The 56,076-nt window shown below is 67.8% G+C and carries 51 protein-coding genes and 1 pseudogene (1 of these 52 only partly in view); 23 read left to right on the forward strand and 29 right to left on the reverse strand.

Annotated elements, in window-relative coordinates; genetic code table 11:
- The 5 genes from DIE17_RS22970 to DIE17_RS22990 form a co-directional block, all read right to left on the reverse strand.
- The coding region (locus DIE17_RS22970) for an ESPR-type extended signal peptide-containing protein (protein WP_260439260.1) at nucleotides 1-3,164 on the reverse strand (3,164 nt) is incomplete at its 3' end.
- Between the two features lie 1,135 nt (nucleotides 3,165-4,299).
- Nucleotides 4,300-5,202 carry a ferritin-like domain-containing protein gene (locus DIE17_RS22975; RefSeq protein ID WP_124485089.1) on the reverse strand — a complete coding sequence of 301 codons (903 nt, stop codon included), beginning with the start codon at nucleotides 5,200-5,202 and terminating at the stop codon, nucleotides 4,300-4,302.
- A gap of 93 nt (nucleotides 5,203-5,295) precedes the next feature.
- Nucleotides 5,296-5,514, reverse strand: coding sequence for a hypothetical protein (locus DIE17_RS22980; protein ID WP_006749916.1), 219 nt, complete (start codon nucleotides 5,512-5,514; stop codon nucleotides 5,296-5,298).
- A 224-nt stretch (nucleotides 5,515-5,738) separates the two neighbouring features.
- The gene (locus DIE17_RS22985; protein WP_044844444.1) at nucleotides 5,739-6,389 is read right to left on the reverse strand and encodes an NADPH-dependent FMN reductase; all 651 of its coding nucleotides are present in this window, start codon (nucleotides 6,387-6,389) and stop codon (nucleotides 5,739-5,741) included.
- Between the two features lie 301 nt (nucleotides 6,390-6,690).
- Nucleotides 6,691-6,996 (reverse strand): NIPSNAP family protein, encoded by a 306-nt coding sequence (locus tag DIE17_RS22990; protein WP_124485090.1) that lies wholly within the window; start codon nucleotides 6,994-6,996, stop codon nucleotides 6,691-6,693.
- Nucleotides 6,997-7,318: 322 nt separating this feature from the next.
- Here DIE17_RS22990 and DIE17_RS22995 point away from each other — a divergent pair, with 322 nt between their 5' ends.
- Nucleotides 7,319-8,104, forward strand: a complete 786-nt coding sequence (locus DIE17_RS22995; RefSeq protein WP_124485091.1) for a GNAT family N-acetyltransferase — start codon at nucleotides 7,319-7,321, stop codon at nucleotides 8,102-8,104.
- Nucleotides 8,105-8,174: 70 nt separating this feature from the next.
- Here DIE17_RS22995 and DIE17_RS23000 read toward each other — a convergent pair whose 3' ends face one another.
- Both DIE17_RS23000 and DIE17_RS23005 read right to left on the reverse strand, forming a co-directional pair.
- A complete protein-coding gene (locus DIE17_RS23000; protein WP_124891645.1) occupies nucleotides 8,175-9,527 on the reverse strand; it encodes a DUF3999 domain-containing protein in 1,353 nt (450 codons plus the stop codon).
- A complete protein-coding gene (locus tag DIE17_RS23005) occupies nucleotides 9,524-12,931 on the reverse strand; it encodes a DUF2339 domain-containing protein (protein WP_124921310.1) in 3,408 nt (1,135 codons plus the stop codon). Before DIE17_RS23005 ends, DIE17_RS23000 begins: the two co-directional genes overlap by 4 nt.
- Nucleotides 12,932-13,288: 357 nt before the next feature.
- On the opposite strand from DIE17_RS23005, the pseudogene DIE17_RS23010 reads away from it, so the two are divergent.
- The 4 genes and pseudogenes from DIE17_RS23010 to DIE17_RS23025 form a co-directional block, all read left to right on the forward strand.
- A pseudogene (locus tag DIE17_RS23010) lies at nucleotides 13,289-14,700 on the forward strand (glycine betaine/L-proline ABC transporter ATP-binding protein); the annotation flags it as partial.
- On the forward strand, nucleotides 14,693-15,589 hold the full coding sequence (gene choW, locus DIE17_RS23015; RefSeq protein ID WP_044844439.1) for a choline ABC transporter permease subunit: 897 nt from the start codon (nucleotides 14,693-14,695) through the stop codon (nucleotides 15,587-15,589). The pseudogene DIE17_RS23010 and the gene choW, both read left to right, overlap by 8 nt.
- Nucleotides 15,590-15,706: 117 nt before the next feature.
- Complete coding sequence (locus DIE17_RS23020) at nucleotides 15,707-16,708, forward strand: GlxA family transcriptional regulator (RefSeq protein WP_044844438.1); 1,002 nt, start codon at nucleotides 15,707-15,709, stop codon at nucleotides 16,706-16,708.
- A 110-nt stretch (nucleotides 16,709-16,818) separates the two neighbouring features.
- Complete coding sequence (locus DIE17_RS23025; RefSeq protein ID WP_124521396.1) at nucleotides 16,819-17,766, forward strand: choline ABC transporter substrate-binding protein; 948 nt, start codon at nucleotides 16,819-16,821, stop codon at nucleotides 17,764-17,766.
- A 137-nt stretch (nucleotides 17,767-17,903) separates the two neighbouring features.
- Here the strand turns inward: DIE17_RS23025 and DIE17_RS23030 are convergent, their stop codons facing one another.
- A complete protein-coding gene (locus DIE17_RS23030; RefSeq protein WP_124485095.1) occupies nucleotides 17,904-18,329 on the reverse strand; it encodes a PACE efflux transporter in 426 nt (141 codons plus the stop codon).
- Between the two features lie 189 nt (nucleotides 18,330-18,518).
- Here DIE17_RS23030 and DIE17_RS23035 point away from each other — a divergent pair, with 189 nt between their 5' ends.
- The gene (locus DIE17_RS23035) at nucleotides 18,519-19,442 is read left to right on the forward strand and encodes a LysR substrate-binding domain-containing protein (RefSeq protein WP_124921311.1); all 924 of its coding nucleotides are present in this window, start codon (nucleotides 18,519-18,521) and stop codon (nucleotides 19,440-19,442) included.
- A 33-nt stretch (nucleotides 19,443-19,475) separates the two neighbouring features.
- Here DIE17_RS23035 and DIE17_RS23040 read toward each other — a convergent pair whose 3' ends face one another.
- The 3 genes from DIE17_RS23040 to DIE17_RS23050 form a co-directional block, all read right to left on the reverse strand.
- Nucleotides 19,476-20,627, reverse strand: coding sequence for an exo-alpha-sialidase (locus tag DIE17_RS23040; RefSeq protein ID WP_124921312.1), 1,152 nt, complete (start codon nucleotides 20,625-20,627; stop codon nucleotides 19,476-19,478).
- 56 nt (nucleotides 20,628-20,683) lie between these two features.
- Nucleotides 20,684-20,953: a MoaD/ThiS family protein gene (locus tag DIE17_RS23045; protein ID WP_044844433.1), complete on the reverse strand. Its 270-nt coding sequence runs from the start codon at nucleotides 20,951-20,953 to the stop codon at nucleotides 20,684-20,686.
- A gap of 145 nt (nucleotides 20,954-21,098) precedes the next feature.
- The gene (locus DIE17_RS23050) at nucleotides 21,099-21,497 is read right to left on the reverse strand and encodes a nuclear transport factor 2 family protein (protein WP_124666931.1); all 399 of its coding nucleotides are present in this window, start codon (nucleotides 21,495-21,497) and stop codon (nucleotides 21,099-21,101) included.
- 78 nt (nucleotides 21,498-21,575) lie between these two features.
- On the opposite strand from DIE17_RS23050, the gene DIE17_RS23055 reads away from it, so the two are divergent.
- A complete protein-coding gene (locus tag DIE17_RS23055; protein ID WP_124921313.1) occupies nucleotides 21,576-22,577 on the forward strand; it encodes a LysR substrate-binding domain-containing protein in 1,002 nt (333 codons plus the stop codon).
- Here the strand turns inward: DIE17_RS23055 and DIE17_RS23060 are convergent.
- Nucleotides 22,546-23,235, reverse strand: coding sequence for an aspartyl/asparaginyl beta-hydroxylase domain-containing protein (locus DIE17_RS23060; protein ID WP_044844430.1), 690 nt, complete (start codon nucleotides 23,233-23,235; stop codon nucleotides 22,546-22,548). The genes DIE17_RS23055 and DIE17_RS23060 overlap by 32 nt on opposite strands.
- 203 nt (nucleotides 23,236-23,438) lie before the next feature.
- On the opposite strand from DIE17_RS23060, the gene DIE17_RS23065 reads away from it, so the two are divergent.
- Nucleotides 23,439-23,783 carry a DUF4148 domain-containing protein gene (locus DIE17_RS23065; protein ID WP_044844429.1) on the forward strand — a complete coding sequence of 115 codons (345 nt, stop codon included), beginning with the start codon at nucleotides 23,439-23,441 and terminating at the stop codon, nucleotides 23,781-23,783.
- A gap of 71 nt (nucleotides 23,784-23,854) precedes the next feature.
- On the forward strand, nucleotides 23,855-24,157 hold the full coding sequence (locus tag DIE17_RS23070; protein WP_124921369.1) for a DUF4148 domain-containing protein: 303 nt from the start codon (nucleotides 23,855-23,857) through the stop codon (nucleotides 24,155-24,157).
- Between the two features lie 266 nt (nucleotides 24,158-24,423).
- On the opposite strand, the gene DIE17_RS23075 is transcribed toward DIE17_RS23070, so the two are convergent.
- Nucleotides 24,424-24,951, reverse strand: a complete 528-nt coding sequence (locus tag DIE17_RS23075) for a cytochrome b (RefSeq protein WP_124521404.1) — start codon at nucleotides 24,949-24,951, stop codon at nucleotides 24,424-24,426.
- A gap of 70 nt (nucleotides 24,952-25,021) precedes the next feature.
- A complete protein-coding gene (locus DIE17_RS23080; RefSeq protein ID WP_124921314.1) occupies nucleotides 25,022-25,336 on the reverse strand; it encodes a hypothetical protein in 315 nt (104 codons plus the stop codon).
- A gap of 251 nt (nucleotides 25,337-25,587) precedes the next feature.
- On the opposite strand from DIE17_RS23080, the gene hpnI reads away from it, so the two are divergent.
- Both hpnI and DIE17_RS23090 read left to right on the forward strand, forming a co-directional pair.
- Nucleotides 25,588-26,757: a bacteriohopanetetrol glucosamine biosynthesis glycosyltransferase HpnI gene (gene hpnI, locus DIE17_RS23085; RefSeq protein ID WP_124666860.1), complete on the forward strand. Its 1,170-nt coding sequence runs from the start codon at nucleotides 25,588-25,590 to the stop codon at nucleotides 26,755-26,757.
- Nucleotides 26,754-27,842 carry a lysylphosphatidylglycerol synthase domain-containing protein gene (locus DIE17_RS23090; protein ID WP_124921315.1) on the forward strand — a complete coding sequence of 363 codons (1,089 nt, stop codon included), beginning with the start codon at nucleotides 26,754-26,756 and terminating at the stop codon, nucleotides 27,840-27,842. The genes hpnI and DIE17_RS23090 overlap by 4 nt, the downstream gene beginning before the upstream one ends.
- Before the next feature lie 79 nt (nucleotides 27,843-27,921).
- On the opposite strand, the gene denD is transcribed toward DIE17_RS23090, so the two are convergent.
- The 8 genes from denD to DIE17_RS23130 form a co-directional block, all read right to left on the reverse strand.
- Nucleotides 27,922-28,893: a D-erythronate dehydrogenase gene (denD, locus tag DIE17_RS23095; protein ID WP_124521412.1), complete on the reverse strand. Its 972-nt coding sequence runs from the start codon at nucleotides 28,891-28,893 to the stop codon at nucleotides 27,922-27,924.
- A gap of 28 nt (nucleotides 28,894-28,921) precedes the next feature.
- On the reverse strand, nucleotides 28,922-29,698 hold the full coding sequence (gene otnI, locus DIE17_RS23100; RefSeq protein ID WP_124521414.1) for a 2-oxo-tetronate isomerase: 777 nt from the start codon (nucleotides 29,696-29,698) through the stop codon (nucleotides 28,922-28,924).
- Between the two features lie 59 nt (nucleotides 29,699-29,757).
- Nucleotides 29,758-31,083, reverse strand: a complete 1,326-nt coding sequence (locus DIE17_RS23105) for an MFS transporter (protein WP_044844420.1) — start codon at nucleotides 31,081-31,083, stop codon at nucleotides 29,758-29,760.
- A 140-nt stretch (nucleotides 31,084-31,223) separates the two neighbouring features.
- Nucleotides 31,224-31,862, reverse strand: a complete 639-nt coding sequence (locus DIE17_RS23110) for an aldolase (RefSeq protein WP_124921370.1) — start codon at nucleotides 31,860-31,862, stop codon at nucleotides 31,224-31,226.
- The gene (otnK, locus tag DIE17_RS23115) at nucleotides 31,862-33,148 is read right to left on the reverse strand and encodes a 3-oxo-tetronate kinase (RefSeq protein ID WP_124921316.1); all 1,287 of its coding nucleotides are present in this window, start codon (nucleotides 33,146-33,148) and stop codon (nucleotides 31,862-31,864) included. Before otnK ends, DIE17_RS23110 begins: the two co-directional genes overlap by 1 nt.
- Nucleotides 33,149-33,167: 19 nt before the next feature.
- Nucleotides 33,168-34,058, reverse strand: a complete 891-nt coding sequence (gene ltnD / locus DIE17_RS23120) for an L-threonate dehydrogenase (RefSeq protein ID WP_124521418.1) — start codon at nucleotides 34,056-34,058, stop codon at nucleotides 33,168-33,170.
- Nucleotides 34,059-34,134: 76 nt separating this feature from the next.
- Nucleotides 34,135-34,839 (reverse strand): FadR/GntR family transcriptional regulator, encoded by a 705-nt coding sequence (locus DIE17_RS23125; RefSeq protein ID WP_044844417.1) that lies wholly within the window; start codon nucleotides 34,837-34,839, stop codon nucleotides 34,135-34,137.
- A 309-nt stretch (nucleotides 34,840-35,148) separates the two neighbouring features.
- Nucleotides 35,149-36,222 carry a GlxA family transcriptional regulator gene (locus tag DIE17_RS23130; protein WP_124521420.1) on the reverse strand — a complete coding sequence of 358 codons (1,074 nt, stop codon included), beginning with the start codon at nucleotides 36,220-36,222 and terminating at the stop codon, nucleotides 35,149-35,151.
- Nucleotides 36,223-36,463: 241 nt separating this feature from the next.
- Here DIE17_RS23130 and DIE17_RS23135 point away from each other — a divergent pair, with 241 nt between their 5' ends.
- The 8 genes from DIE17_RS23135 to DIE17_RS23170 all read left to right on the forward strand — a co-directional run bounded on the left by DIE17_RS23135 (nucleotide 36,464) and on the right by DIE17_RS23170 (nucleotide 45,427).
- The gene (locus tag DIE17_RS23135) at nucleotides 36,464-37,849 is read left to right on the forward strand and encodes an L-serine ammonia-lyase (protein WP_044844415.1); all 1,386 of its coding nucleotides are present in this window, start codon (nucleotides 36,464-36,466) and stop codon (nucleotides 37,847-37,849) included.
- 15 nt (nucleotides 37,850-37,864) lie between these two features.
- Nucleotides 37,865-39,109 carry a sarcosine oxidase subunit beta family protein gene (locus DIE17_RS23140; protein ID WP_034180813.1) on the forward strand — a complete coding sequence of 415 codons (1,245 nt, stop codon included), beginning with the start codon at nucleotides 37,865-37,867 and terminating at the stop codon, nucleotides 39,107-39,109.
- Nucleotides 39,110-39,135: 26 nt separating this feature from the next.
- Nucleotides 39,136-39,435, forward strand: a complete 300-nt coding sequence (locus tag DIE17_RS23145; RefSeq protein ID WP_124485108.1) for a sarcosine oxidase subunit delta — start codon at nucleotides 39,136-39,138, stop codon at nucleotides 39,433-39,435.
- The gene (locus DIE17_RS23150) at nucleotides 39,432-42,443 is read left to right on the forward strand and encodes a sarcosine oxidase subunit alpha family protein (protein WP_044844413.1); all 3,012 of its coding nucleotides are present in this window, start codon (nucleotides 39,432-39,434) and stop codon (nucleotides 42,441-42,443) included. Before DIE17_RS23145 ends, DIE17_RS23150 begins: the two co-directional genes overlap by 4 nt.
- Nucleotides 42,433-43,062 (forward strand): sarcosine oxidase subunit gamma, encoded by a 630-nt coding sequence (locus tag DIE17_RS23155; RefSeq protein WP_044844412.1) that lies wholly within the window; start codon nucleotides 42,433-42,435, stop codon nucleotides 43,060-43,062. Before DIE17_RS23150 ends, DIE17_RS23155 begins: the two co-directional genes overlap by 11 nt.
- Entirely contained in the window at nucleotides 43,059-43,499 is a 441-nt protein-coding gene (locus DIE17_RS23160) for a dihydroneopterin aldolase (RefSeq protein WP_006749884.1), read from the forward strand. Before DIE17_RS23155 ends, DIE17_RS23160 begins: the two co-directional genes overlap by 4 nt.
- A 240-nt stretch (nucleotides 43,500-43,739) precedes the next feature.
- The gene (locus DIE17_RS23165; protein ID WP_124666866.1) at nucleotides 43,740-44,075 is read left to right on the forward strand and encodes a helix-turn-helix domain-containing protein; all 336 of its coding nucleotides are present in this window, start codon (nucleotides 43,740-43,742) and stop codon (nucleotides 44,073-44,075) included.
- Complete coding sequence (locus DIE17_RS23170; protein WP_124921371.1) at nucleotides 44,075-45,427, forward strand: HipA domain-containing protein; 1,353 nt, start codon at nucleotides 44,075-44,077, stop codon at nucleotides 45,425-45,427. Before DIE17_RS23165 ends, DIE17_RS23170 begins: the two co-directional genes overlap by 1 nt.
- Nucleotides 45,428-45,441: 14 nt before the next feature.
- On the opposite strand, the gene DIE17_RS23175 is transcribed toward DIE17_RS23170, so the two are convergent.
- The 5 genes from DIE17_RS23175 to DIE17_RS23195 all read right to left on the reverse strand — a co-directional run bounded on the left by DIE17_RS23175 (nucleotide 45,442) and on the right by DIE17_RS23195 (nucleotide 50,146).
- The gene (locus DIE17_RS23175) at nucleotides 45,442-46,110 is read right to left on the reverse strand and encodes a lytic transglycosylase domain-containing protein (RefSeq protein WP_124921317.1); all 669 of its coding nucleotides are present in this window, start codon (nucleotides 46,108-46,110) and stop codon (nucleotides 45,442-45,444) included.
- A gap of 232 nt (nucleotides 46,111-46,342) precedes the next feature.
- Entirely contained in the window at nucleotides 46,343-47,116 is a 774-nt protein-coding gene (locus DIE17_RS23180) for an ABC transporter permease (RefSeq protein ID WP_124921318.1), read from the reverse strand.
- Entirely contained in the window at nucleotides 47,113-48,051 is a 939-nt protein-coding gene (locus tag DIE17_RS23185; protein WP_124485112.1) for an ABC transporter ATP-binding protein, read from the reverse strand. The genes DIE17_RS23180 and DIE17_RS23185 overlap by 4 nt, the downstream gene beginning before the upstream one ends.
- Nucleotides 48,048-49,226, reverse strand: a complete 1,179-nt coding sequence (locus DIE17_RS23190; protein ID WP_124921319.1) for an ABC transporter permease — start codon at nucleotides 49,224-49,226, stop codon at nucleotides 48,048-48,050. The genes DIE17_RS23185 and DIE17_RS23190 overlap by 4 nt, the downstream gene beginning before the upstream one ends.
- Nucleotides 49,223-50,146: an ABC transporter substrate-binding protein gene (locus DIE17_RS23195; protein WP_124921320.1), complete on the reverse strand. Its 924-nt coding sequence runs from the start codon at nucleotides 50,144-50,146 to the stop codon at nucleotides 49,223-49,225. The genes DIE17_RS23190 and DIE17_RS23195 overlap by 4 nt, the downstream gene beginning before the upstream one ends.
- Before the next feature lie 165 nt (nucleotides 50,147-50,311).
- Between DIE17_RS23195 and DIE17_RS23200 the strand changes: the two genes are divergently transcribed.
- Nucleotides 50,312-51,241 (forward strand): 2-hydroxyacid dehydrogenase, encoded by a 930-nt coding sequence (locus DIE17_RS23200; RefSeq protein ID WP_124921321.1) that lies wholly within the window; start codon nucleotides 50,312-50,314, stop codon nucleotides 51,239-51,241.
- Nucleotides 51,242-51,410: 169 nt separating this feature from the next.
- The gene (locus DIE17_RS37525) at nucleotides 51,411-51,551 is read left to right on the forward strand and encodes a hypothetical protein (protein ID WP_185735397.1); all 141 of its coding nucleotides are present in this window, start codon (nucleotides 51,411-51,413) and stop codon (nucleotides 51,549-51,551) included.
- 151 nt (nucleotides 51,552-51,702) lie between these two features.
- Here the strand turns inward: DIE17_RS37525 and DIE17_RS23205 are convergent, their stop codons facing one another.
- Both DIE17_RS23205 and DIE17_RS23210 read right to left on the reverse strand, forming a co-directional pair.
- On the reverse strand, nucleotides 51,703-53,655 hold the full coding sequence (locus tag DIE17_RS23205; RefSeq protein ID WP_124921322.1) for a Xaa-Pro dipeptidyl-peptidase: 1,953 nt from the start codon (nucleotides 53,653-53,655) through the stop codon (nucleotides 51,703-51,705).
- Between the two features lie 621 nt (nucleotides 53,656-54,276).
- Nucleotides 54,277-54,615, reverse strand: a complete 339-nt coding sequence (locus DIE17_RS23210; protein WP_124921372.1) for a helix-turn-helix domain-containing protein — start codon at nucleotides 54,613-54,615, stop codon at nucleotides 54,277-54,279.
- 78 nt (nucleotides 54,616-54,693) lie between these two features.
- On the opposite strand from DIE17_RS23210, the gene DIE17_RS23215 reads away from it, so the two are divergent.
- Nucleotides 54,694-55,599 (forward strand): hypothetical protein, encoded by a 906-nt coding sequence (locus DIE17_RS23215; protein ID WP_124921323.1) that lies wholly within the window; start codon nucleotides 54,694-54,696, stop codon nucleotides 55,597-55,599.
- Between the two features lie 286 nt (nucleotides 55,600-55,885).
- Nucleotides 55,886-56,076: the 5' portion of a hypothetical protein gene (locus DIE17_RS23225; RefSeq protein ID WP_124485119.1), read on the forward strand. Its footprint extends 40 nt past the window's final position; the window shows 191 of its 231 coding nt (coding positions 1-191); the start codon lies at nucleotides 55,886-55,888; the stop codon falls past the right edge of the window.

A 56,076-nucleotide genomic window follows, 5' to 3' on the forward strand; every position in this document is an offset into this window, starting at 1 on the left:
AGCGAGCTGATCGAGCTGGTTGCCGAGGACAAGCCGGTCGACGTCGAAGTCGAGAGCGACGAAATCGAGCTGTTAGCCGACGACAGGCCAGTCGACGTGGACGTCGACAGCGAAGCGACCGAGCTATCGGTCGAGCTCAGGCCGGTCGACAGCGAGCTGATACCCGTCGAGGTCGAGGTGGACAGCGAGCTGATCGAGCTGGTTGCCGAGGACAAGCCGGTCGACGTCGAAGTCGAGAGCGACGAAATCGAGCTGTTAGCGGACGAGAGGCCAGTCGACGTCGAGGTCGACAGCGAAGCGACCGAGCTATCGGTCGAGCTGAGGCCGGTCGACAGCGAGCTGATGCCGGTCGAAGTCGAAGTGGACAACGAGCTGATCGAGCTGTTAGCCGACGACAGGCCAGTCGACGTGGACGTCGACAGCGAAGCGACCGAGCTGTTGGTCGAGCTGAGACCCGTCGACAACGAAGTGATACCGGTCGACAGCGACGAGATTGCGCTGCTGGACGACGACACCGTCGTCGACAGCGAATCCACGATGGAATTGGTCGCGAAGAGTTGGGAGCCGTTGATCGCGTCCGTGCTGGTCGGCGTGATCTGACCTGCTGCGACGTTGGTGATCTGACGCGTGGTGGCCGTACTCGCGTTGCCGACGCTCACCACGCTGCTCGGGTTGCCGCCCGCGAACGTGGTGGTTACGCCGCCGACGGTACCCGTTGGCGTCGCGTGGGGCGTGTCGGTGACGGAGCCGCTGCCGAGTGCGACGTCGCCGGTGTTGTTGGCGATGGCATTCGGGCCGATCGCGACCGAGTCGGTGCCGAGCGCCTGGCTGTCGGCTGCCGTCGACTTCGCGTGGAAGTACTTGATGCCCTGGCTGTTGATGCTGTCGATCGCCGAGCCGACGCTGCTGGCGGTCGACGTCGTGCCATTCGCGTTGTACGTCGTGTACGCCGGAGCGGAAACCGTTCCGGTCGTCGGATCATACTTCGCACCGCCGCCGAGGGCGGAGGCCGTGCTGGTGCCGAGATTGTCGGTCTTGGTCGTGACCGTGCTGAGGCCGGTGGACAGTGAATTGATACCGGTCGAGGTCGACGTGGAAAGCGAACTGATCGAGCTATTCGCCGACGAGAGGCCGGTCGACGTGGAAGTCGACAGCGAAGCGACCGAGCTGTTGGTCGAGCTGAGGCCCGTGGACAGCGAGCTGATACCGGTCGAGGTCGAGGTGGACAGCGAGCCGATCGAGCTGTTCGCCGACGACAGGCCGGTCGACGTGGACGACGACAGCGAAGCCACCGAGCTATTGGTCGAACTCAGGCCCGTGGACAGCGAGCTGATACCGGTCGAGGTCGAGGTGGACAGCGAGCCGATCGAGCTGTTCGCCGACGAGAGGCCGGTCGACGTGGACGACGACAGCGATGCAACCGAGCTATTGGTCGAGCTCAGGCCCGTGGACAGCGAACTGATGCCAGTCGAAGTCGACGTCGACAGACTGGTGATGTTCGACATAGTCGTGGTTGCGACCGCGTACAGTTGGCTGCCGTTGATCGCGTCCGTGCTCCCTGCGCTGACCAGGCCGGCGCCGACGTTCTGAATGCGGCGTTCGGCGTTGATGGCGCCGACGCTGACCACGCCGCCCGCCGATCCGGCGCCTGCGTACGGACCGAAGCTCTGGCCGCCGATCGTCGAGCTGCTGACCAGGCCGGTGCCGCCGGTCGTGGTGCCTGCCGTCGCGATCGTCGTCGAGTTGCTACCGAGCGCGACCGAGTTCGCGATGGTCACGCTCGACGCGGTGCCGATTGCGATGGCATTTGTGGCCGATGCATTAGCGTTTTGGGAGAGTGCGATCGAGTTTGAACCCGATGCGGTCGCGTTCGCTCCCAAGGCCGTCGCATAGGTGCCCGATGCGACGGCTGCCGCGCCGACGGCGACCGAGCCGGCGGTGCCGCTGGCTGTCGAGCCGTTCCCGAGCGCCAATGCGTCCGAGCCAGTGGCCAGCGACTTGGCCCCGAAGCTGCCGATGGTGCCGAGCGAGATCGCGCCGGTGCCGGTTGCGGTCGCGGCATTGCCGATGGCCACCGCTCCATTGGTGCCCGTGGCCGTCGCCGAGCTGCCAAGCGCGACGGAGCTGTTGGTCGCAGTGGTGCTGTTACCCAGTGCGACGGCGCCCGTACCGCTTGCGGAGGTGCTGTTGCCGAGCGCGACGGCGCCGGAACCGCTCGACGTGTTGTTTGCACCGATCGCCAGTGCACCCGTGCCGGTTGCGCTGTTCGGATCGCCGATCGCGACCGCGCCGTCGCCCGTCGCCACCTGGCCTCGGCCGATTGCGACGGCACCGCCCGCTGACGTGGCGCTGTTGGCCGTCGTGCCGCTCGAACCGATCGCGACGTTCTGGCCTGTCGCGCCCGAGACGACGCTATCGCCTTGTGCAATACCGTACGCGCCATTGACAGTCGCGTTGCGGCCGACCGCGACGCCGGACGTGGCGCCCGATGCAACGGAAGACTGACCGCCGATCGCGATCGAGTCCGAAGCGGCTGCTTGCGCGCCCTTGGTTGCGTTACTGCCGATCGCGATTGCACCCGCACCCGATGCGATGGTCGAGTTTGCCTGGGACAGCGGCGTCGTGCCGTTACCGCCCGCGCCGCCGATCGCGACCGAGTTCAGCGCGTTCGCGGTCGAGCCGAAGCCGAGCGCGGTGGACCCGGCGCCGCTGGCGGTGGTTTCGAGGCCGGCGGCTGTGCCCCACAACGCAGCCGAGCTGAGGAAGCCCATGGCGGTGCCGCCCTTGCCGGTGACCTGAGAGTAGGTGCCGTAGACCGTCGCGGCGAGATTGTTGTTGCCGGATGCGTTACAGCCGGTCACGGTCGACCACGTACCCGAGCCGTCGGTCGGATACGAGTTGGTGTCGCCCATGGTTATGCGCCCGGCTGCCGTGCTGCCGCTGGAGGACGTACAGCTCGATGGCGAAAACTGTCCGAATCCGTTGACTGTCCCGGGGATGTAAGTCGCCGCGCTGGCGAACGATGGCAGACCGATCGTCAGCGCCGCGAGGGCCGCGACCACAACTGCGGACTTGTTCGGCTTGCCCCGTGCCGAATCGTGTTCGGATGCCGCGACCCAGGCGCCAAGGGCTTCGTTCCAGATCGAGCGGTATGTGCGGTTCATGTCCTACTACCTCCAAATATGCACGCCACACACCGGTCTCTTTCGTTAGAGGAATCTGCCGTGCGCTCGCGCGAATCTTAAAATTGATGGGCGGAGTTTATTTGAGGCGATATTTTGAGATTGACAAACAGTGATAAATCGAAGGTTTTGGAAGTTAAAAGATGGTTAATAGATTGTGTTTTGAGCTGTTGGTGTGTAAGAAAGTTGAAAATGACTGGAAGGTGGAGTGAAGGTCTCGTGCGGATGCGGTGATGGATGAAAAAAACCATAAAAATCAACGTTGTGACGTGGTTTTGTGTGTGTTGCCGCACATTTGGTAACCAAAAAAGTAAGACAAATGAAACGACAAACGTTTGCGGCAAACGTTTGCCTTTCTGTGTTGTAATGTTTGGCGGGACACTGGCTTGTATGCATTCGAGACTCTTGTTAATTTATTAATACGAGATTTGATGTGGATTTTTAATTGTATTTATTGATTTTCTGGGATATCAAAAAAACATGAGCTCCAGATTGTCTGATTATGCTGGTTTGCGCATCTCATCGGCCGCGCGCGCCCGTGGGGCGGGCCTTCGCCGGCCGCCCGTTTCACAAAGTTGTAAAAAAGTGCTACAGGTGCATTGGTACGGCGATTGGGATTCCACTTCGGAATCTGTTCAATTGACGTACTTCATATGACGGGTTGGGGCAGGGGGAGACGAGGTGCCAGATCGCCCGCGCCGGGCAGTCTTGCAACCGGAGTCGTTGCGATGAGGTGGCGGGGCGTCCACGATGACGGCTGAAGACGCGAACGAAGGGGAGCAACGGGGAGCCGCGAGCAGGAAAGCCGGATCTGCTTCACGGTGACTCGACCGCGCTGGCAAGGGGGCATTCCGCGGGAGAGAAAGACGATACGCAAGCGCGTCGGATGAGCACCGTCAGGCTGATGGGTGTCCGTTGACTGGCGTGATGCCGCACCCAAATCGCCGGATGCGAGCCGGGATGTGGTTCGTTCTCGTCCGCAAGGGGGAACCGCGATGAGGATGGCAGCCGCGGCAACGCGCCCCGGTTCTGCCACCCGGTCCGGGCGGCGCCGTACATCGTCCCGGACAATGCGCCGGCGGCCGGCCTGCACCGCCGGCAACCCGCCGCCGCAGCCTTATTTCCGCATGAATCGCAGCGCGAGGCGCGCCATGCGCGGCACGAACATCGGGCGCAGCAGCCGTTTGTCGTACCCGGCCATGCGCCGGTCGTTCTCGCTGACGCACAGTTCGATCAGTTCGCGCGGATTCAGCGCATCGCCGATGTCGGCAGTGCTCGTCGCCGGAAAGTTCGCGTCGTGCGCGACGCCGTCCGCATCGATCCCGCGCGCGATGCCGATGCGTTCCCGGATCAGGAATGCCCACACGGCCGCCACCCGCGCGAAGAACCACGGCCGGCGCCACCACGGCAAACTCCGCCAGTACCATGCATACCAGTTCACGAAGAACAGGATGTGCCGGCCTTCCTCCTGGATCACGGGCTCGAAGGTGTCGACGAGTTCGGGCGGGAAATAGCCGGAGCGTTGCGCGGAGCGGAACAGGCCGAACGCGAAGAAGCTGTCGATGCATTCGCTGAAGCCGGTCACCATCCACGACCACTCGGGGTCCTTCGGTGCCGGATAGGCCGGTTCGGGGGCGAGCTTGATGCCGTATGCCTGGACCAGCTTCGACAGCACGACCTTGTGCCGAGCTTCCTCGGCGCCGTCCATCTCGAGCGCCCGGCGCAGCAGCGGATCGCCGACGGTTGCGGCGAAGGTGGCGACGCGGATCGACGCGCGGCCTTCGGTCTGCACGGCGATGTCCCAGATCGGCAGCGACGTGAGCCGCTTGAGTTCGTCGGGCTTGAGCGGCGGCCAGTCGATGACGGCCGGTTTGTACGGGTTGTGCGTATCGAGCAGCATGCGGCAGAACATTTGCCTGTGCGCATCGGAACCGATCCTGACCGGACCTTGACGTTCGAAGGTCCAGTTGCGCATGGCGTGATCTGCCGCTGCATGGTCTTCCTGCAGCGTGTCGGACATGGCTGTTGTTATGCGATTACGAGACGAAAGATTCTTGCATAGCTTCCGTAATCGCGCATTTTCGAGCAGCCCTGCTGCTGCCGGGTGCCGCGCTCAGGCCTGTGTATCGACCCAGAGGCGTCCCCAGCGGGACGCATACGCGAGCGCGTGTTCCTCTTCGAAGAAGAAATCGATTGCGTCGAACGATACGGCGCGCGGCGACGGGCCGCCGCTTGCCTTCTCGATCGTCAGGTTCGCGGCGAACAGCCCGTTCGGCAGCCGGGCGGCGGCGGGGGCGACTTCGTAGCCCTTGTAACGGATCGTGCGGTTCATGGCGTGCGCATGGAAGGTTCGGGCTTTCAGCGTACGAAAACCCGCGGCCCGCGTGAACCAATCTTTCGGCCAATGCAAATCACGTGGTGGGCCGGATCGTTATCGGGGTGGGGAGCTGGCATGAAGCAGGCGGCAGCGCTGCGATGCGCGCCGGACTGCCAGACGCGCGCAGCCCGCGCGCGGCGAACGTCGTCGGCCGGGCGCGGGCTGCGGGGAGGCGGGGATTACTGGTTGGCGATCTTCAGCACGGGCGCGAGCGCGTCGACCGACGCGGCATGCGTGGCCGCGCGATGCGATGCGAACGCGAGCGCGAATTCGGCTGCCTGCGAGCCGACGGTCTCGAGCTGTGCGACGACCTTCGGATCCGAGCAGCTGTCGGCGCTCTCGAAGCGCGTTTCGAGCGTGTTCACGGTGGCGCCGAACGGGGTCGGCCAGCCGCGCAGCGCGTGGACGATCGAGCGCAGCGACGTCAGCACGGTGCCGGCGGCCTGCCAGCCGTAGGCCGTGACGATCAGGCCGACCGCGCGACCGTCGAGGTACGGGCGCTCGTCGGCGCGCAGTTCCTCGAGCGTGTCGAGCGCGTTCTTCACGAGGCCGGACACGCCGCCGTGATAGCCGGGCGTCGCGATGATGATCGCGTCGGCTTCGCGCACGGTGTCGATCAGTTCTCGCTGCGCGTCGGTCAGCGTCTTGTGTTCGGGGGCGTAGTGCGGCAGCGTATGCAGGAACGGGCCGTCGAACAGGCGCGTGCGTGCGCCGGCGGCTTGCGCGCCGCGCAGCGCGAACGACAGCGCGCGCTCGGTCGACGACGCGGCCCGGGTGGTGCCGCCGATGCCGACCACGAACGGGCGGCGGTGTTGATCGAATGCAGTCAAAGGGCGCTCCTTGGGGATGGCTTGCCCGGCTAAGCACAGGCTTAAAACCAGATGGTAACGACCCCGCCGCCACTCTGAAAACGACTTTTCGTTCTATCGATATGCCAGGCACGCGGGGCGCGCGTGCGCGCGGCGACGCAGATGGATAGCAGAAATGCATGGTTGGGACGGCGAGCCGCGCTCGATAAGATGGGCCCGTCTCCTCCATGAATGTCTCTACTGACATGGGTTGGCCCCGCCGCGCGGATGCAGGCGGGGCTTTTTTTCGTCCGGCGCCGGAAAGGGGGCGCGATGCGCGGGGTTACTCGAACACCGGCCGGAAGAAGCTGCGCTCGTAGCTGACGATGCAGCGTGTTTCCTCTGCATACCGGAACGCGGCCTGGCACGCGGGATCGGCCTTCGAGCGTTCGCGATAGCGCTCGTACTCGGCGAGACTCGGGAACGAGAACATCGCGAGCGCGATGTTGCTCGCGCCCTCGGAAGGCAGGAAGTAGCCGTGGTGCGTGCCGCCGAATTGCTCGACGAGCGGAATCCACATCTTGCCGTAGGTTTCGAACTGCTCGAGTTTGTACGGATCGATGACGTAGCGAAGGAAGCAGGTGACCATGTGCGCTCGCGGTGCGGTGGAGGATCAGCGAGTCTGGAGCGCGTCGCCGGGTGTGTCAACGACGATGCGGGGCGCTCGCGCGGGGCATAGCGAGTCCGGAATCGCGCGGCATGGGGGCGGCGACGCAGTGTGCGTCACGCATTGCTTGCAGGCACAACGATCGGTGTGTTCGACCACGTGACCGAAGGCGCCGGACGCATGAAAATGCACACCGTCGCGCCATCGCCTCGCTTCGAATTCTCGTCTTTTTTACGACATTTTTTCTTGCGACGCCTCGCGGCGCGCTCCTAGACTTCGGTCATCCTGACCACGGAGCGCTGCCATGTCGATATCCCGGAACACGATCGCCGAACGTTCACCCGCCGCGCCGCCTGCCGTGCGCGCCGACCGGGTCATCGTGCGGCGCTTCGATCCGGCAGTCGACAGCTACACGCAGCTCACCGCGCTGCTGCATCGTGCGTTCGCGCGACTCGGCGCGATGGGGCTCAACTGTACGTGTGTCGACCAGGCCGAGGAGGTCACGCGTCGCCGCGCGGAAGCGGGTGAATGTCATGTCGCGGTGTCTGGTGGTCGCGTCGTCGGCACGATGACGCTCTACGCCACCGATCCGGCGTCGCCGTGTTCGCTGTACCGTCGCGACGGCGTCGCGAGCGTGCGCCAGGTGGCCGTCGATCCCGGCTGGCAAGGCGGCGGGATCGGTGCGACGCTGCTCGCATTTGCCGGGCAGTGGGCCGCGTTGCGCGGTTATTCGCTGCTCGCGCTCGATACGCCGCATCCCGCGTCGCATCTGCTGGCGTTCTACCGGGCCCAGGGCTTCGACGTCGTCGATATCGTGCGCTTCGCCGGCAAGCGCTATGACAGCGCGATCCTGTGCAGGCGTCCCGTCGCATGCGTCGCGCGTCGCATGCCGCCGGCATCGCGGCGGGGCGTACGGCCTGTCGTGACGGCGCAATCATGGGCGCTTCGCGCGATCGCGGCGATCCGGGCCGACTGGCGTGCGCGTCGCGGTACGCGCTCGCCGGCGATGGGGGCGGCCGGCGCGGCCAGCTGCCGCTCGTCGCCGTGGCGGCCGCGTCCGCACGGCCGCGTCGCGGCGCGAACGGTGTGAACGGTGTGAACTGCGCGAACGGTGCGAGCGGCACCGGCCTGATTCGGCGTGCCGGTGTGCCGGCGTGGTCCTACTCGTCGCGAGCAGGCGTGTCGCCGCCGCCGCGTGCGAGGCGCCATGCGATCGTGCCGAGCACGCCGACCGCGACGACCAGCGCACCCCACAGCACGTAACGGCGGGCCGCATCCGTATCGGCTGCCGGCCCGGGCGCGACCGCCGAGGCCGGCAGCGCCGCACCGACGCGCGCGGGCCGTACCTCCGGCGCCATTCCGACCAGCAGCGCATCGCGGCTCACGGCCGACGACGGCAGCGACGCATTGCCGACACCGAGCGTGAACGGCGGCATGCCGCGCGCGACGAAGGTCAGGGCGGCCGGATGCCAGCCGACCGCGACGGCCGGCTGGCCGCCGCCGAGCCCGCCGTTGCGCATGTCGACGATGATTCGCCACGCGCGATCGGGATTCGATGCAAACGCCAGCGGCGGGTTGCGCTGTTCGCCGCCCTTGCCCTGCAGCCGGAACAGCACGGCATTGGCGACCTCGCGCCACGGCGCCTGCGCGTCGGGGCGACTCTGCAGCGTTGCGCGCGCAACCGTATTCGGTTGCGGCAGGTCGATGCGCACGCGGTCGACCGGATAGGCGCCATCGGTATCGAACAGATACTCGCCGGGCGCGCCGCCGGCCCGCACGTGTACGGCTTCGCGCCATTGACGCGGCACGGCAGCGGAGTCCGCCGTGCGCGCATCGTGCGGTTGCGTTTCGATCTCGATCGATCCGATCGCGGGCGCGCCGTCGAGCCAGTCGAGCCGCAGGTAGCGCGGTCCCGCGCCCTCGAGCGCGATGCGTTCCTGCACCAGCAGGTCGCCGCCGCGGCCGACCTTCAGCAGTTGCGTGCTGCCGAGCGAGCGCCAGCTGCGCAGGTCGTCGCTCGCTTCGACGGCGACACGGCCCTGGTAGCTGTCGTCGCTCACATGCACGAGCAGCGCGTCGACCTCGCCGTCCGCATGCGACAGGTCGACGAGATCGGCCGCGTGCTTTGCGCGAGCCGGCGCGGTGACGGCCGCGCGCAGCGAGCCGTCCGGCGCGACCGACACGCCGAGCGGCGCCTGACCGTCGTCGGCGCGCGCGGGCGGCAGCGGGAACCAGTGCACCGGCGTGCGCGCCGGCGGCACGGCGGCCGCCGCAGGCGCATCGAGCGAATACGGCACGGGCTCGCCGGCGCCGTTGAACACGCGCACGTCGCCGAGATCGTCGCGCCGGCTGGCCGCATAGATGGCCTGCGGCACGGTGAGCTGGTAATACGCGGCGCTGCCGTCGAGATCGAGCGAGAAGCGCCGCGCGACGCGTTCCGCGCCGGGGGCGCCGTCGGCCGTCGCGAACGACGTCAGCAGGCTCAGGCCGAGCAGGGCTGCGAGTCGTTTCATGGTTGGGTGTCGCCCGGTTGGGCCGCGGCCTTCGGCGGCAGCGGCGAGAAATAGCCGATCAACAGCAGCAGGATGCCGATGCCGATGAACGACACGATGCGTTCGATGCCGGTGACGTGCGACAGGTCGAACAGGAACAGCTTGATCACCGTGAGCGCGAGGAGTGCGGCGCCGACGAACCACAGCGGACGCAAGCCGCGGCGCGTGGCCCAGATCATCGTCGCGAGCGCGCAGAGCGTCCAGTACACGGAGACCGACGCCTGCACGAGCGTCGATTCCGCCATCGCGTCGAATGCGTACGGCACGCCGGTCCAGTGATGCAGCGTGCGCAGCAGGATCGCGTTCAGCCACAGGAAGGCCGTTGCGCCGGCCACGCCGAGCAGTTCGACGCGATAGTTGCCGAACGGCCAGCCGAGCGTGCGCGCACGCACGAACCACGACGCGGCGAGCGCATAGACCACCACCAGCACGAGGTCGAGCGGATTGAGCAGAGGAATGCGCGCCCAGCTGCCGCCGTCCTGCGTGAAGTTCGCGTAGAAGGTCCAGGCCCACATCACGACGATCAGCGGCAGCGACGCGAGCGCGCACACGCGCGCGATGCCGTTGCGGCGCGTCAGCCACATGCCGGCGAACGCGAACAGGCTCCAGCCGACCATGAACACCTGCTGGATGCCGAACGAGGACAGCACGGCGTCGATGTCGTAGGCCAGGTGGAAACGCTGATGCAGCGTGCGCAGCAGCAGCGCGTTGAACCACAGGAACACGGTCGCGAGCGCGGCGAGGTCGGCCGCCAGCGGATGCCAGGTGACCCCGAGCGTCTTCAGGCGGCGCAGCCAGGTGGCGAACGCGACGAAGATCAGCAGTTGCGCGACGTCGAGCGGATTGAGCAGCGGCAGCCAGAACAGCGGCGACGCATCGCCGTCGCTCGTCACGCTGGCGATGCTCCACAGCCACAGCAGCGCGGCGAGCGGCGCAGCCCCCCATACCTGATACGCGCGCGGGAACGCGGCGACCGGCCAGCGCAGGCGCGAGCCGGGGCCCGACACCAGCAGAAGCAGCGCGCCGAAGCCGTAGGCCCACGCGCTCCAGCTCCACGCGCCTTCGGGGACGAACGCGCGCAGGCGCCAGAAGCCCTCGAGCGAGAACAGCCCGCACAACGTCCAGAACATCAGCGTGTGCAACGGCGCGATCACGGGAACGGGGATGGCCGCCACGGCCAACGTGCCCGCCGCGCCCGCCGCGCCCGCCGCGCTCGCCGCCGGACCGGCTGCCGCCGTGCCGCGCGACTGCCGCAGCAGCAGCGCATAGCATGCGATGACGGCGATCGGCCACGCGAACGCGCCCATGCCCGACAGCGGCGCCTCGTGCGAATCGAACGCGCGCAACGCGAGCAGCGCGAGCACCGGCGTCAGCGCGAGTGCCGGCCATTCGGCGATCGGCCACGCGAGCTTGCGGCGCGCGACGTGCGCGAGCCACGCGGTGCCGGCGGCGAACAGCGCGGTCGCGTCGACGACGAACCGGTCCGCATGCAGGTCGACGTGACGGCCCGCGTAGACGAGGATCTCGTGCAGTCCGCCGCTCAGCCACCACAGCAGCCCCCACGCCGCGGCGGCCGCGCCGACGTCCGGCATCCACGCGTGCCACGCGCGCGCTTCGTCGCGTCCGTGCAGCCACCAGCCCGTGAACAGCCCGGCGAGCGCGATCAGCAGCATCGCGATGTATGCGCTGTTGAGCACCGGCAGCGCGTTCGTGTCGGCCGGGCCGAGCAGGCTCGTGAAGAATGCGCCGGCCGCGGCGATCTGCATCAGCAGGCCGAAGCCGAACGGCGCAAGGCGTTTCTCGCGCACGCCGACCCACACGATCGCCGCGCCTTCGATCGCCCACGCGGCACTGGTCGTCGGGCCCGAGAACGCGAGCGGCACCGCGAGCGTCGCGAAGATCACCGCGAGCGCGAGCATCGCTTCGAACAGCAGCGCGAGACGATCGCGGCGCCGCGCGAGCCAGGCGGCGATCGCGACATAGAACGCCGACAGCGCGACCGCGCTCCATGCGAGCCCGAACGGCATGTCCTTCACGAGCGACGCCTGCAGCGCGGTCGCGACGATCGGCGTGCCGAACACGAGCGTGCCGTCGACATAGTGACGCAGCGCCAGTTCGCGTTTCACCGCGTACAGCAGCGCGATGCCGACATACATCAGGAAGAACAGGATCAGGAACGGCTCGGTGGTCGCGAACAGCGCGGGGCGGTACGCCGTCACGCCCCACGCCGAGCCGATCGTGAACGTGAACACGAAGCCGAGCAGGTTCAGCGGACGCCAGGCCTTGAACCACGCGATCGCGAAGATGCCTGCGTTCAGCAGTGCGTAGTAGCTGAACAGCGCGACATGGCTGCCGTGGCCGGTCGACAGCAGCACCGGCGCGAGAAAGCCGCCCGCGCTGCCCATGAACGCGAGCGGCAGCGCGTTCTGCTTCACCGCGAGGAACGCGCTCAGCGCGCACACCGCGACCATCAGCGGGAACGCCGCGCCGACCGGCAGCAGCGCGTAGAGCTTGGTCGCGGCGAAGATCGTCAGGTACAGGATGCCGATGCCGCCACCCTGCAGCACGAGACCGTACGCCGCGCGGCGCGCACGCACGCGCCAGCCGATCGCGAGCAGCGCGGCCGCGGCGAGCGCCGTGCCGGCCAGGCGGAATTCGATCGGCAGCATGTTGTTGTCGGCCGCGTACTTGAGCAGGAATGCGACGCCGAAGAACAGCACGATGATGCCGACGCGCACGACCGTGTTGCCGCCGAGCAGCCAGTCGCGCGCGGCGCGGAGCGCGCGTTCGGCGATACCGGGTTCGCGGGGCTTTGGCGGGGCGGGCGAGGCGGGCGGCGTGGTCGATGCGGGCGCACCCGTCGGTGCGCCGGCGGCGGCCGGTGCGGCGCTCGTCCGCGTGGCGACTGCCGGCGCGGGCGCGGGCGCGGACGTCGACGACGGCACGCCGGCGCTCGCGACCGCAGGCTGCACGGATGGTCGAGGCGGGATCGCGGCGGGTGCAGGCGTGATGGCGGAGGGAGGCGTCGACGGCACCTGCGCGGCGCTGCCGGTCGCTGCGGCACCGGCCTTCGCGCCGGCGAGCTGGCCGCGCAGCAAGTCGAGCTCGCGCGTGAGCGCGTCGACCGTCGCTTCGAGGCGCGCGACGCGATCGGCGAGCGGCACGGGAGCGGGTTGCGGCGTCGCGGAAATCGCGAACGCGTCGGGGGGCGTACCGCCGTGCGTGTGCTTGCGTTGCTGCAGCGCGTAGCCGATGCAGAACCCGGCCGCCGCACCGAGCAGCGCGCCGTTGGCGGCGGAGAAATCCCCGAACAATGCGGCGATACCGCCCACGATGAAACCGATTGCGGCAAAAGCCCAATTCATCGCCTTGCTCCCTCTCTCATTTCGTTATCGTCCTTCGATCGTCGCGCGGCGCGATCGAGGCTGTTTCCGTATGGCCGGCAGGCGAACCGGCATGCGCGGACTGCCGGCGCAGCGCCATGCGCAAGGCGCGCGGCGACGTCGCGATCGGCGTGTTTGCCGGAATGTATCACAATGGCCATGGGGGATTTTCTGGGTTGCGGGCGGGCCGCGAAGCATGGCTGCCGCGCGTTCGCGGCGCCTGTTTTCGTACGACCATTCTTTTTCCCGGCGCCGGGCAGGCGAGACGGTCCGATCGGACGTGGAATTGTCGTAAAGCGACGCGCGGTTTTTGCGGGTTGTCGTAAAACGCCGCCGCTCGCGCGTCGCGCTGCTGCGCACAAGTCACGCCCGCGATGCCCGCCGGTGCTGGCTGTGCGCGTATTGCGTCGCCGCAATCGGGGGCCGCCGAGCGCTGCGCCCCGTGGGGCGGGGCTGCGGGGTGTGTCGTATTTGCGCAAGCGTTTGTCGTAATTCGTCGGCAGGTCGGGGTTTTTTCTGGCAACTATGTAGGCACGTTGAGTCACACGCGTGAGTCCCCGCTACACGAGGAGAAGGTTTCGATGGATGCCCCCAAGGTCGTAGTCGAAGGTCTGTGCAAGGTATTTGGAAGCAACCCGCAGCAGGCGCTCGACATGCTCGCCGCCGGCGCAACGAAAGACGATGTGCTCAAGCGTACCGGTCAGGTCGTCGGTGTGCACAACGTTTCGTTCGACGTGCAGGAAGGCGAAATATTCGTGCTGATGGGCCTGTCCGGCTCCGGCAAATCCACGCTGATCCGCCTCGTGAACCGGCTGGTCGATCCGAGCGCCGGCAAGGTGCTGATCGACGGGCTCGACGTCGCGTCGGCACGCCGCTCGGCGCTGACCGCGCTGCGCCGCAAGGACATGAGCATGGTGTTCCAGTCGTTCGCGCTGATGCCGCATCGCACCGTGGTGTCGAATGCCGCGTTCGGCCTCGAGGTCGCGGGCGTCGGCAAGAAGGAACGCGAACGCCGTGCGATGGAGGTGCTCGAGCAGGTCGGCCTCGCACCGTTCGCGCACAAGCTGCCGTCCGAGCTGTCGGGCGGCATGCAGCAGCGCGTCGGCCTGGCCCGCGCGCTGGCCGTGAACCCGTCGCTGATGATCATGGACGAGGCGTTCTCCGCGCTCGATCCGCTCAAGCGCCGCGAAATGCAGGACGTGCTGCTGCAACTGCAGAAGGAACAGCGCCGCACGATCATGTTCGTGTCGCACGATCTGGAAGAGGCGCTGCGCATCGGCAACCGCATCGCGATCATGGAAGGCGGCCGGCTCGTGCAGGTCGGCACGCCGCAGGACATCATCGCGAACCCGGCCGACGACTACGTGCGCGCGTTCTTCGACGGCATCGACACGAGCCGCTATCTGACGGCGGGCGACCTGATGCAGACGGGCGCCGTGCCGACCATGTCGAAGTGCGACGCCGCGAACGTCGCGGCGACGCTGAACGGCAGTGCCGAATATGCGTTCGTGCTCGACGCCGCACGCAAGATCCGCGGCTTCGTCACGCGCGAGGCGATCGGTCAGGACACGCCGTCGGTGCGGCCGATCGAAAGCATCCGGCGCGATGCGTCGCTCGAACATGTCGTCGCGCGCGTCGTCGCGAGCCCGAATGCACTGCCCGTCGTCGACGACGACGGCTGCTACTGCGGCTCGGTCGACCGCGCTCTTATCCTGAAGGCCATCACGCGTTCGCGAGGCTCCCATGTCTGAAATGATTCCGCTCGGTACCTGGGTCGACCAGTCCGTTCACTACCTGCTCGATCATGACGCGGCGACGTTCGATGCGATCGGCCGCGCGATCGAGGGTCTCGCCGCCTTCGTCGAGCACAGCCTGCAGGCGATCCCGATGTGGCTGATGATGGCGATCTTCATCGGCGTCGGCTTGTGGCGCGTGGGCTGGCGCTTCGCGCTGTTCACCACCGCGTCGCTGCTGCTGATCTTCGCGACGGGCTTCTGGGATCAGACGGTCATCACGCTCGGCCTCACGCTGTCGTCGACGATCATCAGCCTCGTGCTCGGCATTCCGCTCGGCATCTGGGCCGCGAAGAGCAAGTGGGTCGCCGCGATCGTGCGTCCGATCCTCGACCTGATGCAGACGATGCCCGCGTTCGTCTACCTGATTCCTGCCGCGATGCTGTTCGGTCTCGGCCGCGTGCCGGGGATCCTGTCGACGGTGATCTTCGCGATGCCGCCGGCCGTGCGCCTGACGAGCCTCGGCATCCGTCACGTGAACCGCGAGATCGTCGAAGCCGGCCAGGCATTCGGCTGCACGCCGTGGCAGCTGCTGTACAAGGTGCAGTTCCCGAACGCGCTGCCGTCGATCATGCAGGGCGTGAACCAGACCATCATGATGGCGCTGTCGATGGTGATCATCGCGTCGATGGTCGGCGCGGGTGGCCTCGGCAACGACGTGCTCGCAAGTATCCAGCGCCTCGACATCGGCCTCGGCTTCGAAAGCGGTCTGTCGGTCGTGCTGCTCGCGATCATTCTCGACCGCATCACCGAGAGCTTCGGCCGCGCGCCGGGCACCGCGAAAGCACCGCTGTTCTCGGGCCTGAAGCAGCTGTTCCGCGCGAAGGCCGCGCCCGCGCAAGCGTAAGCAACCGGCGGCCGGTTCGACTTCCGGCCGCCTCTTCCGATTCGATACCGGCTTCCGTGGCGTTTGCCACGGGGCTGGCTGCGTGCAACCTGCTCAACCGTTCGCCAGGAGCTCGATGTGACGTCCGCCGCCGCTGCCGCCGTGCCCGCCGCTCGCGTTTCACCGGTTTCGTCCCTTGCCCATTTCGGCTTCCTGACGCTGCCGCACTTCTCGATGATCGCGTTCTCGAGCGCGGTCGAAGTGCTTCGGATGGCGAACTACGTCGGGCGTGCCGATCACTACCAGTGGTCGATCTATTCGCTCGACGGCGCCCCCGTGCGGGCCAGCAACGGCATCGCGGTGCGGCCGACCCAGGCGCTCGACTACACGAACCTGCCCGACGTGATGATCGTGTGCGGCGGGATTCACATCCGCGAGGTGGTCGACGACGGCGCGCGCGACACGCTCGCGGCGCTCGCCGAACGCGGGCTGCCGCTGGGCGGCATCTGCACCGGCGCGTATGCGCTGATGTCGGGCGGCCTGCTCGACGGCTATCGCTGCACCGTGCACTGGGAGAACCTGTCCGCACTGCATGCGGAGTTTCCGCAGGTGGGGTTCGCCGACGAGCTGTTCGTCGTCGATCGCGACCGGCTCACCTGCACCGGCGGCACCGCGCCGCTCGACCTGATGCTGAATCTCGTCGGCATGCGTTTCGGCCAGCAGCTCGCCGCGCAGGTGTCCGAGCAGTTCATCCTCGAACGCATCCGCAGCTCGACCGATACGCAGCCGATCCCCGTCGACGCGCGCGTCGGCTTCTCGCGCGCGGAACTGATCGAAGTGGTGCGGCTGATGGAAGCGAACATCGAGGAGCCGCTGTCGCTCGAGGAACTCGCGCGGCTCGTGCGGCTGTCGCAGCGTCACCTGCAGCGGATGTTCAAGGTGTACCTGAACGTGTCGCCCACTCACTATTACCTCACGCTTCGGCTGAAACGCGCGCGCGACCTGCTGCGCACGACGGATGCGTCGATCGCGCGCGTGACGACGACGTGCGGATTCCATTCGCCGTGTCACTTCAGCAAGGCGTATCGCGCGCAGTTCGGTCACGCGCCGAGCTACGAGCGACGGTTGCCGGGGCGCTGACGCAACCCGCGCGAACCATTCGGTCCGCGACGCCGCCGGGATCGCGGCGCGCGGCTTCAACCATCGATCCCGCCCCCATGAAAAACGACGTCACTTTGAGGAGAAGACAGATGAAGCGCCAATTGATCGCAGCGGTATGCGGGATCGGGATGGCCGCGCCGATGTCGGCGGTTTATGCGGCCGACCCGCCCGTATGCAAGAACGTGCGCTTCGCGGACGTCGGCTGGACCGACATCGCTGCCACCACCGGTCTTGCAGCGACGATGCTGCAGGGGCTCGGCTACGCGCCGACCAAGACGATCGCGTCGGTGCCGATCACGTTCGCGGGCATCAAGAGCAAGCAGATCGACGTGTTCCTCGGCTACTGGTCGCCGACGATGGACCCGATCATCCAGCCGTTCACGAAGGCCGGCACGATCAAGGTGCTCGCCACGCCCAACCTGACCGGCGCGAAATACACGCTCGCGGTGCCCGACTACGTGTACCAGGGCGGCCTGAAGTCGTTCGCCGACATCCAGAAGTACGCCGACAAGCTCAACGGCAAGATCTACGGGATCGAACCGGGCAACGACGGCAACCTGCTGATCAAGAAGATGATCGACGGCAACCAGTTCGGCCTCGGCAAGTTCAAGATGGTCGAGTCGAGCGAGGCCGGGATGCTGGTCGAGGTGAACCGCGCGATCCGCGACAAGCAGTGGATCGTGTTCCTCGGCTGGGAACCGCATCCGATGAACGTGCAGATGAAGATCGACTACCTGAGCGGCGGCGACGACGTGTTCGGCCCGAACTACGGCGAGGCGAAGGTGCTGACGGCCACGCCGCCGGACTACGCGCAGCGTTGCCCGAACGTCGCGAAGTTCGTGTCGAACCTGCAGTTCACGACGTCGATCGAGAACCACGTGATGTTGCCGATCATGAACAAGGAAGACCCGAACAAGGCCGCCGCCGAGTGGCTGAAGGCGAACCCGCAGGCGCTCGACAAGTGGCTGGCCGGCGTGACGACGCTCGACGGCAAGCCGGGCCTGCCGGCGGTGAAGGCGTATCTCGGCGTGCATTGAGCGTCGACGTGACCGGCGCGCTCGCCGAAGGCGGCGCGCCGGCGTGATGAAACGCGGCCCTCCCGTATCGCGCGGGCGGGCCGCGTTGCTTTCGGGCTTCGCGTCGATCGGCGCGAAGCCGGCCCGCGAACACCTCGTCACGATTCCTTCGTCGCCGCCGGCACGTCGAACACGCGATCGAACGCCCACTGGAACACGAACGCGTAGCAGAAGAAGAACGCGAACAGCCCGATGTCGACGACGAACGCGTCGAACCACGAGATGTCGAGCCACCACGATACGACCGGCACGAGGATGAAGATGAGCCCGCCCTCGAAACCGGTCGCATGCAGGATCCGTCGCGCGAGCGTGCGCGCGGGCTGCCGGCGCGACGCTTCCCAGCGCTCGAACAGCGCGTTGAAGATCATGTTCCACAGCAGCGCGATCGCCGACATCGTCGCGGACAGCGCGCCCGAATAGACCAGACCCTGCTTGAAGAGCGCCGCGATCGCGGGCGAGATGCAGGAAATGGCGATCGCTTCGTAGAGCACCGCCTGCGTGATCCTGCGCGGTAGGCCTTGCACGTTGGTTCTCCGGTTCGACGGTCGTTGGTTCGTCGATGGTTGGGCGGCGGGTTGGCCGCTGCTGCGTGCTGCGGCCGCCGTGCCGCGACGTCCCGGAAGGCTACCCGCGTTGCGCGCGTGCCTCAATTCACCTAATCTCACGCGGATTGAATCGAATTCAACCCGGCCGGATCCGGCCCGCGAGGCGTCGTGTTCTCGAAAATTCCCCTGACCGCATTACGTGTATTCGAGTCGTGCGCGCGGCTCGGCACGTTCAAGGCGGCCGCCGACGAACTTTCCGTGACGCCGGCGGCCGTGTCGCATCAGATCAAGTCGCTCGAAAGCCGGCTCGGCGTGCTGCTGTTCGAGCGCGGCGCGAGCGGCGTGCGGTTGACGGACGAGGGCGGGCAACTGTTTCGTGCGTGTCACGACGCGCTGCTCGGCATGAGCCGCGGGCTCGATGCGCTGCGGCCCGCGACGGCCGATGCGCGCACGCTGGTGCTGACCACCACGCCCGCGTTCGCCGCGATGTGGCTGATTCCGCGGCTCGGCCGGTTCCGGCGCGTCGATCCGCAGTTGCACATCAAGGTGGAAACCGGCAACGCGCTCGTCGATCTCGAACGCGACGCGCGGGTCGATCTCGCGATCCGCGCGACGTCGCGCGCGTTTCCCGCGCTGCACGAGATCGCGCTGATCGACGAGTATTTCGGCGCGTATGCGGCGCGCGGCCTCGACGTCGGGCGCGCGAACGAGCGTATCGAGCTGATCGAGACCACCTGGGATACGCCGCTTCCCGTGTCGATCGACTGGGCATCGTGGTGCCGTGCGGCTGGTCGCGAAGCATGGCTCGAGCGCGCGGTGTTCCGCCATTACGACGACGAGCATTACGCGCTGCAGGCCGTGCTGCATGGGCAGGGTGTCGGGCTGCTCAGTTCGGTGCTGGCCGCCGAGCACGTCGAACGCGACGCGCTGACGCCGATCGATGCATCGGTGCGGCTCGCCGGCGCGCGTTTCGTCGCGCTGTGCCGGCCCGGGCGAGAGCGCGAGCCGCGGGTCCGGCGGTTTCTCGACTGGCTTGAAGCGGAAATCGTGCAGACGCGCGACACGGTCGCGCGGATCGCGCCGCCGACGTAACGCAACGGGCGCGCGCTGCATGTGAGTCGTTCGTTATCCGAAGCGCACGCAATACACCGGCGGCAAATGCGCGGAGACCTGCCGCCATTTTTCGCCGCCGTCCGCGGAGGTCCATAACCCGCCCGTCGTCGACGCCATCGCGAGACGCGTGCCGGAGTCGTCCACCGCGAGCCCGTGCCGATAGACGAGATCGTAGGCCGGCGCAGGCGGCAACCCGTTCGACAGGCTCTCGAAGCTGCGGCCGCCGTCGCGCGTGCGCGTGACGACGAAGCGGCCCTTCACCGGAATCCGGCACGCATCCTTCACGGCGGGGACGAACCACGCAGTGTCGGGGTCTGCCGGATGCACGGCGACCGCGAAGCCGAAGCTCGATGGCTGCGCTTCGATCCGCTGCCAGTGCGCGGCACCGTCGGTCGAGCGGAAGATCGCGCAGTGATGCTGGGTCCACAGCACATCGGGGTTGGCCGCGCACTGGACGACGCGATGCGGGTCCTGCACGTTGGGTTCGCCGCGCCGCTCGGGCGGCATGTAGTCGGCCTCCATGCCGTCGGCGCTGACGCGCCAGGTCGCGCCGCCGTCGAAGGTCTGCCAGACGCCGCCGCACGAGATGCCGATCGTCACGTGCCGGCTGTCGCGCGGATCGACCATCACCGAATGGATGCCCGGCGCATCGTAGCCGCCGCCGAACCACTCGGGGCGCTCCGGGCGATCCCACAGCGGGCGGTTGAGCACCCACGAATCGCCGCCGTCATCGGAGCGGAAGAGGCCGCCCGGTATCGTGCCGGCCCACAATACGCCCGGTTCGTCCGCGCCGCCGGTTTCGAGCGACCAGATCTGCTGAAGCGTCCACGGCGGGCGGGGCGGGGTGGGCGCTTCGTCGTGCGCGTCGTCGCCGGTGCCGGCATGGGCGCTGACGTCGGCGCGCGGTTCATCGGCGGGCTGCGGCGGATAGACGGGGACCGCACATTCTTCCCATGCGGCGGCACCGGCACGCCTGCGGTGCAGCTTGACCCCGAAATGGCCGAGATTGAGCGCCGCATACAGCGTGCCGTCGCGCGGGTCGGCCAGTGCCATGCTGACCGGTTCGCCGACGAAGTGCGGCTCGCCGAGCGCCCAGCCGCCGTTGCCGTCGGCGTGCAGCACGAACAGGCCCTTGCGGGTCGCGACGAGCAGTCGATCGTTCATGTCGGATGTCTCCTGTGGGCGCGGCCGCGCGCTCGTTTGGATGGCGATGCGTCCCTTTATCCGCCGGACAGCGCCTGCACGACGTACACGCGGCTGCCGTTGCCGAGCGGATCGGACAGATGTTGCCGGTCGCGTACCGGCTGGCCGTCGATGAACACCGACAGGTGCTTTCGCAGCGCGCCCTGGTCGTCGACGATATAGCCGCGCAGCCGCGGCTGTTCACCGAAGACGGTTTCGAGCGCTTCGCCGAGCGTCCGTGCGTCGATGTCGCGCTCGGGCGTGTCGATATGGCGCTGGATCGACGCCGCGAAGAAGAGGTGTGCCATGGCGGTGGCTGGCAGGAGCCGTGCGGGGGGACGGTCTGTAGTGTAGGCGATCGATCGGGCCGGCAGCGACATTGCCGTACGGCCGGCGGCGCGGCGCCGTTGCTGCGCCGCGCAACGGCCGTGGTGCCTGATCCCCGTCGATGCGCTATGCGTACTTGTCGCCGACCGTGCTGCGGATCGGATAGGTGTCGTAGACGATGATCATGCGCTCGATGCGCGCGTCGTCGTCGAATTCGAAGACGTCGACACACTCGAATTGCACCGCGGTGCCGTCCTTCAGTCCCCAGTCGTAGACGAAATAGCCGGTGGCCCGACGTGCGCCCGTGGCGCTGACGCAGATGTCGATCGGCGTGATCCGGCTTTGTCCGGAGGCCGCCGCGACTTTTTCGAAGAAGGGCAGTGGCGACATCCAGCCGAGGAACGGCGAAAATATCTGCGCATCCGGCGTGAACAATGCGCAGATCGCGGCGACGTTGCCGCTCTCGAGCGCTTTGAGGTAGGTATCGACCTGCCGCGTGTATAGTGCGTCGGACGACGAGACCATGGTATTTCTCCGCTGATTGTTGACGAGCCAGCCACGACAGCCGTCGCGAACCGGTTCAACCACGATAGCGATGCAGCGATGACCGAACAAACGAATAATCCGCAACCCGGGTATGCCGCCCGCGCATATCCGCTCGCGGATCTCACCCGTGCGCTGCCGCCGCTGACGGCATTCCAGGCGTTCGTCGCCGCCGCCGAACTCGGCAGCTTCAACCGCGCGGCCGAGCATCTGTGCCGGACCCAGGGTGCGGTGAGCCGTCAGGTGCAGCAACTGGAAGCGCATTACCGGTGTGCGTTGTTCGTCCGTCATGCGTCGGGATTGACGTTGACCGCGGAAGGCGGCGCGCTGCTGACGGTGGCCGTCGACGTACTCTCGCAACTGGCGCAACACGCGCGCGCGCATGCGCATGCCGCGTCGACTCTCACATTGCGCTTGCCCTCCACTTTCGCGATTCGCTGGCTGTTGCCGCGGCTGTCGGCGCTCAATCATGCGTTGCCGCGCACGGAGTTGCGCATTCACACGTCGGCGGACGACACGCCGGATTTCACCGACGCCGGTTTCGATGCGATCGTCGTGCGCGGCAGCGGAAGCTGGGCGGGCATGGTGGCCGTGCCGCTGTTCGACGAGTGCCTCACGCCGATGTGTACGCGCGAGGCGGGCGCGGTGCTGAAGTCGATCGCCGATCTCGCGCACGCGACACTGCTGCATCCCGCCAGCAATCGCGACGAATGGCGATGCTGGCTGGACGCCGTCGGCGCTACGCAGGTCGACCCGGGCACCGGGCTCGTGTTCGATACGCTCGAGCTGACATTGACGGCCGCGTCGGACGGGCACGGCGTCGCGATCGGCGATCCGCGCATGGCGGCGGATCGGCTGGAAGCCGGCACGCTGGTCGCGCCGTTTCCGGAGTTGGTGCGCAACGGTCTGGGCTACTACCTCGTGTACCCGGTGCAGCGCGCCGCTCAACCCGCGATTCAAGCGCTCACGGAGGTGCTGACGCGGCTTGCGCGCGAGGATTGGCCGCAAGGCGCGTGCGCCGGGCGGGTTGCTAAACCGGAATCGACCGCCCCCGCACCCTGATCCCGAGCCGCACGACGCCGATCACCGCATTCGACAGCCACATCAGCAAGCGCGGCATGCCGCGCCGGCGGATATCGAGCAGCAGCACGATCCGCACTTCGTCACTGTCGTTCCACACTTCGTGCACGAAGGTGTCGTCCCACAGCAGGAAGCAGCCTTCGTCGAGCCGGTAGTCGCGGCCGTCGACCTTCAGCACGGCGGCCGGCGTGCCATCCGCGCGCTTCGGCATCGACAGCACCAGATAACCGCGCAGGATGCCGCGGAACGGCCCGCGATGCGGCGGGATGTGTTTGCCGGGCGCGAGGAACGACAGCGACGCGGACAGCACGTCCGGCGACGCCGCGACGATCGATTCGACGGTCGGGCAGCGCGACAGGTTGCGCGGGAACGGCTGGCCGTAAGCCTGCATGATGAACATCCGCCAGTCGCGCGCATCGTTGGCCGAGATGTCGTGCTGCTCGCGCATGATCTCGTGGAAGCGCGGGATGCGCGGCAGGTCGCGCGCGACGGCCAGCGCTTCCGCGCGAATGGCCGGCCACGCACGAACGAATCGCTCGGCGTCGGGAAACGCGGCCGTATCGAGCACGGCGCCACCGTCGAGATGGCGATCGTACAGCGTGCGAAGCAGGCCGGCTGCATAGTCGTAAGCGACGGACATGATCGAGGGGCGATCCACAAGGTGTCGTCAGTCTGCCCCACGCGCGGTGGGGCCTGCGTTACGTCAGGTTACGCCGGCTGACGAAAGAATGACAGATCGGTGAAGGTCGGTGCGAGCGCTCCGGCATTCCGGGAATAAACGTACGCCCCGCGTCGTCATACGGGTGTAGCACCTCGTTTCGTTGACTTCCGAAGGAGTGGAGCATGAATACGCATTGGCTGGTGGCCGCCACGGTGGCGGCGATGTCCGTCGCGAGTGTCGCGACGCCTGCGTCGGCACAGGCACTGACGCGCGCGCAGGTCAGGCAGCAACTGATCGACGCCGAAACCAACGGGCTGCGCTTCGTGACCGATACGTCGTATCCGGACGTAAGTCCGCTGTTCCAGCAGCAGGCCGGGCAACTTCCTCGGCATCAGGCCGAAACCGCGGTCGGCGGCGATCCGGCGGGGACGTCCGATGCGGGCAGGCCGGCGGCGCAACCGACCCGTCCGCGCCCGGCCGCATGCGTCGGCCCCGAGAGCTTTTGCACGCCGTATTTCGGAAGCTGACGCAGCGGACCGCCGCGGCGGGTTCGACATTCACGAAGGTTGATCGGCACGCAACATTGAAGGAGTTGATGATGAAAACTTATATCGCACTACTGATGATGATCGGCGCAATCTCAGGTCAGTCCGCATTCGCGCAATCGAATGCGCCGCTCACGCGTGCCCAGGTTCGCGAGGAGCTGATTCGTCTGGAAGCGGCCGGGTACGATCCGTCGAAGGGGGACGACGGCGAATATCCGGCGGACATTCAGGCCGCGCAGGCGAAGCTCGCCGAGCAGGATCGCGCGAGGATGGCGGCTTCGGCTTCGGCTTCGGCTTCGGCTTCGGCTGCCGCGCCTGCGCCGGCCTCCGTCATGCCGGCGCAGGCCGGCAACTAGGAGCCGACATGTACGTGTGTGTCTTCAGGCCGTCGTGTTCGCGGTACGGCGATACGCATGCCGTTCGCGGCACGCGGCCCGGTCGAACGGCACGGACGGCCAGGCCGTCGATCGCGCGCCGCTTCGCGCGGCGCCGCGACCGTCTCGTTGCCCGATTCCGTTGGGCGCGCAGGTGGATCGCGGGATGAGCGGCGATGCGGGCGAGATGCGATCCGCCATCGGCGGACTGCTGTCCGCGATGACGCGCAACGATACCGGCGGCGGGATTACCAGGGCATCATCCGCTGCATGACCTGGTCGCGCAGGATGAAACGATGCGCGACCGCGGCCGCGACGTGAAGGCAGATGCCGCCGAACAGCACCCACGCGAGGATGCCGTGCACGTCGCCCATCGCATGCCCGAATCCCGATCCGGCCGCCGACAGCGCAGGCAGCGGCACGATGCCGAGCAGCGTCACGGCCCAGGCACGCGACGACGCATTGATCCAGCCGAGCAACGGCACCGCGATCAGCAGCGCATAGAGCCCGAAGTGCGTCGCGCCGGACACGGCGCGCATCGCGGGCGACAACTGGTCGGCGGGCGGACGATGCGTCACGCGCCAGAGTACGCGGCAAGCCATCGCGGCGAGCAGCGCGGTGCCCACGATCAGGTGCGCGGCGATCAGGCCGACCGGTTGCGTATCGCGATGCACGTCGGGCATCGTCCAGCCGATTGCATATTGCGCGACGACGAGCGCCACGATCAGCCAGTGGAGAAGGCGTGCGACTGCATCGTATCGGGCGGAGGTAGACATGAAAGCTCCTGGCAAGCGGGTGGGGACCGTATCTTCCGGAGGATTCTACGGCCGAATCCTTAACAAAACGTTAAGCGTGCGGCCGCGCATCGGATTCGCCCCGTGACGCATGCGCGCTCTCGATCCGGGCGGCGTCGGCCGACGGCAACACGATCGCGACGCCGGGGCCGTATCCGCCGATGCCGGGCCCGAACCGCACGCGGCCGCCGAACCATCGCGCGATGCGCTGGATGATCGACAGCACGGACCCGCTGCCGGGCTGCTTGTGCGCCGGATCGTCGGTTACGAGCGCCACCAGGGAGTGTGTCGTGCCAGCCGGGCTGTTTGCGCCGCGCGTACCCGAAGCGTCTTTCACGGCGATGACATTCCGCATCCGGACCGTCATCGCGACCGCGATCCTGTCGGCCCGTAAGGTGGCCCACGCGGCGTTCAGGGCCGCGGACGTTCGCGGCTGTGCGCGCGTGACCGGAATCGATCGCCGCACGGTAGTCGTGTCATCTGATTGCGCGTACCGTCGGTTGGTCGTCCTTGATATCCGGCTCAACGGGAATCGACACGGCGGCGTGTCCGGGCGAGCGCGCGTTCGCGCGTGCCGGCCGGGGCGTCGCGGTCATTGGGCCACCACTGGGGAGAAGCATGATCCTGTTGCATCTGCTGCACGCGCTGGCCGGCGCGATGTCGATCGCCTGCGGACTGGGCGTGTTGCTCGGCATTGCCTACACGGTCACGGCCAGCGTGCTGGTCGGCCGGTTCTTTTCCCGCGCGCGGTCGGTGCCGTGCGATTATCCGGGCGTGACCGTCGCGAAGCCGCTGCACGGCGACGAATGGAATCTCGTACAGCATCTCGAAAGCTTCTTCGTGCAGGATTATCCGGGGCCGGTACAGCATCTGTTCGGCGTGCACGATGCGGGCGACGCGGCGCTCGCGGCCGTCGAAACGTTGCGCAGGCGCCATCCGGACGCGAACATCAAGGTCGTCGCCGACGCGCGACTGTACGGGCCGAACCGCAAGATCGCGAATCTCGTCAACATGCTCGAACACGCGGAACATTCAGTGCTGTGTCTTGCCGACAGCGACGTGCTGGTCGAGCGCGATTATCTGCGTGCCGTCGTCGGCGCGCTGCAGCAGCCGGAAGTCGGCATCGTGACGAGCGTGTATCGCGGCATCGCGTCGCCGGGCTTCTGGCCCGGTGTCGCCGTCGCGATGACGAACTACCATTTCCTGCCGGGCGTCATCACGGGGCTTTTCATCGGGCGCGCCCGTCCGTGCTTTGGCCAGACGATTGCGATCACGCGCGCGACGCTCGAACGCATCGGCGGGCTCGCGCGTTTCGCGCATCACCTGGCCGAGGATCACGCGCTCGGCGAAGCAGTGCGGCAGATCGGCGCGCAGGTCGTCGTCCCGCCGTTGGTCGTCGGGCACGCCTGTGTCGAAGAGACGTTCGCCACGCTGTACGCGCACGAATTGCGCTGGAGCTGCACGATCCGCGCGGCGGACCGGCTCGGTCACGCCGGGTCGGTGCTGATGCACCCGTTGCCGCTGGCGGTGCTGGCCGTGCTGTTTTCCGGCGGCACGCTCGCCGCCTGGGGGCTGGCGTTCGCGGCGCTCGTCGCGCGGGCGCTGCTGATGTTGAAGACGAGCCGCGCCACCGGCGCGGGTCTGCGCGGCGCGCTCTGGTTGCCGTTCGTCGATTTCCTGCAGTTCGTGGTGTTCGTGTCGAGTTTCTTCTCGTCGCACGTCGTCTGGCGCGGCACGCGCTTTCGCGTCGACCGCGAGGGCTTGCTGTCGCCCGCGGGGAAATCATGACGCACGACACGCATGCCGACCTCGAAGGCGCGGACCGGCGGTCCGCGCGTCGCGACGCGCGCCTGCGGCAAGCGGGGCGCGCGGCGGCGCTGGCCGGGCTGGTGCTCGCGGTGTGGCTGGTCTGGCGCGAGCATCCGCTGGAGATCCTGCACCGGCTGAGGATCGCCGGCGCCGGGTTGCTGGTCGCCGCGCTGGCCCACATCCTGCCGATGCTTGCGAATGCGTGGGACTGGCGGATGCTGATCCGCGGCCCGCGCCGGCCGTCGTTCGCGACGATGCTCAAGCTCGTGTGGATCCGCGAATCGATCAACGGATTGTTGCCGGTCGCGCGAATCGGCGGCGAGATCGTGTCGTTCGGCCTGCTGCGGCAGGCGGGCGTACGCCCGGCGACCGCCGTGGCGAGCCTCGTTGCCGACATGCAGCTGACGTTGATCAGCCAGCTCGTGTTCGCGCTGGTCGCGATCGGCTACGTGCTCGAACACGTATCGTCCGATGCCGCGCAGGTGGCCGCGCGCCTCGCCATCGGCATGGCGGCGCTGGTGCCGGTGCTGCTGCTGTTCGCACTGGTTCAGCACGCGCGGCCGTTCGAGCGCGCGATGCGCGTGGTCAACCGCGTCACGAGCGGCAAGGTGGTGGCGCTGGTCGGCGAATCGGCACGCACCGATCAGTCGATCCTTGTGGTCTGGCGCAAGACGGGTATCGTCGTCCGCTATCTGGTGATCTGGCAGACGCTGCAGTTTGCCGGCTATGCGCTGGAAATCTGGCTCGCGCTGCGTTTTCTCGGCGCCGATCCGACGTTCGCGCAGGCGCTCGCGATCGAAGCGCTGATCCAGCTGCTGAGCAGCATCGCGTTCCTGATGCCGGGCGGGCTGGGCGTGCAGGAGGGCGGGTTCGTGCTGATCGGCGGGCTGCTCGGGTTCGACGCGCCGACCTGTCTGGCGCTCGCCGGCGCGCGACGAGTGCGCGATCTGCTGTTCTATCTGCCCGGATTGCTGGCGTGGCAGCATGCGGCCGGCGCGGCGCGCTCGCCATCCGGCGCGAAGCGCGCATCGATACACGTCGGGGAGTCCGCCAGGCCGCGCTGATGCAGCCGGACGTTGCCGGCCTGCCGGGCAGGCGGCAGCGACGCCGGGGCGGTCGCTCGCCTGCCGGGCGGCGCGGCCGTCAACGCCGTTCGTCGGCGAGATGGCTGCGGATGACGTCCGCGAACGACGTGTCGCCTTTCAGCCCGAGCGCTTCCGCGCGCGTCGTGTCCCAGCGGCCCGGCCAGCTGCCGACGATCTTCTCGACGCGTTCGTCCGGCGCATGGCGGATCAGCTTCACGACCTCGTCGCCCGCGACTTCGCGCAGCGCCGCGATCATCTCGTCGACCGACACCGACAGGCCGGGCAGGTTGATCACGCGCTTGTTGCCGAGTTTCTCGCTGTCGAGCTCGCAACCGGCGACGAGCGCGTCGATCGCGCCGCGCGGCGACAGCAGCCACAGCCGCGTCGACCCCGGCACCGGGCACACGCTTTCCTCGCCGTTCAGCGGCTCGCGGATGATGCCGCTCGCGAACGACGACGCAGCCGCGTTCGGGCGGCCCGGCCGCACGCTGATGGTCGGCAGCCGCAGCACGCGGCCGTCGACGAAGCCGCGGCGCGCGTAGTCGCAGAGCAGCAGCTCGGCGATCGCCTTTTCCGCGCCGTACGACGATTGCGGATTCAGCGCGGTATCGTCCCGCACGACGTCGGGCAGCACGCCGCCGTAGACGGCCACCGAGCTCGTGAACACGACGCGCGGACGATGGCCGCGCGCGCGGCACACTTCGAGCAGCGTGCGCGACGCATCGAGGTTGATCCGCATGCCGAGATCGAAATCGGCTTCGGCCTGCCCGCTGACGATCGCCGCGAGGTGGAAGATCGCGCCCGTCTGCGTGTCGATCGCGCTTTCGAGCACCGCGCGATCGGCGATGTCGCCGACGATCGACGTCACGCGCGCGTCGCCGAAATCGCTGCCCTCGACGACGTCGAGCAGCACCAGCTCGTCGATCCTGCTGCTCCGGCCGTCGGGGCCGGTCAGCTCGCCGCGTTCGAGCAGCTTGCGCGCGAGACGCTGGCCGAGAAAGCCGGCGCCGCCGGTGATCAGTACTTTCATGTTCTTTGCCCTCTGAGGAATACGGAAATTACAGGTACGGCCTGAGCCAGCCGAGGCCCTCGGACGTGCCGGCCTTCGGGCGATACTCGCAGCCGATCCAGCCGTCGTAGCCCAGCGCGTCGATCAGCGCGAACAGATACGGGTAATTGAGTTCGCCGATGTCCGGCTCGTGACGCTCGGGCACGCCGGCGATCTGGATGTGGCCGATGCCCGCGAAATCGCGCTTGAGCTTCATCGCGAGGTCGCCCTCGACGATCTGGCAGTGATAGCAGTCGAACTGCACCTTCAGGTTCGGCGCGCCGACTTCCGCGCGGATGTCGTGCGCATCGTCCTGGCGGCTCAGGAAATAGCCGGGCATGTCGCGCTGGTTGATCGGCTCGATCAGGATCGTGATGCCGTGCGCGGCAGCCGCCTGCGCCGCATGCCGCAGGTTCGCCACGTAGGTGTCGCGATGGCGCGCGCGATCGGCGCCCGGCGCGACCATCCCGGCCATCACGTGCAGCTTCTTGTTGCCGAGCACGCGCGCATAATCGAGCGCCTGGTCGATGCCGCGCCGGAACTCGTCCTCGCGGCCCGGCAGCGATGCGATCCCGCGTTCGCCGGCGGCCCAGTCGCCGGGCGGCGCGTTGAACAGCGCCTGCTCGAGGTCGTGCGCGTCGAGGCGCGCGCGGATGTCCTCGGCGGCGAAGTCGTACGGGAACAGGTACTCGACGGCCTTGAAGCCGTCGTGCGAGGCAGCGGCGAAGCGCTCGAGGAATGCGTGCTCGGTGTACATCATCGAGAGGTTGGCGGCGAAGCGGGGCATGGCAGCGGTCCGGTGAATGAATGGGGCGGGGCGCCCGGCGCCCCGCGTCGAATGAAGGGTCAGCGGTTCACGAGTTTCGCGGGCGTGAGCCACACGGCGATCGCGCCGATCACGAGCATGCCGGCCAGCACGTACATGCCGGACGACGTGCTGTGCGTGACGTCCTTCAGGTAGCCGATCACGTACGGGCTCGCGAACCCGGCGAGGTTGCCGACCGAGTTGATGATCGCGATCCCGGCGGCCGCGGCGGAGCCGGCGAGGAACGCGGTCGGCAGCGACCAGAACAGCGGTGCGCAGGTCAGCACGCCGCCCGCCGCGAGCGACAGGAACACGATCGACACCGCCGTATTGTGCGAGTACGACGCGGCGACCGCAAACCCGACCGCGCCCATCAGCGCCGGCACGATCAGGTGCCAGCGGCGTTCGCGGCGCTTGTCCGCGCTGTGGCCGAACAGGTTCATCACGACGATCGCGACGACGAACGGGATCGCCGACAGCAGGCCGATCTGGAGCGTATCGGTGATGCCGGTCGATTTCACGAGGGTCGGCATCCAGAACGTGAGGCCGTACTGGCCGGTGACGAACGCGAAGTAGATCAGCGACATCCACCACATGCGCGGGTCGGCGAACACGGCCTTCAGCGAATGGCCGTGCTGCTGCTGTTCCTGCGGCTGCGCGGCGATTTCGTCCTCGAGCAGCTGCTTCTCGCGCGCGTCGAGCCACTTCGCGCTGCGGATGCCGTTGTCGAGATACAGGATCGTCGCGATACCGACGAGCAGCGCCGGCACGGCTTCGATCACGAACATCCATTGCCAGCCGTGAAAGCCCGAGCCGCCGTGGAAGCGCTCCATGATCCAGCCGGACAGCGGGTTGCCGAAGATGCCCGACACCGGAATCGCGGACATGAACACCGCGATGATCTTCGCGCGCCGATGCGACGGGAACCAGTACGTGAGGTAGAGGATCACGCCCGGATAGAAGCCGGCTTCCGCGAGGCCGAGCAGGAAGCGCAGCACGTAGAACTGCGTCGGCGTCTTCACGAACGCGAACACCGCCGACAGCAGGCCCCATGTGATCATGATCCGCGCGATCCAGATGCGTGCGCCGATGCGGTGCATCAGCAGGTTGCTCGGCAGCTCGAACAGGAAGTAGCCGAGGAAGAAGATGCCGGCGCCGAGGCCGAACACGGTTTCGCTGAACGCGAGGTCCTGCGACATCTGCAGCTTCGCGAAGCCGACGTTCACGCGGTCGAGATACGCGACCACGTAGCAGAGCATCAGGAACGGCACGATGCGCCAGAACACTTTCCTGTAGGTGCGGTCGAGCTCGGCCGATTGGGCGGGCGCGGCGGGCGAGCGGCTTGCGGCCGCGTCGAGAGCAGTCATCGTCGTCTCCAGATATGTCGTGTGCCGGCGGCGCGTAGGCCGCCGGATCGTGTGTGTGTGCTGACAGAAGGGCCCGCGCACACGGCGGGCATGGGAATCGCTACGGAGTCCTGCGTGATTCGTATACGCGACGCGTTGCGTTACCAGCGCGCGCCGAAGGCCTGGCGCAGTTCGTCGAGCGCGGCGTCGGACAGCGGCTCGGGCTTCGGGTCCGTCATCAGCCACAGCCGCGCGGTTTCCTCGAGTTCCTCGAGCGCATACGATGCGTGCGACACCGACGAACCCCACATCACCGGGCCGAGGCGGTCGAGCAGCACGCCGCGCACCTGGTCGGCGAGCGCCGCGACTTCGGCCGCGACGGCCGGGTCGCCGGGGCGGCGATAGCGGATCAGCGGAATGTGGCCGACCTTCATCACGTAGTACGGCGTGAGCGGCGGCAGCACGTCGGTGTCGCGCCACACGCCCGCGAGCGTCAGCGCGACGAGGTGCGTCGAATGCGTATGGACGATGCCGTGCGCTTGCGCGTTGCGCGCGTAGATCCCGCGATGCAGCGCAAGCGTCTTCGACGGCCTGCCGCCCGATACCGGCTGGCCGTCGAGGCCGACCTTCGCGATGTCGTTCGGGTCGAGGCGGCCGAGGCACGCGTCGGTCGGCGTGATCAACCAGCCGTCGTCCAGGCGCGCGCTGATGTTGCCGGCGCTGCCGACCGCGTGGCCGCGCGCATACAGGCTCGCGCCGACGACGCAGATCTCTTCGCGCAGTGTCGCTTCTTGACTCATCATGCGGCTCCGTCGAGTGCGCGCAGCGCCTTGTCGAAAAAGTCCACCGTGCCAAAGTTGCCGGACTTCAGCGCGAGGCCGAGCGGCTGCGCGTCGACGGTGGCCGTCGCCGGCACGCCCGGATCGATCTGCGCGCCGATCTGCAGCGATTTCACGTCGAGCGCCTGCACGACCGCGCCGGACGTCTCGCCGCCGGCCACGACGAACTTGCGCACGCCGAGGTCGCGCAGGCCGCGGGCGATCGCCGCGAGCGTGCTTTCGACGAGATGGCCGGCCGCTTCGACGCCGAGCGCGTGCTGGACGGCCTTCACTTCGTCGGGCGTCGCGGTCGCGTAGATCAGCACGGGCTGCGGCAGGTGCGAGCGTGCGAACGCGAGTGCCGCGTCGACGACGGGTTCGCCGCGCGAGGCCGCGAGCGGATCGATCCGGAAGCTCGGCCGGCTTTCGCGCCACGCGGCGACCTGTGCGTTGGTCGCCTTCGACGCGCTGCCGGCGAGCACCGCCGACGATCCGTCGATGTGCGGCAGCGAGGCTGCGTTGTCGCGCTCGGGCAGTTGGTCCACGCGGCGGAAATTCGCGGGCAGGCCGAGCGCGACGCCCGAGCCGCCGGTGACGAGCGGCAGGCCCGCGCACGCTTCGCCGAGCACGTAGAGGTCGTGATCCGACAGCGCGTCCGCGATCGCGAAGCGCGCGCCTTCCGCGCGCAGCTGCTCGATCCGCTCGCGCACGGCGGCCGCACCCAGCGCGATCGTGTCGTAGCGGATCAGGCCGACTTGCGACTTCGTCTGCCGCTGCAGCACGCGCACGAGGTTCGCGTCCTTCATCGGCGTGAGCGGGTGGTTCTCCATTCCCGATTCGTTCAGCAGCACGTCGCCGACGAACAGGTGGCCGCGATAGATCGTGCGGCCGTTCTCCGGGAACGCCGGGCACGCAATCGTGAAGTTGCCGCCGGCCGCATCGAGCAGCGCGTCGGCCACCGGCCCGATGTTGCCCGCGTCGGTCGAATCGAACGTCGAACAGTACTTGAAGAAGAACTGGCGGCACCCTTGCGCGCGCAACCATTCGTAGGCGGCAAGCGATTGCGCGACGGCGTCGGCGGCGGGAATCGTGCGCGACTTCAGCGCGACGACGATCGCGTCGGCATCGATTGCGGTGTCGCCGGCGGGCACGCCGATCGTCTGCACGGTACGCATGCCGCTCTTGACGAGCATGTTCGCGAGATCGGTCGCGCCGGTGAAATCGTCGGCGATGCAGCCGAGCAGGGGGCGGGAAGCGGAAGCGGTCATGGCGGGAACGTCGTTCGAATCAGCGGGCGGGCGGCAGCGTGATGCCGGGGAAAGTCTTGATCACGGCGGAATCGTCCTCGCCGCCGTGGCCGGCGCTCGATGCGCTCATGAACATCTGGTGCGCGGTGGCCGACAGCGGCAGCGGGAACTTGCTGCGGCGCGCGGTATCGAGCACGAGGCCGAGATCCTTCACGAAGATGTCGACGGCCGACAGCGGCGTGTAGTCGCCGTTCAGGATGTGCGGCACGCGGTTCTCGAACATCCACGAGTTGCCGGCGCTGTGCGTGATCACGTCGTACAGCGCGTCGGCATCGACGCCTTCGCGCAGGCCCAGCGCCATCGCCTCGGCGGCCGCCGCGATATGCACGCCGGCCAGCAGCTGGTTGATGATCTTCACCTTCGAGCCGATGCCGTGCGCGTCGCCGAGGCGATACACCTTGCCGGCGATCGCGGCGAGCACGTCGTCGCAGGCCGCATACGCGGCGGCGGGGCCCGACGTCATCATCGTCATCTCGCCCGACGCCGCGCGCGCGGCGCCGCCGGACACCGGCGCATCGAGCATCTGCAGGCCCGCGGCCTCGATGCGCGCGCCGAGCGCGACCGCGAAGTCGGGCGCGACGGTCGCGCTCGCGATCACGACGCCGCCCGGCTTCATCGCCGCGACCGCGCCGTGCTCGCCGAACAGCACCGTTTCGGTCTGCGCGGCATTGACGACGAGCGTGACGACGACGTCGCACTGCGCGCCGAGTTCGGCCGGGTTCGCGCAGGCCACGCCGCCTTCGGCCGCGAATGCCTGCAGCACGGTGTCGCGCACGTCGCAGGCGTGCACGCGGAACCCCGCGCGCAGCAGCGAGCGGGCGACGCCGAGGCCCATCGCGCCGAGGCCGATGACTCCAACATTTCGTGACATGGTCAACCTTGATCGATTCGGAAAAGGTTCGGGACAACGACGGCGCCGGTTCGGCCCGGGCCGCCGCATTCGTTCATCAGCAGATGCCGGCTTCGGCGAGGCGGCGCGCGGCGTTGTACATGTGCGTGCGTGCCGCGTTGCGCGCCGCCATCGGGTCGCGTGCGCGGATCGCGTCCGCGATCGCCGCGTGTTCGTCGCGCACCTGCCGCGAGAAATCCTCGCGCGTCGCTTCGTTGCGCCGCGTGACCTTCACGCCGGCCTCGAGGTACTGGTTCAGGAACTGCAGCGTCTTCAGGAAATACGGGTTGCCGGTAACGGCCGCGATCGTGCGGTGGAATGCGACGTCTTCCGCGACGCCGTCGCGCCCTTCGGCCACCGCGTCGTCGATCTTGCGCAGCGCGTCGTCGATGTCGGCCATGTCGTCGGCGGTGTGATGCAGCGCGGCTTCGGCCGCGACTTCAGCCTCGATCGCGCGGCGCACCGCAAGCAGGTGCGGCAGCGAGCTCGCCTCGACGGCTTCCGCGTAGTCGATCCGCAGCGGCCGGATCGCGCCGTGCTGGTTCACGTACACGCCGCTGCCCTGGCGCGGCTCGACCACGCCTTCGTTCTTCAGGCGCGAGATCGCCTCGCGGATCACGGTGCGGCTCACGCCGAATTCCTGCGCGAGCACGGCTTCCGTCGGCAGCTTGCCGGTGGCCGAGAAACTGCCGGCTTCGATCTGCTTCAGCAGCTGCTGCGCGACGTGGTCGCTCATCGCACGGGCGGGAATTTTCTCGAACATGGCGCTCTGGTTTGTAAGGTGATGTGGTCATCATACAAATTTGAAGGTGCGTCAGCATCCGGAATAACCCTCGATCAATGAGTTGCAACGTCGGTCAAATGGATTGGAACCGGTTCCAAATGGCGGGGAAATGTGGCGATCGTGCCGGGTTCGATGTGCGGTTGGCGGGCGAAGGGAGGGCGGAGGTGAAGGGCGAACGGCGGGGCCGAGGCGAAGGCTGAAGAACGAAGAACGAAGAACGAAGAACGAAGAACGAAGAACGAAGAACGAAGAACGAAGCCGCGCGCCGACGGCGCGCGTGATCGTCAATCAGTCGGCGACGTCTTCCACGGGATCGGGATCGGTCGCCGCCGACATACCGCCTTCCGCGACTTCCCCGCCGCGCTCGCGATAGGTCGCCGGCGGCACGCCGAACTGCTTGCGGAACTCGCGGCCGAGGTGCGACGCGTCGGCGAACCCGCAGCTCGACGCGATATCGGCGACGGTGCGGTCGGAACTGGTCAGCAGCCAAGCGGCCGTGCGCAGCCGCACCTGCTTCGCGAACGCCTGCGGGCTCTTGCCCGTCTCGGCCTTGAACAGCCGCTCGAGCTGGCGGGTCGACATGTCCAGCTTGCACGCGAGTTCCTCGAGCGGCAGCGCGCGCCCGACATGCTGTTCCATCAGGAGAATCGCGCGCTTGACCTTCGGATGCGTGGCCGGCTCGAGGCCCGGCGGATGCGGCTGCGGCGCATTGCCTTTCTGCATCTCGCCGACCAGCAGGATGCGCAGCGCCTTCTGCACGGTCGCATGGTCGAAATGGCGCAGCAGGATCGCGGCGGCGACGTCGATCGACGCACGGCCGCCCGAGCAGGTGATCCGGCGCCGGTCGATCACGAACAGGCGATCGGCGATCAGGAGGTCCGGATCGGCGTTCGGGAAGCGCTCGATGAAATCCCAGTAGTGGAACCAGCTCACGCAGGTGCGGTAGCCGTCGAGCACGTTCGCGCGCATCAGCGTGAACACGCCCGTGCAGATGCCGACGACCGTCGCGCCGTCCGCCGCCGCGCGGCGCACGAACTCGAGCGTTTCGGGGCCGGCTTGCGGCCCCGAATGCAGCAGCCCGCCGACCACGACCACGTAGTCGAACGGCTCGGCGCTCTCGAAGGTTTCCCACGGCGTGATCTGGATCCCGCAGCTCGCGCGCACCGGCGCCAGCGTTTCGCCGATCACGCTCCACGCGCAGCGCACCGGCTTGCTGTAGTCGCCGTCGTCGGCCGACAGCCGCAGCATGTCGACGAAACCCGAGAAGGCCGTGAGCGTGAAGTTCGGCAGCAGCACGATGCCGAAGCGGATGCGCCGCGGCGCAGGTTCGGCGAGGGGGAAAGCGGGTACGTCGGGTGTCATCGCGGTCAATCTCGTCACGCCGGGAAGGCGGGTCTCACTTGTTGCACTCTGCTTGCGGGCGCGCCGGCCGACTTGTGGTTTTGCGTCGCCGATCATCGTCAAAACGCACTTTCCGGCCGTCCTGCGCGGGGCTTGGCGGCGGTATCCCACGCCGATGCCGTTTTTGTTCTATCGGCCAATTTTACGCTTTGATGTACTGATGCCAACGACATTTCACGTACGCCCACCCAGAGGAAGCCAGATGAACGTCAGCGCGTTCGACCTGTTCAAGATCGGCATCGGCCCGTCCAGTTCGCATACGGTCGGCCCGATGATCGCCGCGTGCCGCTTCGCGTCGCACATCGAGGACGCGAACCTGCTCGGCTTCGTGCGCCGCGTGCGGGTCGAACTATACGGCTCGCTAGGTGCAACGGGCAAGGGCCACGGCACCGACAAGGCGGTGCTGCTCGGCCTCGAGGGCCACCTGCCGGACACGATCGATCCGGACCTGATCGAGCCGCGGCTCGCGGCGATCCGCGCGGAGAAGTCGCTGGCGCTGCTCGGCAAGCAGACGATCCGCTTCGACGAGAAGGAGAACATCGGCTTCTACCGCAAGCTGATGAGCGGCACGAGCATCGTGCATCCGAACGGGATGCGCTTCCAGGCGTTCGACGAGCACGGCCAGTTGCTCGTCGAGAAAGAGTATTACTCGGTCGGCGGCGGCTTCGTCGTGAATCGCGACGGCGATCGCGTGAACGGCGTGCGCGCGGCGGTCGAGGTGCCGTATCCGTTCCGCACCGGCGACGACCTGATGCGCCAGTGCCGCGAACACGGGCTGTCGATCGCCGAACTGATGCTGCGCAACGAATGCGCGCTGCGCCCCGAGGACGAAGTGCGCGCCGGGCTGCTCGCGATTTGGCGCACGATGGCCGCGTGCGTCGAGCGCGGCTGCAAGGTCGAGGGCGAACTGCCGGGCCCGATGCGCGTGAAGCGCCGCGCGGCCGAACTGAACGGCCGCCTGCGCGCGCGTTCGGAGGAGTCGCTGCGCGATCCGCTGTCGATGCTCGACTGGGTCAACCTGTACGCGATGGCCGTCAACGAGGAGAACGCGGCGGGCGGCCGGGTCGTCACCGCGCCGACCAACGGCGCGGCCGGCGTGATTCCCGCGGTGCTGCACTACTACGTGAAGTTCGTGCCGGGCTCGAACGAAGCCGGCATCGTCGAATTCCTGCTGACGGCCGCGGCGATCGGGATCATCTACAAGGAAACGGCGTCGATCTCCGGCGCGGAAGTCGGCTGCCAGGGCGAAGTGGGCGTCGCGTGCTCGATGGCCGCCGCCGCGCTGGCCGCGGTGATGGGCGGCACGCCCGACCAGGTCGAGAACGCGGCCGAGATCGGCATGGAGCACAACCTCGGCATGACCTGCGATCCGGTCGGCGGGCTCGTGCAGATTCCGTGCATCGAACGCAACGCGATGGGCGCGATCAAGGCGCTGAACGCGTCGCGCATGGCGCTCAAGGGTAACGGCCAGCACTACGTCTCGCTTGATTCGGTGATCAAGACGATGCGCGAGACGGGGGCCGACATGAAGACGAAATACAAGGAAACGTCGCGCGGCGGTCTTGCCGTGAACGTCATCGAATGCTAACGAAGGATCACTAACATGAGCCGCTACTCGATATTCAGCCTGTTCCGCAACGGCCTCTCGTATCACGAGAACTGGGAAAAGCAGTGGAAGAGCCCGGAACCGAAGAAGGAATACGACGTCGTGATCGTCGGCGGCGGCGGCCACGGCCTCGCGACCGCGTACTACCTCGCGAAGGAGCATGGCATCACGAACGTCGCGATCCTCGAGAAGGGCTGGATCGGCGGCGGCAACACCGCGCGCAACACGACGATCGTGCGCTCGAACTACCTGTGGGACGAATCGGCCGCGCTGTACGAGAAGGCGATGAAGCTGTGGGAAGGGCTGTCGCAGGACCTCAACTACAACGTGATGTTCAGCCAGCGCGGCGTGATGAACCTCGCGCACACGCTGCAGGACGTGCGTGACACCGAGCGTCGCGTGAACGCGAACCGCCTGAACGGCGTCGACGCCGAATTCCTGACGCCCGCGCAGATCAAGGAAATCGAGCCGACGATCAACCTGAACAGCCGCTACCCGGTGCTCGGCGCCTCGATCCAGCGCCGTGCGGGCGTCGCGCGTCACGACGCGGTGGCCTGGGGCTTCGCGCGCGGCGCCGACCGCGCCGGCGTCGACATCATCCAGAACTGCCAGGTGACGGGCATTCGCCGCGAAGGCGGCGCGGTGGTCGGCGTCGATACGGTGAAGGGCTTCATCAAGGCGAAGAAGGTCGCGGTGGTCGCAGCCGGCAACACGACGACGCTCGCCGACATGGCCGGCGTGCGCCTGCCGATCGAAAGCCACCCGCTGCAGGCGCTCGTGTCCGAGCCGATCAAGCCGGTGGTGAACTCGGTGATCATGTCGAACGCGGTGCACGCGTACATCAGCCAGTCCGACAAGGGCGACCTCGTGATCGGCGCGGGTATCGACCAGTACACGGGCTTCGGCCAGCGCGGCAGCTTCCACATCATCGAAAGCACGCTGCAGGCGATCATCGAGATGTTCCCGGTGTTCTCGCGCGTGCGGATGAACCGCCAGTGGGGCGGCATCGTCGACGTGTCGCCGGACGCCTGCCCGATCATCACCAAGACCGACGTGAAGGGCCTCTATTTCAACTGCGGCTGGGGTACCGGCGGCTTCAAGGCGACGCCGGGCTCGGGCTGGGTGTTCGCGCACACGATCGCCCGCGACGAACCGCACCCGCTGAACGCCCCGTTCGCGCTCGACCGCTTCTACACGGGCCACCTGATCGACGAACACGGCGCTGCCGCCGTTGCGCACTAAACCCGACGACCATTGGAGAAAGAAACATGTTGCTGATCGAATGTCCGTGGTGCGGGCCGCGCGCCGAATCCGAGTTCACGTGCGGCGGTGAAGCCGACATCGTGCGCCCGGTCGCGAACGAGACCATGACCGACCGCGAATGGGGCGAATACGTGTTCATGCGCGAGAACAAGCGCGGCCTGCACAAGGAGCAATGGCTGCACACGCAGGGCTGCCGCCGCTGGTTCAAGGTGACGCGCGACACGGTGACCTACGATATCAAGGGCTACGAAAAGTTCGGTGGCGCAGCTGCCGGCAACGCACACGAAGAGGGCACGAGCAAATGAGCCAGAAAGACCGCCTCGGCACCGGTGGCCGCATCAATCGCGCGATTCCGTTGACGTTCACGTTCAACGGCCGCACGTACCAGGGCTTCCAGGGCGACACGCTCGCGTCCGCGCTGCTCGCGAACGGCGTGCACTTCGTCGCGCGCAGCTTCAAGTACCACCGTCCGCGCGGGATCGTGACGGCGGACGTCGCGGAACCGAATGCCGTCGTGCAGCTCGAAACCGGCCCGTACACGGTGCCGAACGCGCGCGCGACCGAGATCGAGCTGTACCAGGGCCTCGTCGCGACGAGCGTGAACGCCGAGCCGTCGCTCGAGAACGACAAGTACGCGATCAACCAGAAGTTCTCGCGCTTCATGCCGGCCGGCTTCTACTACAAGACCTTCATGTGGCCGCGCAACATGTGGCCGAAGTACGAAGAGAAGATCCGCGAGGCCGCCGGCCTCGGCAAGGCGCCCGAAGTGCTCGACGCCGATCGCTACGACAAATGCTACGCGCACTGCGACGTGCTCGTGGTCGGCGGTGGCCCGTCGGGCCTCGCCGCCGCGCATGCGGCAGCGATCGCCGGCGCACGCGTGATCCTCGTCGACGACCAGCGCGAACTCGGCGGCAGCCTGCTGTCGTGCCGCGCGGAAATCGACGCGAAGCCCGCGCTGCAATGGGTCGAGAAGATCGAGGCCGAGCTGCGCAAGCTGCCCGACGTGACGATCCTGTCGCGCAGCACGGCGTTCGGCTACCAGGACCACAACCTCGTGACGGTCACGCAGCGCCTGACCGATCACCAGCCGGTGTCGATGCGCAAGGGCACGCGCGAGCTGCTGTGGAAGGTCCGCGCGAAGCGCGTGATCCTCGCGACCGGCGCGCACGAGCGTCCGATCGTGTTCGGCAACAACGACCTGCCGGGCGTGATGCTCGCCGGCGCGGTGTCCACCTACGTGCATCGCTACGGCGTGCTGCCGGGCCGCAACGTGGTCGTGTTCACGAACAACGACCGTGCGTACCAGACCGCGCTCGACCTGAAGGCATGCGGTGCGAAGGTGACGGTCGTCGATTCGCGTGCGTCGTCGAACGGCGCGCTGCCCGCGGCCGCGAAGCGGCAGGGCGTGACGGTGATGAGCGGTGCGGTCGTGACGGCCGCTTCGGGCAAGTGGCGCGTATCGTCGGTCGACGTCGCGTCCTACTCGAACGGCCAGACCGGCGGCAAGCTGCAGTCGCTGCCGTGCGACCTCGTCGCGATGTCGGGCGGCTTCAGCCCGGTGCTGCACCTGTTCGCGCAGTCGGGCGGCAAGGCGTGCTGGAGCGACGAGAAGGCGTGCTTCCTGCCGGGCAAGCCCGTGCAGGCCGAAGCGAGCGTCGGTGCGGCCGCCGGCGAGTTCGGTCTCGCCCGTGCGCTGCGGCTCGCGGTCGACGCGGGCGCCGAAGCGGCGAAGGCCGCCGGCTTCACGGCCGCGCAGCGCCCCGTCGCGCCGCAGGTCGCGGAAACCGTCGAAGGTGCGCTGCAGCCGTTGTGGCTCGTCGGCAGCCGCGAGGCCGCCGCACGCGGGCCGAAGCAGTTCGTCGACTTCCAGAACGACGTGGCGGCCGCCGACATCCTGCTGGCCGCGCGTGAAGGCTTCGAGTCGGTCGAGCACGTGAAGCGCTACACCGCGATGGGCTTCGGCACCGACCAGGGCAAGCTCGGCAACATCAACGGGATGGCGATCCTCGCGCAGGCGCTCGGCAAGACGATTCCGGAAACGGGCACGACGACGTTCCGCCCGAACTACACGCCCGTGTCGTTCGGTACGTTCGCGGGCCGCGAGACGGGCGACTTCCTCGACCCGATCCGCAAGACGGCCGTGCACGAATGGCACGTCGAGCACGGCGCGATGTTCGAGGACGTCGGAAACTGGAAGCGGCCGTGGTACTTCCCGAAGAAGGGCGAGGACCTGCATGCGGCCGTGAAGCGCGAATGCCTCGCGGTGCGCAACGGCGTCGGCATCCTCGACGCGTCGACGCTCGGCAAGATCGACATCCAGGGTCCGGACGCGGTGAAGCTGCTGAACTGGATGTACACGAACCCGTGGAACAAGCTCGAGATCGGCAAGTGCCGCTACGGGCTGATGCTCGACGAAAACGGGATGGTGTTCGACGACGGCGTGACGGTGCGCCTCGCCGACCAGCATTTCATGATGACGACGACCACCGGCGGCGCGGCGCGCGTGCTCACGTGGCTCGAGCGCTGGCTGCAGACCGAATGGCCCGACATGAAGGTGCGGCTCGCGTCCGTCACCGATCACTGGGCGACGTTCGCGGTGGTCGGCCCGAAGAGCCGCAAGGTCGTGCAGAAGGTATGCCAGGACATCGACTTCGGCAACGACGCGTTCCCGTTCATGAGCTACCGGAACGGTACCGTCGCGGGCGCGAAGGCGCGCGTGATGCGGATCAGCTTCTCCGGCGAGCTCGCCTATGAAGTGAACGTGCCGGCCAACGCGGGCCGCGCGGTGTGGGAAGCGCTGATGGCAGCGGGTGCCGAGTTCGACATCACGCCGTACGGCACGGAAACGATGCACGTGCTGCGCGCGGAGAAGGGCTACATCATCGTCGGCCAGGACACCGACGGCTCGATCACGCCGTACGACCTCGGGATGGGCGGGCTCGTCGCGAAGTCGAAGGACTTCCTCGGCAAGCGTTCGCTGTCGCGCTCCGATACGTCGAAGGAAGGCCGCAAGCAGTTCGTCGGCCTGCTGACCGAGGACGAACAGTTCGTGCTGCCGGAAGGCGCGCAGATCATCGCGAAGGACACGCAGGTGTCGGCGGTCGATCCGACGCCGATGATCGGCCACGTGACGTCGAGTTATTACAGCCCGATCCTGAAGCGCTCGATTGCGCTGGCGGTGGTGAAGGGCGGCCTGAACAAGATGGGCGAGAGCGTCGTGATTCCGCTGGCCAACGGCAAGCGCATCACCGCGAAGATCTCGAGCCCGGTTTTCTACGATACCGAAGGGGTGCGCCAGCATGTGGAATGAAACGAGAAACCAGACGCCGGTGGCGGGCGCGGGCGTGACGCTTGAATCGCCGTTCGTCGGCGCGGCCGATGTGCTGAAGCTGCACCAGGCACGCGCATCGAAGAAGTTCACGTTGCGCGAGCGGCCGTTCCTCGATCTCGTGAACGTGCGCGGCGAGCTGAGCGACCCGGCATTCGTCAGCGCGTTCGAGCGCGTGGTCGGCTGCCGGCCGCCGGCGGTGCCGAACACGGTGGCGCGCGGCGCCGAGTACGACGTGCTGTGGCTCGGTCCCGACGAGTGGCTCGTGCGCTCGAACGGGCCCGTGCAGGCGGGCGTGCTCGAGGCGCAACTCGCGGAGGCCGTGCAGGGTTCGTATGCGGCGGCCGTCGACGTCGGCAGCGGCTACACGGTCGTCGAGGTCAGCGGCGAACGCGTGCGCGACGTGATCGCGCGCGGCTGCCCGCTCGACCTGCATCCGCGCGTGCTCAAGCCGGGCCAGTGCGCGCAGTCGCACTACTTCAAGTCGCCGATCACGCTGATCCCGACCGGCGACGATACGTTCGAGATCGTCCTGCGCCGCAGCTTCGCCGACTATTTCGTGCGAATCATGCTCGACGCCGCGGCGCCGCTCGCATCATGAAGCCGTTCGACGAACCGTTCGTGGCGATCGACGCGCCGCGCCTGCGCGGGCGTGGCTGGAGCGTGTTCGTCGACGAACTGAAGGTGCCCGCGCGGATCGGCATTCACGCGCACGAGCACGAGGCGCCGCAGCCGATCGTGATCGATGCGCGGCTCGGGTATCGCTGCGAGCCGAGCGAGCAGGGCGAGTGGATCGACTACGACGGCTACTGCGCGCGCGTCGCGTCGTTCCTGTCGCACAAGCCGCATACGCGGCTGCTGGAGACGCTCGTCGCCGATCTCGCGGTGCTGTCGTTCCGCGAATGGCCCGCGCTGGAGTCGCTGACGCTGTCGATGTACAAGCCGAAGATCCGGCCGGGGACGAAGCGCGTGGGCGTGTCGCTCGACTGGACGCGCGGGGATTACCTGCGGTGGACGGGGGCGGCGGGGCAGCTTTGAGCGGGTAGGGCTGGTCGGCGGGATTCGGTCAGCACGAGACGGCGGCGCGGAGGCGTCGCCGTTTCCATTTATAATTCCTGAAATATGCGAACAATCGACGGTCATGTGCCGTCCTCAATTTTATTCCTGAAATACCGGAACAATTGGCCGTTCGGCCGTTGAACCACTATAATTCCGATATTTACGTAACTATGCCGTCAGCTGACTGTGACGGCGCTTTGTTCCTGAAATTTCGGAATTATGGCCCGCACCTTACCGCAACCCATCGCAGCACCCGACCCGTTCGCACCGGACCTTGCCGCCCTGGGCGCGCTCGTGCGCAACCGGCGCGCGCAGAACCAGATGCGGATCGACGATGCGGCCGACATGCTCGGCGTCTCCAAGGACGTGCTGTCGCGGCTCGAAAACGGCCGCGCGGTGAGTCTCGACAAGCTGTTCAAGGTACTGGACGGCTTCGGCCTCAATTTGCTCGTCGTGCCGAAACGCGACGTCCCGGCGGCGCGCAACGCATTGCGTGACACCTCGACGGTGCGCGCCGCTCCGCCAGGCTCGTCTGGTTTGCCCGAGGGCCCGTGATGATCCATCGTCTGCGCATTTCGGCCGATGGCTCGCCGGTCGGGCAGTTGACTTACGATGCCCGCCGCGACGACTACGGCTTTTCCTACGATCCGGCGTGGCTGGCACGCGGCGATGCGTTTGCGCTGTCGCCGTGCATTCCGCTCGACGGGGGGATCCCGCCGTCGGGTGCGATCCAGCGCTTCGTGGGCAACCTGCTGCCCGAGGGCCGCGCACTCGACGTGGCCGCCTCGATGTATCAGATGTCGAAGGACAACGTTTTCGGCCTGATTCGAATGCTCGGCAAGGAGCCCGTCGGTGCGTTGAGCTTCGTTCCGGACGACGGTTCGCCCGCGCGGGCGCCTGAGACCCTCGAACCCGTGCGCCGACCGATCTCCGCGGAGGAACTGACCGATCGGATCCGCAAGCGCGATGCGATTCCGTTTCCCGTCTGGGACGATCAGGTACGCCTGTCGATCGCCGGCCATCAGGACAAGCTGCAGGTGCTCGTCGAGGGCGAGCGGTATGCGCTTGTCGACGGGTCGCTCAGCAGCTCGCATATTCTGAAGCCCGAGTCGCGCAGCCCGCAGGCGCCGTTCATGGTGGCCAACGAGCATTTCTGCATGACGCTGGCGGCCCGCATGGGCTTGCCGGTCGCGCGTGTCGAGATTCGGCGCATCCCCGAACCGATTCTGCTGATCGAACGATTCGACCGGGTCGTGACGACCGATCCGGAGGATCCGCAGCGCGTGAGCGCGGTGCGGCGACTTCATGTCATCGATGGATGCCAGGCCCTCGACTTGCCGGCGACACTCAAATACGAACGCAATCTCGGCAACAACGCGGACGTACGCAATATCCGCGAAGGCGTGAGCTTCGAAAAGCTGTTTTCGCTGACGCCGTTTCTCGAGACGCCCGCCGCCGCGCGTTCGGCCATGTTGCGCTGGGCGTTGTTGCAACTGCTGATCGGCAACAGCGACGCGCACGGCAAGAACATTTCGTTTTTCGTCAGCAGCGGCGGGCTCGATTCGGCGCCGCTTTACGACCTGGTGTGCGTGAATGTCTACGGCGACGCCTATGTGCAGGACATGGCGATGGCGTACGGCGATGTGTTTCGCACCGAGGAGCTCACGGCTTTCGCGCTCGCAGACTTCGCGCATCGTGCGCGGATCCGGCCGGCGCTCGTTGCGCGTGAAATGACGCGTATGGCGAAGCTGGCCGGGAAGCTGGCTCCCGAACTGGCGGAATCCGGCGTGTATGCAGGCGACGAGCGTGCATGGGTACAGCGTATTTCGGAGTACGTGCGAGCTCAGGCCGAGCGCGTGCTGCGGATTGCGCCCATGGTGCCCAAGGTCAACGTCGAGCTGCTCTGACGCGCGCGGTGCGCTTACTTTGCGTTGCGGCTCGCGGCGGGCGCCGCGGGCGACGGATCGCTGACCGGCACCATGCGCGGGCTCGTGTCGTTCGAGCCTTTCGCGCCGTCTTCCGGTTCGAGCACGAAGCGGAACGTGTCGACCCGCTGCATCACCTTCGCCGCATACGCGTTGGAGCCGCCATAACTCCTCAGCCCGGCTTGCACGTTGCCGCCGGCCGCCCGCACATAGCCCGACAGGATTTTGGAGCCCGCTTCGACGTTCGCATTCGGCTCGGTGAGGTCCTTCACGTCGCGCAGCATGCCGCGGTGTGCTGCCGGCACGACCTGCATCAGCCCGGTCGCGCCATGCTGGCCGCGTGCTTTTTCCTGAAAGCGCGATTCGATCGAGATAATCGCGTAAACGAGTGCCGGAGGCAGCGAATATTTCGTCGCAGTGACGCTCACGATGTCGGCGAGCTTCGCGGCGCGCTCTTTCGCGACGCCGAATTTCTTCGTCAGGTAGGAGGTGATGCGGCGGTTTGCTTCGTTCGGCTGATCGTTCGCGAGCGGGGCGGAGGCCTCGGCCGGCGCGGATGCGGCCGCTTCGGGCGCAGAGGCAGGCAGCGTTGGCGCCTGCTGCGCGGAGGCCTGTTGCGCAATGCCGAGCGAAAGCACGATCAGCCAGAGAAACCGTCGTCGCATGGTGGAGTGCGGGGAAATGAGAGGCGCATAGTATATCGGCCAATCGTCGTGCGCGTTCGAGCGCAGGCTCGAATGAAAGCACGATGTAGGCTTGTATCGATGCGCGCGGCGCGCAGGCGGGATCGTTGCACGAACACGCATCGGAGTCCGGATGAAGCGCATCCGGTTTTTTCGCGCCCCCTTTTTCGCCCGCGACGCAGCGACTGCGGGTGCGTATTCCGCCTGCCCCGTGCTACGCCCGCCGCGCGCCCGCCGCCCGCGCGATCGCCCCGATTGCATCGCTGACCAGCACCGCGAGCAGCCCGACGATCACGCCGCCCTGCAGCACGAACGCAGTATTCGACGTCTGCAGGCCCGCGATGATCACGTCGCCGAGCCCGCGCGCGGCAACCGTCGAGCCGATCGTCGCGGTGCCGAGATTGATCACGACCGCGAGCCGGATGCCGTTCACGATCACCGGAAACGCGAGCGGCAGCTCGACCGACACCAGCTGCTGCCAGCCGCTCATCCCCATCCCGCGCGCGGCGTCGACGACGTCGCGCGGCACGTCCTCGAGCCCCGCGATCGTGCTCTCGAAAACCGGCAGGAGCCCGTACAGCACGAGCGCGATCAGCACGGGTTTCAACCCGAAGCCGACGGCCGGTACCGCGAGCGCGAGCACCGCGACGGGCGGAAAGGTCTGGCCGATGTCGACGACGCTGCGCGCGACCGGCAGGAAATCCGCGCCGGACGGCCGCGTGACCGCGATCCCGGCCGCGACCGCGATCAGCGTGCCGAGCAGGCTCGACAGCGCGACGGTGCCGAGATGCGCGAGCGTGAGATCGAGCAGGCTCGCGCGATCGTAGATGACCGGCGCGCCGTTGTCCGCGAACGGCGCGAACACGCCCTGCAGCCACGCGGGGCGCAACAGCAGCACGAGCAGCAGCGCGAGCGCGACCGCGCGCGCGACATGCGCGGGCAGCCGCCGCGGCCGGGGCGAAAGCGAACGCGCGGGCCGCGTCGTCATGCGGGCTTCCTCGCGTGCGCGCGGATCGCGTCGAGCGTGATGCGGCGCGCGGCGTGCCCGTTACCGCCTTCGACCGGCAATGCGTCCGCTCCGCGCCACAGCAGTTCGGACACCGCGTCGCGCAGCGTGCGTGTCGCGGCGATCGGTTCGCCGTCGGCGTGACCGGGCTCGGCCACCGCGTCGATCGGCGTCAGCGCGAGCAGGCGCAGCGGCCGGTCGACGCCGGCGACGAGCTGTTCGACGACACCCGCTGCCGGCTTGCCGAGAATCTCGGCCGGCGACGCGACCTGCAGCAGCCGGCCGCCGTCCATCACCGCGATCGTGTCGCCGAGCTTCAGCGCTTCCTCGATATCGTGCGTGACGATCACGACCGTGATGCCGAGGCGGCGCTGCAGTGCGTACAGATCGTCCTGCGCCTTGTTGCGGATGATCGGATCGAGGGCGCCGAACGGCTCGTCCATCAGCAGCATCGCGGGCTCGGCCGCGAGCGCGCGCGCGACGCCGACGCGCTGCTGCTGGCCGCCCGACAGTTCGTGCGGCAGCTTGTCCGCGAATTCGGACGGCGCGAGATGAAACAGGTCGAGCAGTTCGCGCACGCGCGCGTCGATGCGCTCGGCCGGCCAGCCGAGCAGCCGCGGCACGGTCGCGATATTGCGCGCGACGCTCCAGTGCGGGAACAGGCCGTGCCCCTGGATCACGTAGCCGATGCGACGCCGCAGCTGCTCGGGCGGCACGCTCGCGGTGTCGACGCCGTCGATGCGGATCGTGCCGCCGGTCGGCGCGATCAGCCGGTTGATCATCCGCAGCAGCGTCGACTTGCCGCTGCCCGATGCGCCGACGAGCGCGGTGATCGTGCCTTGCTTCATCGTCATCGATACGTCGTCGACGGCGACGACGTCGCCGAAGCGTTTGCCGATGCGTTCGATTTCGATCATGCGGTACGTCCCTTCGCGAGCGTGGTCGCGGCTTCGAACACGACGGCGGCCGCCAGCGCGAGCGCGATCGTCGGGATCGCGCCGAGCAGCACGAGATCGGCGGCCGATTGCCCGATTCCCTGGAAGATGAAGATGCCGAACCCGCCGCCGCCGATCAGCGCGGCGACCGCGGTCAGGCCGATGTTCTGCACCAGCACGATGCGCACGCCGCTCAGGATCACCGGCAACGCGAGCACGAGATCGACGCGCAGCAGCCGCTGCGCGCGCGTCATGCCCATCGCGCGTGCTGCTTCGGTCACGTGAGGCGGCACCTGCTCGAGCCCGACCACGACGCTCGACGCGATCGGCAGCAGCGAGTAGAGAAACAGCGCGAGCACCGCCGGCGCGACGCCGATCCCGCGGATGCCGAGCGCGGCCGCGAGCGGCACGTGCGCGGCGAGCAGGCCGAGCGGCGCCATCATCAGCCCGTACATCGCGATGCTCGGGATCGTCTGCACGATATTGAGCACCGGCATCACGACGGTGCGCACCGGCGCGACCCGCGCGCACGCGATGCCGAGCGGCAGGCCCGCGACGAGCGCGGCCGCGACCGAGCCGCCCGCGAGCGCGACGTGCCGGATCGCCTCGCGCCAGAAGTCGTCGTTGCGCACCGCGTATTCGCGCATCACGGACAGGCCGTCCCACCAGCCGCTCGCGAGCGGCAGCGATATCGCTGCCATGGCGACGGCGAGCGCGACGAGGCGTCGCCACGGGCCGAAGGCGAGCCGCGCGAGCGCGTCGGCGACGAGCACGGCCCACGCGAACAGCAGCAGCCACACGCCCGCCGCGGGCGACACGCGTGCGAGCGCGTCGTCGGCGGCGACGGCGTGCGTCGCGGCCGCACCGACCGCGTAGGCCAGCGTCGCGAGCCACGTGCAGCCGGCCGCGAGCCGCCATGCGGGACGGCTCGCCGTCATCGCCCACAACGCGCCGACGAGCCACAGCGCGGCGAGCGCGGCACCCTGAACGGCGGGCAGCGCGGCGAATACCGACAGCCCCGTGCCGGCCGCGATGCGGTTCGGCCGCAGCACCATGAACGGCATGCCGAACACCGCCACGATCGTCAGGACACCGATCAGGATACCGACCTTGTCGAGCGTGATGCGCCGCGCGGACGCCACCGCGCGACCCGTCACTTAACGAAGCCTTTCGACTTCAGGTAGCTTTTGGCCACGCCGGCCGCCGGTTCGCCGTTGATCTGGATGCGCGCGTTCAGCGCCTGCAGCGTCTTCAGGTCGAGGCTCGCGAACACGGGTTTCAGGAAGTCGGCGATTTGCGGATGCGCGTTCAGCACGGCTTCGCGAATCACCGGCGTCGGCGCATAGACGGGCTGCACGTGCTTGTCGTCGTCGAGCACGACGAGGCCGCTCGACGAGATGCCGCCATCGGTGCCGTACACCATCGCCGCGTTCACGCCGTCGGTCTGGTTCGCGGCGGCCTTGATCGTCGCGGCCGTGTCGCCGCCCGACAGCACGACGAGCTGATCGGGTTTCAGCTTGAAGCCGTATGCCTTTTCGAACGACGGCAGCGCGGATGCGCTGTTCACGAACTCGGCCGATGCCGCGAGCTTCAGCTTGCCGCCGCCCGCGATCCACTTGCCGAAGTCGGAGAAGGTCTTCAGGTGCTGCGCTTGCGCGACCGGCGCGAGCACGGCGACGCCCCACGTGTTGTTCGCGGGCGCCGGCGTCAGCCAGACGAGATGGTTCGCCGCGTAGTCGAGCTTCTTCGCGGTGTCGTAGCCCTGGCTCGCGTTCTTCCACAGGGAATCGTCGGCCTTGTTGAAGAAGAACGCCGCGTTGCCCGTGTATTCGGGGTAGATGTCGATCTCGCCGCTCGTGAGCGCCTTGCGCACGATCGGGGTCGTGCCGAGCGCGATCTTTTCGGTGACGGGGATGCCGTGGGCCTTCAGCACCTGTGCGATGACGTTGCCGAGCAGGTTGCCTTCGGTGTCGATTTTCGATGACACCACGACGGGCGTGTCGGCGTGCGCGCCGGGTGCGACGACTGCGGCGGCGAACGCGAGGCCCAGGATGCGGGCGGGCAGGGCGAGCTTCATCGGGGCCTTCTCCAGAACGGGGACGTACGCCGAAAGTTACTTGACTGAGTCGGCTTTGGCAAACCGCGTACGGCGGCACGTCCACAGCACGCGTGGGGGTAACCCGCATGCGTCGCACGCCGTTGTTACACTGGAGCGCATTCCCGCCTGCGGACACTTGCTGACATGAAACCCGAGCTACTGGTCCTTATCGCGCTGCGCGACGACGCGCACCGCCAGATCGCCGCGTCGTACGACGTCCACCATGCACCGACCGCCGAGGAACGCGAGCGCGCGATCGCCGAACACGGCCGCACGATTCGCGCGGTGTTGACCAACGGCAGCACGGGCCTGACAGCCGCCGAAATCGATCGTCTGCCGCAGCTCACGTTCGTCAGCGCGCTCGGCGCCGGCTACGAGCACATCGACGTCGCGCATGCGAAGGCGCGCGGCATCACCGTGGTGACGGGCGCGGGCACCAACGACGATTGCGTTGCCGATCATGCGTTCGCGCTGCTGCTGGCGGCGGTGCGCAACGTCGTGCAACTCGATGCGAAGACCCGCGCGGGCGTATGGCGCGACGCGCTGCCGATGCCGCCGAACGTGTCGGGCAAGAAGCTCGGTATCGTCGGGCTCGGCAAGATCGGCGAGAAGTGCGCGCGGCGCGCGGCCGGCTTCGACATCGAGATCGGTTATCACAACCGTTCCGGGAAGGATGTTCCGTATCGCTATTTCGAGCGTGTCGAGGCGCTCGCGCAATGGGCCGATTTCCTGATCGTCGCGACGCCGGGCGGCGCGGGCACGCGTCACCTCATCGACCGCGCGGTGCTCGATGCGCTCGGCCCCGGCGGGTTTCTCGTCAACGTGTCGCGCGGCAGCGTTGTCGATACCGCCGCTTTGGCGGATGCGCTGCGCGAACGGCGCATCGCGGGCGCGGGGCTCGACGTCTACGAAGGCGAGCCGGAGCCGCCGCGCGCGCTGACGGCGCTCGACAATATCGTGCTGACGCCGCACATGGGCGGCTGGTCGCCGGAGGCGCTCGATCGCTCGGTCCAGCAGTTTCTCGACAATGCGGCGCGACATTTCGCCGGGGAGCCGGTGCTGACGCCGCTGTGAGTGTGGTCCGTGCGGCGCGCGGGCATGTATCCGCAACCCGCACGCGAAAATCGGAAAAATTCGCATCATGGCCGGCCATTCGGCGCCGGAACGTCGATCCCGCTGCAATGACATCGCATTCCATGCCGTCTGGCTGCTGCCGGACGTGTGCCGTTCATGGAGACGATCGATGACTATCGCTGCCGTACCCTTCGTGCCGAGCCGCGGCGCGATCAGCCGCCACCCGCGCGAACATGCCGGCGACGATCAGCTCGTCGAGCGCGCGAACGTGTGGCCGGATGTCGTGCCCAGGCGTGTTGCGGCGGGCTGAGCCGCGTTGCCGATGAAGAACGGCGCCACCCAACGGTGCAGCATCGCCGCGTGGCGCCCAGGGTGCGTTTCGTGTGGATTCGGGCGCGTGCGATCGTTCACGATCGCACGCGCATCCTTTGGGCCACCGCGCCCGTTTTGCGCGCTCCGGGTCAGGACGACACCAGCGGCACCGTCACCGACGTTCCTGCCGGGTCGAGCGCGAGCCCCGTGCCCGGTGCCGGTCGCAGCGTCGCCTCGTTGTCGCTCGACAGCACGACGAGGCCGAGCCTGTGACCCGCTTCGAGCGTGTAGTCGCGCGGCATGAACGTCAGCTTCAGGTCATACGGCATGCCCGGCAGCACCGGCGCCGAGATCCAGTCCGACACGCGGTTGCGCGGATCGGTCCATGCCCGCGAGACGATCGTCGCCGTGCCGTCCGGCGCGCGGTCGACCAGCAGCGCCGTCACGTTCGCGACGCCGGTGAAGGTCAGCCGCACGCGGGCGGTCGCGGAGCCGGACAGGCGCGTCGCGGTCGTGAACGGAGTCGTCTCGAAGCGGCTGCGATGCTCGCCGGTCGGCGCGTTCGCCAGCGTGAGCGCGGGAATCGACGCATCGTCGGTGAAGCGCGCGAGCGGGCCGCCGCTCGGCAGCCGCGACAGCGTGCCGGTGCCCGTGCCGTCGCCGCCCGCGAAATACGCGACCGGCGTGGCGCGCCGCGCGGCCCAGTCGGTTTCCTTCAGCAGCGTGCCGTCGGCCTGCGCGACCACCGCGCGCGGATCGCGTTCGACGCCGTTGTCGACGCCGATCAGGTAGCGCGTGAACCAGCGGTTCACCTCGGCGGTCCACGCATCGGCCATCGCCGGCACGCGGGTCGGGTCGGTGTGCTTCAGGCGATGCAGCCACAGCTGCGTCGGCACGCCCTGGCGCCGCATCGCGAGATACCACGATGTCGACTGGTCGACGCGCACGTTGTCGTCGGTCAACCCTTGCGCGACGAGTGCAGGCGCGACGGCGTGCTCGGTCGGGATGTCGCGCGCGGCCCAGAACGGCGCATAGTCGCCCGTCTTGCGGTCTTCCTGCTGCAGCGCTTCGTCGATCAGATGCGTGCAGCGCTCCGGATGCGCATTCGTCAGCAGCGCCTTGATGTAGACGTCGACGTCCTCACCCTGATAGCCCTCCGGCGCGCGCACGAGGCCGCCCGAGCGATAGTAGCCGTACATGTTCGACAACCCGGCGATCGGCACGATCGCATCGAGCCCGCGCGTGCGCAGGCTCGCGACCATCTTCGGCAGCGTGCCGTCGTACGACACGCCGTACATGCCGACGTGGCCCGTCGACCAGCTCGCGACGACTGCCTTGCCGCTCGCATCCTTCGCGGTCGCATCGCGGCCGAGCCAGCGGATCACCGACGCCATCGCGACGGATTCGTCGCGCGTGAGGATCGTCGGGCAGCCGTCGGAGCCGGCGGTGCCGAGCGAGTCCGCATAGACGATCGTGAAGCCGCGCGGAATGAAGTAGCCCTCGATCCATGAACGGCCGGCGGCGGCCGCTTCGAGCTGCTGCAGCATCCGCACTTGCGGCGCGGCGGCCATGATCCGCGTGGACGCGCCGCCGGGGGCGACGGCCGTCGCAACGGGATGCGGCGAGCCGTCGAGCTCGACGTCGACATCGTGGTTCGGGCTGTCGGCAAGCCCCGCGTAGTACGGGCTCGCGAGCACGATGACCGGCGTGCGCGCGCCGCTGGCGGTTTCGGACGGACGCACGATGCGCACGTGAATGCGGTCGCGCGTGCCGTCGCCGTCGGAGTCGACCGGCGTGTCGATCCACGCGTTTTCCTCGATCGTGCCGCCGGACAGCGACGGCTGTACCTGGCCGTTGCTGATCACCGGTTTGTAGCGTCCGCCGCTCGCCGGGTTCGCGTACGGGACGCCGGACGGCGACACGCGCGCTGCGAGCGATTGAGCGCCGGCCGCCGATGCAGCGGCCTCGTCCTGTTGATTTTGCGCGAGCGCGGAGACGCCTGCCACGCTGCCGCCGTCGTCACCGCCGCACGCGGCGAGCGTCGCGGCCGCAACGAGCGCGGGTAGCCATGCGCTGCGCGATCCTCTGATATGAAATTGCATTGCCGACCTCGTTCTTTTGATTGTGTGGATACGACCGTTCCGCGATACGCCCCCTGCGGGCCGGGCCGATTACTGCATGCGACGAAGAGGAAACTGCACCATCGGGACAACGCCGGGCGCGATCCCGGCCGGAAAGCGGCGGCAGTGCATTGCAGTCATGCAGGACTACGAATCAAATGCGCGCATGCCACGCGTCCTTCCAGATGAAACGGAACGACATCATTCGATGAGACGGGGATGTTGCGAGCTGCGGTGCTGCGCTGCGAAAAAACACGACGCGACGCGCGTGCGGCGACGGAATGAAACGGATCGGCGGTTTCGGCCGCGCCGCGCATCGTGATGGCTTGCCGGTTCGCGTTTGCTTTCCGGAAGCTTGCGCAAAAGTTATCTCAGCGAAAACGGCGTGTCAAACTTTTTTAACCTCAGGTAAAAAAGTTTCGATGCACATGCCGATGCGGCGCGCATAGTGCGATGACCTCGCGCATGTGCGGCGACGCGCTTGCCGTTGCTTCGCGTCCTGTCGCCCCAAGCAAAACGGGCGGTGACGAATCGCATTCGCCACCGCCCGCATCGCCGGATGCTCCCGGTCTTCCTTCCATTGATCAACGCCCGCGCGCGCCGTCACCCGTCATCCGCCTTCGCCTGCAGATCCTTCAACCCTTGAATCACGACCAGCAGTGCGCGCCCGTGCTCGTCGGAGCCGTCCCACGCGTCGACGATCGCGTCGCGCAGCAGGTCGTTGTAGCGGCGGCGCGCCTGTCCGGTATCGACGCCGTAGAAACTGCATAGCTTGTTGAATGGCGCGCTGCGCCGCAGCCGATGCCCGTTCGACAGCCGCAGCCGCGACACGGTCGGCTGGCTGACCCCGGAAAGTCGCGCGATTTCGCTGGACGAGCGCGTGTCTGCCATCAGACGGCGTAACAGGTCTTGTACAGGAAAATCGTGATCCGGGGCTTCCATGCGATGCATTATACCTATACAGTTACGGTTGTTGAATGGGCTTGCTGTCACCAGCGAGGCTGTATCCCGAGAAAGTTGATGACACTGAAACACCTCCCTCCCACGTTCTGCTGGACGAAGATCGGTACCGAGTCCGGCGAGGAACTGCCGACCGTCGTGCTCCGCAAGGAATGGGAGCGCCGGCTCGGAGGCGGGCGTTTTCTGTGGGGCATCAACCAGCCACTCGGCAGCAGCGCCCAAGTCGCCGCGCATCGCACCGGCTCGCTGCTCGCGCTGTTCTCGCCGGTTGCGTCGCGTCCGCGGCCCGGCGAGCGCAAGCGCGAGGACGCGCTGCTGTGGAACGCCTGGGTCGACGCCAGCGGCCAGGTGCGGCCGCTGCCGCCGCACACGTTCATTGCAAGCCGCGCGACGCTGCCGTCGGGCCGGCGTCGCGAACAGCACTACGCGCTCGTCTGCGCATCGTCCACCGCGCTGACGGTCGGCACGCAACTGCGCGTGTGCCCCGATCACCTGCGCAGCGTGAGCACGGGCAAGCCGCTCGGCGTCGCGCAGGGCGCGGCCGTGGTCGACTGCATCGGGCGCGCGAGGGAACAAACCGGCAAGAGCTATCCGCTCGCGCTGTCGGTCGAACTCGAGGCACCGTATTTCGTGCGGCTCGCACAGCCGTGCGTGCTGAAGGCGCGCGATCTCGCCGAAGTGAACAAGGCGACGCGCGCCGGCGATTTCGACCGCTTCGTCGAACTGGTCGCGCGCTTGCGCGGCCGTTCGCCGACGGATGCCGTGCGCGGCGTCACGCGCGACCTGTTCGACGTGCCGCCGATCGAAACGGCGGCTGCCTACGTCGCGCCCACGCATGGCGCGCGGCTGCGCAGCCGGCCCGCGGCCGAGCATCCGGGCGAGCTCACCGGCGATCTGTTCGATCTGTCGCCCGGCGAAGCGGCCGCGTTCGGCGGTCTCGCGCATCCGCGCATCGGGCGCGCATGACGTTCGCGCCGCCGGTGCGCGGCGCGTGACGCGTGACGCCAGGCAGGGCAGATGAATGCGCGTGCAACGACGCGCATGCGCGTGGCCGCCATCTCGGCGCGCGCAAGAATTTGTTGCAATCTCGCCGTAGCGGATCGGCGGGTGCGGAGCGACAATCGCCACGAAGCGTGCCGCGCGGTGGCCGTGCATCGACAGGCTGCTTGCCGTCGTTCACGCCGCCGACATGCGCACCACGCACACTGGGCGTCGGCTTGCTTCACACAGCAACCCTGAGGGAGAAGTGTCGATGTCGACCCACACCTGTTCGCGGGAAGCCCGGGCCGCGCAACGCTTCGTCGAGGCGACGCGCAACGTCGACCAGGCGTTTCGCGCCGTGCGCGGCGAAAGCGACGACGACATCTCGTCGGCCGACTATGCACTTGCGATGTCGCGCCTCGATCGCGCGCTCGACGAACTGGCGCGCGCGCAGGAATTCTT

This window comes from Burkholderia sp. Bp9099 (assembly GCF_003857805.1).
Lineage (GTDB): Bacteria > Pseudomonadota > Gammaproteobacteria > Burkholderiales > Burkholderiaceae > Burkholderia.

Bases quoted from the DNA above. Each gene is read 5' to 3' on its own strand.
- DIE17_RS22975 (WP_124485089.1), bottom strand. From the start codon at position 5,202: ATGTCCGACACGCTGCAGGAAGACCATGCAGCGGCAGATCACGCCATG.
- DIE17_RS22980 (WP_006749916.1), bottom strand. From the start codon at position 5,514: ATGAACCGCACGATCCGTTACAAGGGCTACGAAGTCGCCCCCGCCGCC.
- DIE17_RS22990 (WP_124485090.1), bottom strand. From the start codon at position 6,996: ATGGTCACCTGCTTCCTTCGCTACGTCATCGATCCGTACAAACTCGAG.
- DIE17_RS22995 (WP_124485091.1), top strand. From the start codon at position 7,319: ATGTCGATATCCCGGAACACGATCGCCGAACGTTCACCCGCCGCGCCG.
- DIE17_RS23000 (WP_124891645.1), bottom strand. From the start codon at position 9,527: ATGAAACGACTCGCAGCCCTGCTCGGCCTGAGCCTGCTGACGTCGTTC.
- DIE17_RS23005 (WP_124921310.1), bottom strand. From the start codon at position 12,931: ATGAATTGGGCTTTTGCCGCAATCGGTTTCATCGTGGGCGGTATCGCC.
- choW (WP_044844439.1), top strand. From the start codon at position 14,693: ATGTCTGAAATGATTCCGCTCGGTACCTGGGTCGACCAGTCCGTTCAC.
- DIE17_RS23025 (WP_124521396.1), top strand. From the start codon at position 16,819: ATGAAGCGCCAATTGATCGCAGCGGTATGCGGGATCGGGATGGCCGCG.
- DIE17_RS23040 (WP_124921312.1), bottom strand. From the start codon at position 20,627: ATGAACGATCGACTGCTCGTCGCGACCCGCAAGGGCCTGTTCGTGCTG.
- DIE17_RS23045 (WP_044844433.1), bottom strand. From the start codon at position 20,953: ATGGCACACCTCTTCTTCGCGGCGTCGATCCAGCGCCATATCGACACG.
- DIE17_RS23050 (WP_124666931.1), bottom strand. From the start codon at position 21,497: ATGGTCTCGTCGTCCGACGCACTATACACGCGGCAGGTCGATACCTAC.
- DIE17_RS23055 (WP_124921313.1), top strand. From the start codon at position 21,576: ATGACCGAACAAACGAATAATCCGCAACCCGGGTATGCCGCCCGCGCA.
- DIE17_RS23060 (WP_044844430.1), bottom strand. From the start codon at position 23,235: ATGTCCGTCGCTTACGACTATGCAGCCGGCCTGCTTCGCACGCTGTAC.
- DIE17_RS23065 (WP_044844429.1), top strand. From the start codon at position 23,439: ATGAATACGCATTGGCTGGTGGCCGCCACGGTGGCGGCGATGTCCGTC.
- DIE17_RS23070 (WP_124921369.1), top strand. From the start codon at position 23,855: ATGAAAACTTATATCGCACTACTGATGATGATCGGCGCAATCTCAGGT.
- DIE17_RS23075 (WP_124521404.1), bottom strand. From the start codon at position 24,951: ATGTCTACCTCCGCCCGATACGATGCAGTCGCACGCCTTCTCCACTGG.
- DIE17_RS23080 (WP_124921314.1), bottom strand. From the start codon at position 25,336: ATGACGGTCCGGATGCGGAATGTCATCGCCGTGAAAGACGCTTCGGGT.
- hpnI (WP_124666860.1), top strand. From the start codon at position 25,588: ATGATCCTGTTGCATCTGCTGCACGCGCTGGCCGGCGCGATGTCGATC.
- DIE17_RS23090 (WP_124921315.1), top strand. From the start codon at position 26,754: ATGACGCACGACACGCATGCCGACCTCGAAGGCGCGGACCGGCGGTCC.
- denD (WP_124521412.1), bottom strand. From the start codon at position 28,893: ATGAAAGTACTGATCACCGGCGGCGCCGGCTTTCTCGGCCAGCGTCTC.
- otnI (WP_124521414.1), bottom strand. From the start codon at position 29,698: ATGCCCCGCTTCGCCGCCAACCTCTCGATGATGTACACCGAGCACGCA.
- DIE17_RS23105 (WP_044844420.1), bottom strand. From the start codon at position 31,083: ATGACTGCTCTCGACGCGGCCGCAAGCCGCTCGCCCGCCGCGCCCGCC.
- DIE17_RS23110 (WP_124921370.1), bottom strand. From the start codon at position 31,862: ATGAGTCAAGAAGCGACACTGCGCGAAGAGATCTGCGTCGTCGGCGCG.
- otnK (WP_124921316.1), bottom strand. From the start codon at position 33,148: ATGACCGCTTCCGCTTCCCGCCCCCTGCTCGGCTGCATCGCCGACGAT.
- ltnD (WP_124521418.1), bottom strand. From the start codon at position 34,058: ATGTCACGAAATGTTGGAGTCATCGGCCTCGGCGCGATGGGCCTCGGC.
- DIE17_RS23125 (WP_044844417.1), bottom strand. From the start codon at position 34,839: ATGTTCGAGAAAATTCCCGCCCGTGCGATGAGCGACCACGTCGCGCAG.
- DIE17_RS23130 (WP_124521420.1), bottom strand. From the start codon at position 36,222: ATGACACCCGACGTACCCGCTTTCCCCCTCGCCGAACCTGCGCCGCGG.
- DIE17_RS23135 (WP_044844415.1), top strand. From the start codon at position 36,464: ATGAACGTCAGCGCGTTCGACCTGTTCAAGATCGGCATCGGCCCGTCC.
- DIE17_RS23140 (WP_034180813.1), top strand. From the start codon at position 37,865: ATGAGCCGCTACTCGATATTCAGCCTGTTCCGCAACGGCCTCTCGTAT.
- DIE17_RS23145 (WP_124485108.1), top strand. From the start codon at position 39,136: ATGTTGCTGATCGAATGTCCGTGGTGCGGGCCGCGCGCCGAATCCGAG.
- DIE17_RS23150 (WP_044844413.1), top strand. From the start codon at position 39,432: ATGAGCCAGAAAGACCGCCTCGGCACCGGTGGCCGCATCAATCGCGCG.
- DIE17_RS23155 (WP_044844412.1), top strand. From the start codon at position 42,433: ATGTGGAATGAAACGAGAAACCAGACGCCGGTGGCGGGCGCGGGCGTG.
- DIE17_RS23160 (WP_006749884.1), top strand. From the start codon at position 43,059: ATGAAGCCGTTCGACGAACCGTTCGTGGCGATCGACGCGCCGCGCCTG.
- DIE17_RS23165 (WP_124666866.1), top strand. From the start codon at position 43,740: ATGGCCCGCACCTTACCGCAACCCATCGCAGCACCCGACCCGTTCGCA.
- DIE17_RS23170 (WP_124921371.1), top strand. From the start codon at position 44,075: ATGATCCATCGTCTGCGCATTTCGGCCGATGGCTCGCCGGTCGGGCAG.
- DIE17_RS23175 (WP_124921317.1), bottom strand. From the start codon at position 46,110: ATGCGACGACGGTTTCTCTGGCTGATCGTGCTTTCGCTCGGCATTGCG.
- DIE17_RS23180 (WP_124921318.1), bottom strand. From the start codon at position 47,116: ATGACGACGCGGCCCGCGCGTTCGCTTTCGCCCCGGCCGCGGCGGCTG.
- DIE17_RS23185 (WP_124485112.1), bottom strand. From the start codon at position 48,051: ATGATCGAAATCGAACGCATCGGCAAACGCTTCGGCGACGTCGTCGCC.
- DIE17_RS23195 (WP_124921320.1), bottom strand. From the start codon at position 50,146: ATGAAGCTCGCCCTGCCCGCCCGCATCCTGGGCCTCGCGTTCGCCGCC.
- DIE17_RS23200 (WP_124921321.1), top strand. From the start codon at position 50,312: ATGAAACCCGAGCTACTGGTCCTTATCGCGCTGCGCGACGACGCGCAC.
- DIE17_RS37525 (WP_185735397.1), top strand. From the start codon at position 51,411: ATGACTATCGCTGCCGTACCCTTCGTGCCGAGCCGCGGCGCGATCAGC.
- DIE17_RS23205 (WP_124921322.1), bottom strand. From the start codon at position 53,655: ATGCAATTTCATATCAGAGGATCGCGCAGCGCATGGCTACCCGCGCTC.
- DIE17_RS23210 (WP_124921372.1), bottom strand. From the start codon at position 54,615: ATGGAAGCCCCGGATCACGATTTTCCTGTACAAGACCTGTTACGCCGT.
- DIE17_RS23215 (WP_124921323.1), top strand. From the start codon at position 54,694: ATGACACTGAAACACCTCCCTCCCACGTTCTGCTGGACGAAGATCGGT.